Genomic DNA, 51,576 nt, shown 5'->3' on the forward strand with positions numbered 1-51,576 from the left:
GGTGGCCTTGGCCCGTACCACGACCGGATCGTCAACGGCATGCTTGAACGCGGCTATCAGCGAGAATTTGCGGAGGCGATCTTCGCGCAGATCCAGGGTTTTGGCGAGTACGGCTTTCCGGAAAGTCACGCCGCCAGCTTCGCTTTGCTCGTCTACGCGAGTGCGTGGCTCAAATGTCACGAGCCGGCGGCATTTCTCTGTGCAATGCTCAACAGCCAGCCGATGGGTTTCTATTCGCCGTCCCAGCTCCTGCAGGATGCGCGGCGTCACGGCGTTGCCGTGTTGCCCGTCGACGTAACGCTCAGCGACTGGGATTCGAAGCTGGAGGGCGACGGCACGGGTGCGCCAGTCCGGCTTGGTATGTCGCTTGTCCGTGGGTTGAAGCAGGACTCCGCAGGGCGCATCGAACTCGCGCGTGCAGTGCGGCCGTTCACCGACATCGCCGATCTTGCGACGCGTTCCCGCCTCGACCGTGCGGACCTCGATGCGATTGCGCGGGCCGACGCCCTGCGCGCGCTCGCCGGCGATCGACGCGCCGCCCTGTGGCACGCACCCGCTGCCGCGCCAGACCGTGATCTGCTGCGTGGCGCGACGGACGACGACGCCACGCCGGTGCTACCGGTGATGACCGAGGGCGAGAATCTTGTCGCCGATTACCGGGCGCTTGGCCTCACGCTCGGCCGACATCCGCTTGCGCTGCTGCGACCGCGCCTCAAGCAGCAACGATTTATGCCGGCCGATGTGCTCGCTGGCTACCGCGATGGCCAACTGGCGCGTGCATGTGGCATCGTCACCGTACGGCAGCGCCCGGGGACCGCTAACGGCGTCATGTTCATGTCGCTTGAGGACGAGACGGGCACGGTCAACGTGATCGTGTGGCCGACCTTGCTTGAGCGGCAACGCCGGGAGGCGCTCGGCGCCGGACTTCTCGCGGTGTATGGTGTATGGCAGTCAGAGGGCGGTGTCCGGCACCTGGTTGCGCAGCAACTGGTCGACATGTCGGCTCTCCTGGGTGAGTTGCACACCGTCGCCCGGAATTTCTGCTGAAGCGCGCCGCCAATAAACGAGACAGGAGATGCACATGAAGATCCTCACCGGGACTGCCTCATGGACGGACCCGACGCTTATCAAGTGCAAGCGATTCTATCCGGCTGGATGTACAACCCCGGAGGCCCGGCTGCGCTACTACGCCAGCCAGTTCCCTCTGGTCGAAGTCGATTCCAGCTATTACTCGCTGCCGAGCCCCTCGAATTCGGTGCTTTGGGCCGAACGGACGCCAGCAGATTTTGTGTTCAATGTGAAGGCGTTCAGCCTGTTCACTGGCCATGCGGCACAGCGCAAGCGATTCTCCGCAGATCTTCAGGCGGCGTTGCCGCAGAACGGCAAGGCCAACGTCTACTACAAGGACCTTTCCGAAGAATTGCGAGATGAAATCTGGCGTCGGTATCTTCACGCGATCAAGCCGCTCGCGGAGGCTGGTAAGCTAGGCGCCGTGCATTTTCAGTTCGCGCCCTGGCTAACGAGTTCCCCAGAGAACCGTACGCACATCCAGCATTGCGCGGAGAGAATGGCCGGGTATACGGTCGCGGTCGAATTCCGGAATGCATCGTGGTTCGACGAGAGACACACGGAGTCGACGCTTGCGTTCGAACGTGAAAATGGCTTCGTCAATGTCGTCGTGGACGAGCCGAACACGACGGCGAACAGCATCCCCTCGATATGGGAGGTTACAAACGATCGCCTCGCGGTCGTTCGTTTGCACGGTCGCAACCACGAAACGTGGAACGTCAAAGGCGCGACGGCCGCCAGCGACCGGTTCAATTACGATTACAGTGACGATGAGTTGGCCGGGCTGGCTGCCAAAATCCGGAACCTTGCCGCGCTTGTTGCGCAGGTGCACGTGGTGCTAAATAACAATTTTGAGGACCAGGGGCAACGCAATGCTCGCACGCTGATGGAGATGCTGAGTTAGCCCCGCAGATCGCAGTCAACCTCGCATACCGATATGCAGGCGCACCCGCTCACCGCCATGACGATCGTGCCATCCTTCGCCTTGCTTGGCCTAACGGCCGCGTCCGGAGGAGCCGTACACGTAGTTATTGTCGATCCACTGCTTGGCCCAATCGATACCGCGTTCGTGTGCCTGCCATCGAAAAACTCGGTTGCCGAGATCAACAAACACGAAGCGCTCGCCGCTCTCGCGTTCAACGATCGCGCATGACTGGAAAAGACGCTGTTTCGCCAGGATGATGGGGGCCGCATCTATCGTCCACCCCCTGTAGGTCGCAATCCGCGCTGTTCGCTTCATACTGCCTCGCCAATCATGCTTGCCTGTTCCGGTCACTGGCTCATACCTCCGGCTGCCAGGCCGGACCGCCAGCGCCGACTTCAGACGTCGACAATTTCCGACAGACCGTCGAACATCAGATCAGGAAAACGAGCTCGCCAGGCGAGAAGTTCCTCCTCGAGCTCCGTGCGTGTCTGGCGCAGTTCTGCCTTCACGTTTTCCTGAGCAGCCCGCATTGCTCGATACGCGTCCGCAAGCGCCGGCCCGAGGCCAGGGCATTGCGTGGACGCGCCGCCGGACGTGCAGATGCGCACGCCCTCGAAGGTGCCTCCGTTCTTGGGCGCGACCTGCACGTACAGGTCGTTGTTGCCGCCGAAGAAGATCACGAGTCGTCGTTGCTCATCGTCCGGCAGATCGCGGTCGTCGGTGAGGTAGGAGGCGATGACGGTGTCCATCAGGATTTCTCCACGATCAGCTTAAGTGCCTGCATGGCTTCCGGTGTAGCGCGTGTCCAGTGGCCGGTTTCGTCGGCCTGCCAGACGCTGCCGGATTCAAGATCGACGGAAAGCCACTTTGTCGGGCACCGCGACTCGAGTGACAGTATGACGTTCTCCGGGCCGTCGGCAACGATGCGGCCATCGATCAGTTTGCGCGTGCGGTCCTCGACGCCGGAGAAGCGCCAGTGCAGGTGCCCAGACTTGACGAGTTTCTCGGCTTTGCGAGCATCCTTCATGAACCGTTCGGCCGCCTTTGCCGCGAGCTCGCGCTGCTCAGGCGTCGGGCGGCGCGTACCGCTCAGGCGCTTGGCGAGGAACTCGGCCACATCCGAGCGACGGATATACGGTGCCTTGGCGTTGAGCGTCATGAACATCGCCCATGCGGCGTCGAGCTTCTTGTTGGTTTCGATGGTCGTCATGTCGGTGTGAGAAAGGGGAAGCCGCGATCTACTGACGCCCGGCACTGGATGATCCTGCGACCGGCCGGTCGAAGACCTGCAGGAAACCGTTCCGGATCTGCACAGCCTTTGTTTTGAGTACATGCTCGAAAGCGCGCGTGCGCGCGCTGCGCGACTGTTCGACGAAGGCCACCGCAGCAGACATCTCCTGTGCTGCGTTTCCAGGGCCTACGCGGGTACAGCATGCCCGCTCGCTGAACTTCTTCAACAGTCCATGATTCGGGCCGTCGGGCGGCTCATTTTCGGGGGAGGCGAGGGGCTTCAGCGTTCCATCCGGCAGCGGCACAAGCGGGAACAGCACGCACCCTTCGGGCTTGGCGGTCCACCTATGCTCACCAGCGTCGACGGCGACCTCTTCGAGAAAACACGTGCGGTGATCGGTCAAGAAAACGCAGCCGCCTATGTCCTCGGCCTGCCGATCGAACTGTAGCATCGTGTGATAGAACGGCTGGCGCGTGCTCACCGATCGCCGGGAACTCTGCGGCATATCGCCGAGAAGCTCACTCGTCGCCGCGTTCCTGAAGAAGTGAAAACGCGAAACGCCGTCATGGGTGACAAACGCCGGCGTCACGACCGGGTTTTCGTTGTGGAGCCCCGCCAGCACGAATCGTGTGGCGAAGTGGTTCGCGAACCGGGCAAAGTGACGGTCGGCGAACTGATGGATCGCCACGACATCTCTCGGCTCGAGGAACACGGCGTCATCGCAACACGTTCCCCAGCAGGACGGCGGGCAGGTGAAACCACTGGCGGACGGCGCGTCGCCCGCGGCGATCGGGATAGTCTTGCGCACGCCAGCTTCCGGCATCTTTCCGGCGGGATTGCGCTCGACGCTCGCTTTCACGGCGCCCAGCACGGGGCGGAAAAAACCAGCCAACTTTCTCCATAAGGTGTTCGGGGGCGTCACGCGATTCATCTTTTTCTCAACGAAAGGATATGGTGCGGGCGGCGCGTCAGGGCGAGCCGCTTCTCTGCTGGCGCTCCGAGTATTCAGCGATTCGCATCGGAAGCGGACCCTCTCGCTCGCGGGGGTGCGCCTTCCTTCAGGCAGTCCCCAGAATTATCGCAGCGTTAGCCACGGCATGGGCCATCCGTCTGTGCTGCAGGTTGCGGGGATGCGGCGCTGGCCAGTACTTCGCACGCCTCTTTGCGCGCCGCGTCCAGTTCGTAAAGGGCGTCGCGCATGCCGGGAATGGCCTCGGCGGCCAGATAGACTTCGCCCGTTAGAAGTGCCGCACGTTGGTCGCATGCAGTTTCGAGGCGTTTAAGAGCACGCAACGCCGCCCGGTCATCGTCCAACACCGCGGCAGAGGGGGAGGCGCGATTTGCATCGAAAGCATCAAGCCGCCTGCGAACCTCGGCCTTAACCTTCACTATAGCCTCGCTCACCGACAGGCCAACATGCAAGTCAGTACCTTCGTGCATGCCAAGCATCGACGAATGCCAGAATTCGCAGGTTGTCAGACGCCCTACGTCGCGACCATCCAGAACGTGCCCCAGCATCGCACTACGAAGACCGAAGCCCATTTCGAACGCTTCCCACAGGGTGGGCGAATCAGTGTTGTCGAGAGCCTCACCGGCTTCCACGGGCTGGGATGGTTGCGGGGAGGCGTTCTCTCTTTCCCAGCGTAAGAGCCGGCCAAGAGCTGCGCCGGGAGTGTCAATGTCAAACTCGATACTCCGTGATTCGCACGCGAGCCTGACGGCATCCGCCACCGGCTCCCCCGATTGCGTTGGCGCCGCTGAATAGCCGATCTGCGCGTAGGCCTTGGCGATCACCTCATGGGCTTTGCAGCGAGCCTGAGAATCGGCCAGCGTCGAAGGCGTCTGCGTGAAGTGTTTGACTACCATTTGCAGCGTGTCGAGCAGCTCGCGCGTCAAAGAGCCGTTCGATTGCGCTGGCGCGGCAGTGTCCTTATCCATATCTCGCTTCAACGTTTGATTGATTGTCGCAGAAGAATTCGCCATGCAACTGACTGGCGTCTTTCTCATAGGCTTGTCGAGCGTGCGGGCGATTCTTAAACCTTCCACGCGTGCGGTTGTGTCCGTTGACGTGAGTCAGCGATGACTTCGGAGTTCATGCTGAGCACGGTGAACAATACCGGCCTGGCCGGCGCTGCACCGATCTTGGCGAGAATGAGCTGGTCCAGCTTTTCGTACTCGCTCATGTGGTCTCCTGCGCTCTCTCGCGACGCCGGGGGGGCGGTCAGGAGAAGTAGCCGAGACTGTCGTCCGTCGCGATCGCGGCAGCGGCAACCGCGCCGCCAGTCATGTCGGTCGCAGCCGAATCGGCCGTGCAGACCATCGACGTGTCCTGGGCGGGTGCCGGGTCGGAGACCCAACTGGAGGAGTCAGGCAGCGGCGGAGTGGACGATGCGTCGATCGCGGCTTGCCGTGCAACCGCATCCGAGACCCGATGTTCTTCGATCGACGAGATCATCAGCGTGCGGAAGCTCGTCGGAATATCGGTCATGAAATAGAACCAGAGATCCGAATCGCTGTTGCTCGACGACGAGCTCGAGGTCAGGCTGGCTGAGGAGGTTGTTGTTCCTGTTGCTCTCGTAGGAGCAACAGGACGGGGGGTACCCCCCGTGGGCGCCGACCTGGACCGACCGATCGAAGCGATGTGGCGGAGTTGCTCAGAGGCCTCGACCGGAAGCTTGACGTTGGCCTTTTGCGCTTTCTGCATCAGGTCGAGAAGGTCGAGCGCTTTCTGGGCCTGGGCGTTCAGCGATCCTTTGTCCGCGGCCAGTGCTGCCAACTTGCCCGCATTTTCCTCGTCCATCGCCTTCAGCTTGCCGAACTGCTTCTGGTCGAGATAACTGGCGAGCCGCGTCTGCAGCGTCGTGTAACCCTGCTCGTAGCTCTCGCTGTGGAAGACACCCAGCACCTTCCAGTTGTGCTCGAAGATCGCCAGTACATCGCGCGTGAGGAAGCCCGGGATCACATCTTGCAGGGATCGTAGCGTCTTGCCAGAGATATTCGGCAGCAGCGCCTCGACCGTGCTGTCCAGATACGCCTTGCGATGCTGGTTCAGTTTCGCGATTTCGTTGTCGACATCATGGATTCGCTGATGGATCGCTTCCAGCGCACGGGATAGGGCGGACTGGGCGCTGTCGAAGTCGGGTTTGGTGTTTTGTGGCATGTGATCTCCGTTACGCAGCGAGCGCTCCGTCTTCCTGACGGCTCGCGAAATAGTTGGCGAAATACTGGACGAGGTCAGGTTTGCTCAGGCCAGGTGCCCATTCGAGGGGCTTGCCTGGCTGGATGAGCAGGTCGGTCCACGGATCGAATCCGAGGTCCGTGATGTCGTGCATGCGCAGGAAGTAGCGGCGATTCACCGCGTCGCCGTGCCACAGGTGCCGGATTTGCCCCGGAACGACACCGAGGCTCCCTTGCACCAGCCGATGGAAGCGGTCGCCCCATTGCTTCAGGTGCGAAATCTGACGGCGGTCATGCTTCAGCGCGTTCGTGATGCAGAAGTTGTAATCGCCGTAGATCGCGTGCGCCATGAAGTGATCGGCGCTGCCCGAGATTGCATGCTCGTAGAGGCCCACTTCGTCGAAGATTTCACGGCGCATCGCCCAGCCGTAGCCCGTGTGTCCGTGTGCATCGTAGCGGCCGGCGTTCAGGAGAGAAGGCTTGCGGTGCAGCGTCGACGCGAACGAGTAGGCGATGTCCGGCTTGTTGCCGACTACATTGCCTTGCCCGAGGCGCACGCAGGACTCCCAGACCTGGGCGACCTTGCAAGTGTCAAGCACGCGTTCGAGGTCGGCTACCCACTCAGGGTTCTCGAAGATGATGTCGCAGTCGAACCAGCATACGAAGCGGCAGGACGGCGGCAGCCATGACGCGGCCAGGTTGAGCAGGCGCTCCTTCTGCCAGAGCAGTGTGCTCGCGCGGATCTGGATCACGTCGAGCGATGGCGGTAGTTCGAACGGTGCATCGCCGAACGCGCATTCGACGGTGATGCAGGGCACGCCTGCCCGGCGCATGCCCTCGACGAAGAGGTCGTAGTTGCGGCGGCGCGTGGCGTAGCCGCACGGGTTGAAGTAGGTGGTGATGACGGCGGTCTTGCTCATGGTGGCCGAGACGAAATAGAGGATGCTGATTCAGTCGACGATCGACAGGAAAGCCGAGCCGACCTCCTGGCTGTTGGCGTCGTTCAAGCGCGCCGCCACACGAGCCGTGTGCGCGTCGATGCCGGCGAAGAGCGCGGGCAGGTCGGCATCGGTGGCACCGCGAGCGTTGTCGCAGCCGGTAAGCTCACGCAGGTACGTGTCGAGCGCATGAAGCACGGCCTCGCGCGCGCCCTCACGGAAGGCTTCGGCCGAGATGGTTTTCGTTTGCATGGAGATACATCTCGCTAGGTCAGGTGATGGAGACTCCATCCTATCGAGGCGATACGAGAGTCAAGGGGAGGTCGCTTTGGCCGCTGTTGAAAGCACCATTTGACGCATCGTTCGCTCGATCTTTTCTTCCACAACTCATCCTCGGATTTCGACAAAGCGCTGGATCTCGGTTCTCCGTCTTGACCGGCGACCAGCCGGCACGGTGCTCACGCGCGTCTTATGTTCATCTAGACGATCGGGCGAATCGCTCGTCGATTTCTTTGTATTCGGCTAACGCGGTTGATTTCGCCAAAAAACTGCCTGACAACCCAACCGCGTCATCATTGATACCTAGGATGGACTGGGCTAGTGCTTCGTCACGTTTTCCGAGGCAAGGTCCATCAACCGTGGCCCATTCGGCCCACTTGCGCAGACTTGATGGGTTCCGTCCGGATAGCTCAGAACGTCGCCCAGCGCAATCGGAACGTCGGCATAGACACATCCTGTTTGGCCCAGCGCGGTGAGCTTCGCGCCTGCAGTCGAACCCGACTGTTCGGTGACAGAGTAGGTCGCCGAAAAAGCAACGGCGGGAACAACCAACAGCATCGCGAGAGCAAGTTTCTTCATCTTTGAATCTCCCTGTTAAGATTTTCAGTGGTCGTTCCACAGGCCGAGTAGCTTCTCGGCGGTGTCGAGAAACGCCGCCACTGCGGACAGGCCAGCCCGGACGCCGCCATACTTCTCAGCCACCGCCTTGGTTGCAAGGGCCGCGACCTCGAGTCCAACGTGTCAGGAAGCGCACCGGAAATGGCGGCGGCGCTGCATCTTTCCACTCACGGATGAATGCATCGCAGCGCGCCGCCAGCCGGATTACTGCTCCGTCGGATTCGCAGCGTCCTTCGGGTCGATGACTGCGGTCACTTCCCACGTTTCGCCTTTCGACGTCTGCTCCGTGATGATCGTCGGAACACCTGCGTGCAGCGCGACGGTGCCCGCGAAGTGATTGCCGTGTGCGAGCGGCTGTTGCAAGTTGCCAGCCGGCGTTTTGAAGTTGGTCACCGCGTCGAGCTGCTCATCGGTGACCTGAAGCTCCAGTATCACCGAGCCATTCGCTCCGACGGTCGGTGTTGCCTCGATCCTGACCCCGGTGCGCAGCGTGCTGACCTCGGCGCCGTCATGATCGCACCCATCGAAACCACTGGCGGTCGATGAGCCGCTTTTCGGGCTGCAGTAGCCACTCACGTAGGGCGTTACCTCCTCGCTCTTGTAGAAGCCTGACTGCCTGTCGGCCAGCGTCATCTCAATGTCGCTCGGCGTTCCTTCGCTGCCTCGCTTCAGGTGCAGGATAAGGCCCACCGTCTTGAGCGGACGATTGGGGGAAGAATCGAGCTGCGGCTTCGCGTGGGTAGAGTCGATGGCGGGCAGCGTCGCATCGGTGCTGTGCGACGAGATCTTCGCCGACGGCGTAGCGGCATACGCTGCCGTAGCGGTCAGCGAAATGGCGGCGACGGCAGCGCCCAGGTGACCGACAAATTTGCTTTGCTTCACGATGTTCCTCGTATCGGGTGGTTGCGGCTGAAAAGGTGCCCTGAGATGCGAGAGGCCCGGAATCCCGTTTGGTCGGCGCCGGGCGAGGATCGCTCACCAAGGAGGTGAGGGCACTGTAGCCTCCCGATGGCATCGCGCGGCGAACGAAAAAGCGTTGAATAAATGGTTAATTCCGGAGGCAAACTGAAACCGCCTTGTTCCGGAATTACTTTCAGCGCGAAAAAGGACCTTTCTTTCGGCAACGCAAAGGAAAACAAATGGCGCGCCACGCTTCGCATGATTCTTCGAATTTCTCGAAATGCCAGTACGAACCGACGATGAATGGGAAAATCAAAGGAAATCAAGGCTCAATTCTGCCGAACGCGTTGCCAACGGACACAGGGCAGGTGCGTGGACCCGCCGTCACGTTCGAGGATCTCAGCGATGATGATGGCTTTGCACAGCCCCGATTCGGTCTTCTGGCGAAGCGGCGGATGTGTATGTGGCAGGAACTGCGATGATTGACTGGCAGAGCGAGCGACGGGATCACCGTCCGGGGTCGCGTCGCGCGGCACAACCGGCGTAGCACCAGGCGTGCCGCGCCGGACCGCATACGGGACGCGATCCGTCTCTTCCTGTTCGCTGTAGAGCTTGCATCCCAGGCGTTCTGCCGAAACGCGCCGCCAGCCCTCGACGCAGGTCAGACGCTATGTTGTGCGTCGAGCAATGGCGTTTTCCAGCGCGGTGATGGCCCAGTCAGGACACCCGCGCGAGCTGGCCTTGTCCGGGTCATTGAGCCATGATCGAACGGTTCTCACCGAGCACGGTCGCTGTGTCTGCTCGCAGATCAAAGCCGCACTCTCGGCCTGAGTCAGATCATGCTTGAGCAGCAGCTGACGGTAACGCTCTCTGTTGCTCATTGGCCCGAGTCGGTCGTCACGACCACCATCATCTTTCCCTCGGCAGGAACTTCCAGCAGCGAGCGAATGTGGTGGCTGATCTTTCCGTCGAATTGATCTACGACTCCTGTCGGATAACCGCCCAGCAACATGCTGAGCGCCACGATGATCATGCTGACGAAGCAGCCGATTCCCAGCATCCAGCAAATCGCGTGGTTAATTTCTGCGGGTGTGGCCTGACGCATCGCCGCGATCAGATCCGTTACTGAAGATGGCGCCCCCACTTCGAGCACGATCAGCGCGAGGAACCACAGGATCGGCACATAGCGCAACGACAGAGCAACAAGGCGCCACGTCGCACCGATGTAGTTGAAGGCCTGAGCAACATAGAGCCGCCGGTCGGCACGGACCATCTTGACGATGCTGTTGTATTGGTCGGCGGGCAGGGCACCGACCTCGATATCGTTCACGTACACCCTGGCGATTGCTGTGCCCATACTGGCTCCGCATAAGTTTGGAAGGGAATAGGCACATGTGCCTATTTGATGGCGATGATAGGCACATGTGCCTATTCCGTCAACATCCGTCGCAATGTCAAAGCGGTGTCGTCCGCGCGGCGGCGCGAGCCGTGCGACGGAACGTCGAGCGAAGGCCAGGAAAGGATCGATAAAGCCCGCGGATTGAAGACAGAAGGTAGATGGACTGCATCGCGAGAACGCCCCATGAATGGATGGCGACAAAGTAGGCGATCAGGCAGGCGTTGGAACCGATCCAGATCGGCCAGGCGTAGCGGGAGAACGATCGGTTCTCTGCCAGGAGGTACGAGCCGATCACGCCCATCACTGCACCAGCCCACTCGAGGACGTGGAGCATCAGATGACTCCTTGCGTTGAGCGCCATTGTTCGACATGTTCGAGGACCGCGGTTGCTCGCGCGAGGTCAAACACGTCGCGCTCGTCACGTAGCCGGCCCTCCATATCGATCCAGAAAAGGGCGCCGCCCGCGGCTTCCTGAATGCGAGGCAGATGGGCCGACACATTGTCCGGCCCGAGACCGCCGGCGTAGCCGCAGGGCACGGAACGAAGTGCGTGGGGCCATTGATCGCGCTCAATACCTCGCCCGCCAGAAGCGTCGAACAGCACCGCATGGTTCGGTTCATCGGCCAGGCGCATCCACAGGTCGATGTTCGCGGCGTTCAACTGCGTAATGATCGTCTTCGCCGGATAGCGACGAACGGTGGCGATAATGTCCTGCAACGAGAAGCGCGTCGACAGGAAGTTGATCTGGATGCGGTCAAAGGCTTCGGCGACATCGGACACACGCCCGACGCCCGCGAGGAGGTCAGCGACCGCACGACCGCACACGTGGAGCGCGAACGACGGGCGAGCGCGAGTGGCCTCCAGTCTGCGCGCGATCGACTCGATCCTATGCAGGTCAGGATAGCGGCCGGTGCCAGCCTGAGATTCGCTGTACAGCGTCCCCCATTCGACGAACGGGTGTAGATCTCCCAGCACGAAAAGCTGGTCGATGTCGGTCGCGTTGTCGACGCCAGTAAGGGTGCAATGCGTCAGGGGCGAAGCGATTGTAAGTGACTGGGTTTGCATAACGTCTCCGGATGCGGCGATCACTCATGTGGATGGAACCAGTCCAGTCTATCCACGGTTATAACGAGTCAAGTCGCCTTCGCACGTGCATATACGTCTTCAATCAGAAAGAGCTTTTGCTCTGGTTCGTCGGCTCGTGTTCTCGCAGCTTGCCGGCGTGCCAGTCCTCGGCGGTCAGCAGGAGCGGCGCCCATTTGAGGTACTCGGCACGCGTGCGTGGATCGGCGAAGAACCGCTTGAAATCACCGGGCCGGTAAGCCGAGATGTTCAGCATCTCCGCCGCCGGAACAGCGATGGACTGGCTGATAGCCGAATGGCCATAACGCGCCGCCTGTCGCTCCCACCGGAAGACCGCCGTGCGTGCACGCGGCTTCCATTCCTCGATCGTGGCGACGCGGCCCGGCCCGGGATTGCCGTACGGCCGGTAGGCAAGGTATCGGTATGAGGTGGCACCCGTGCGGTAGTCCCGGTCGCGCCGGGCATTCTCTTTTTCCGCTTCCTTGGTCATCCAGTAATACTCCTGGCCGACCACCACGCTCCCCGGCCCAAGAGTGGCGTTGAGCTCGGCGCGGAACGCCTCGAAGTCAGGCTTCTCGCCGTCGTGCAGTGCAAGGCTCGCGTCGTACACGAGTTTCACCCAACGGGAGAAGCTATCCGGGCGCCACGTCTGCACCGGCGGATGCGGGTGCAGGATCTCGGAGCGGTCGAAAAGACCCTGTATGATCACGGCAACGCGGTTGTATTCCTTGATCTTGTCCTGAATTTCTTCCATCACCTCGTCGAAGTAGACGTTGCTGCGATCGAACGGCTCCCAGTCGCTCGGGCGGAACGAACCGAAATCGGGAATGCCGATCGAGTCGCTCCACCGCATGTGCGGATTGTCCCAGTTGTCCTTGCCCGGGTTGGCGCGCTTCCAGGCTTCGGCCTTCGCTTTCGATTCACGGAAGATCGCCATGTGCTCCTCGTACTCGGCAACCGTGATCAGCTTTTCCACGCTGTTCCCGTGCATCTTGACCATCATCGGCTCACCTTCGCGATAGATGGCCCCATCCGGAAAGATCATTTCCCCGAAGTCGATCTCGCATGCGATGCGCCAGACCTGTTCGCCGTTGCGCACGTACAGGAACGTCCACTTGTCAGCTTCCGCTTCCTGGATGGAGATGAATGTGGAGATCGGATCGCCGTGCGTCTCGCGCTCCTTCCTGGAGCGGCGCACGCGCATCGCGACGAGTGTGCGCGGGAAAGGGAGGATGCGATCGCGGTTCTCGGGTCGGCAGAGCCAGGCATCGAACTGGCCGATGCCGCGAAAGTCCATCCCGCCAGCCTCGTAACTGAGTAGCGCCTCCTCGTCCATGTAGAGCCGGCGTTGCATTACGTGTAGCGGCTCGTCGGCGTCGGCGGCGTGGCCCTCGCTGCATCGCACTGCCTGCTCAGAAATGCCGGCGTACAGACCGAAAGTCAGCAGACGGTCATCGATCGTCGCAATAGTTTCACGCATCGGCGTAATCGAGGCTTTCAGCGGGAGCATCGATGCCTTCGCCCAGATGGTCAACTGCTCGTTGGCGTTCTCCAGGTCTTTGTACAGATCGGGGATGGTCTTGTCTTTTGCGGCAACAAGCGCCCCCTTGTACGCCTTCAGATTGTCCTGCCCCGACAGCGCCATGAGAGAAGAACCGGTCGAACCGGCGGGCGCTGAACCGGCGGCGATCGCGCGCGAGCTCGTGACTCCAAGGCGTTGCGTCAGTGAGTGGATTTCGGTGACCAGCGCCTTCGTGCGCGCCTGCCAGTGTCCGAGCCTTCCAGAAATCACGGCATCTGGGTCGGCTTCGCGGCGAAGGTCCGTCCAGTAGTCGTCCAGGTGCACGCGCGTAGAACCGCCGCCCGGGCTCTCGATTTGAACATAGTTGCTGCCGATCTCCACCGCGCAGCCGAACCACTCGTACTCGTCGCCTTTCTTGCGGCCGTTCTTCTTGTCGTCCCACGTGGCGACGTCCTTGACCCAGTACCACGCGCCGAGCACCAGCTCGCCATTGGCACGCTCTACAGTAACGTGGTCCGCTGGATCCTGCTGTGCTACAGGAAGATTCGGATGTTTGTCTGCGGTGTTCATCGAGTGATCCTTGTGCGCTGGTTGGCCGGCAGAGTTGTCAAGGACAGACTACACGGCGCCAGAGGAAGTCAAACGCGATAACGATTGGAAGAGCAGGGTCTATAAATTTGTAACAGGATTGCCGGTGCGGCGATGTCGTTGCCATCTCTAATTATGGGCATGGTGCCCATTGGAGATGACGATGAAAAAGTTCTGCCTGTTAAGCGCCGGTCTTCGGACCTCCGTTTCTGATGACCTCCTCGCGCAGTTGGGGGACCTTCCACGTGTACGCCTTGGCCGTATCCGGTCAGGGATCGTCAGCGTGGAATTCGACGGCACCGAGGCGGAGCTGCAATCGCTTCTTGCAGATACGGCGTGGTCCTCATTCCACGTTAGCGAGAGCCGCACCTACCGTCTGCAGAGGAGCAGCGGCGACGCGTTTGCTACGCCAAGCATCGATTCAAACGACCCGCCTCTCAACGAGGTTCTTATGCACTTCGCGGTTGAGCAGAGTCTTCCAACGGCGGCGCAACTGCGCAGCTACATTGAGATGTTCCCGCAGTTCAGGCAGGACCTAATCGAATTCGCGGTGTCGCTTGTCGAAGACACGTTCCACTGTGACGATTCGGATGTCAGCTTCTGCGACTCAAGGTATGGCACGTGATGCTTTCAACTCGTTGCGAACAATGCCGATTGCGCCGTCCTTGCCGGATGCTCGACACGTTGGGCCTCAGCCTGCCATACCGCGAGGCCTTCGTCGCTTAGGCCGGGCAATGACGAAACGGTGTCCGGCTTTGCGGCAGCGATTCGCGACGCGCGCAGATCTTCGTAGAACAGGTCAGCGCCGATAAAATGCCGTGCGGTCTCGACCGCAGCAACAGCGGTCGACCCGCTCCCGCAGAATGGATCGCATACGACGTCACCCGGATTCGTGTAGAGCAGAATCGCACGCTTGGGCAGCGCGACAGGGTACTGAGCGGGGTGATCGCCGTGCCTCCGCTCCGGATGGTTGTGACGCACCTGGCCGATATCGTCCCAGACATCGGTCGGATGGGCGCCAAGCGGGCTACCGGACAGTTCGCCGCGGTTCGGGCCCTTGAATGACCGTTTGCCCGGATACTTCTGCGGCTTGCGGGCGGGTGTCGGGTTAAAGACGGCCGGCTCTCCCTTGCTGAACACCAGAACCATCTCGTGCCGGCCAGCCAGTCGCCGTTTCGGAGTCAATCCGTGCTGTGACTCCCAGACGGCGCGATCCTGGAATGTAAGGCCGGCGGCGCGCAGGTTCTCAAAGAGCATGATGTCCATCGGCATGAGCCGGTCCTGCCAGTCGATGGTTTTGCCGACGTTCAGACATACCACGCCGCCCGGCTTGAGCGTGCGTCCTATCTCGCTGATCACCTGCATCAGCCAGCCGTGAAAGTACACATAACGCATGCGGTCAGCAGCCGGCCCGTCGCCGTATCGCTTGCCGACGTTGTACGGTGTGCTCGTGACGTAGAGCGACACCGAATCGTCAGGGATCCCGTCGAGGAAGTCGAGTACGTCGGCCTTCACCGTCGTATCGATCATCGACTGGAAGGTTTCCCATTGGCGCTGTCGGCGCTCGGTCGCCCGCTCGCGGATGCGGGCTTCGGTCTTGCGCGTGCCAGTGGCAAGCGCAAGCGAATAGATGCGTCCGCGCGACCAGCCGGTCAACGACGCGACCTGTTCGTAGGTGTGAGTGGCAAGCAGCGATAGGACGCGCTGCGATTCTTCGGTCAGCGCCGACATGGGAGACGCGGAGGAGGCGATGGCTGCTTTCATGAACCCCTGAGAAAAGGAACTAATCGTTTTGAGGGGCGGAAGGCCTTAGCTTTATCACGTCCAACCCGGTGTCGAACCTGTCTTATCCGTAACGCGGAACATAGGGGTATTCGTGAATGACGTTCTGGCCGTAGCTCAACATGCCATTCGATGTCGTAATCCAAGCCATGCGCCATCGCCGCAATCTGACCGCCTGCTTGAGCTTCGGAAGGGAGTCGCAGGCTAGGATGGTGCCCTGGTCAGGATGTTTGGCTTGGTACTGGTGGTCCCACATCGTTTCCGTTGTCGCCTCGGCGACCGGATGCCGTTCCTTTCTAGGATGCGCCGCTCTGACGGCACAGGCCTGCCCCTGCGGCGACAGGGCGTAAAACAACTCATCTTCCAGGTTAGATCTGTTCTTCATTTCGTACACCGCTCGATGGTGTTCCACGCGATATTCTGAAACACGTCTGCGCAACGTCACTTCCACTCTCAATTCTGAAAAGCCTGAGAACGCCGTTCCTGAGTGAGCGAAAACGGCCATCGCGCGCACATGCAGGAATCTGACGATCAACTCAACTGCGATGCCAGGCGCTCGCCGTTTCGGCCTTCATTAAGCACGAGATCCCTGCGGATTTCCCTGCAGCGCTGAACCAGTGCGGCCAGGTTCTCGAACGCATGTTGAGCGACCACTGCTGCAAGATTCGAAACATCTTTGCCAGGCGTCAGCTTGGGAGAGAGTTCAACCTCCGCGCAGCGCAGACGTGTCGCGTAATCCGGAACCGGGATGTGCAGTCTGAAATCGAAGCGACGCAGCACGGCCGGATCGATTTGTTCGACGAGGTTCGTGGCGCAGATGAGTACACAACGCGATGGCACCCGATCGATCAGGATGAGCAGCTGGTTCGTGATCCGCTTGATTTCGCCAAGGTCACTCGTTGCACGGTCGGAACTGATGCCGTCGAACTCGTCGAGGAACAGCACGCACGGCGCGCACTCGGCATAGCGGAACGCCTTCGCGAGATTCGATCCGGTTTCTCCGAGATGGCTCGCGATCAGCCCACTATAGTTGACACGTAGAAGGGGAACACCAAGCTCGTTGGCGAAGGCCTCGGCGAGCATCGTCTTGCCATTCCCCGGCGGACCTTCCAGCAGGATCTTATGGCGAGGGGAGAGCCTGAACGCCGCCAGTTCCTCGGCGCGGCCGTGCTCCGCGATGATCGCCGGGAGTTGCCGTTCCACGTCTGGCGGAAGAATCACGTCAGCAAATCCTGCAGTTGGCTCCTCGAACGAAATGATGTCGGTCGGCAATTTCATTTCGACCGGCTTCAGCGTCTGATAGCGCCGCAGCTTGCCTGAGACCCCGGGATAGCTGTCGGCAAGTGCAGATGCCATTTGCTCGATCAGTTCCGCTGCCCCGTTGGTGTTACCCCAGCGCAGACGATCCACGAATGGAGGCAACAGAGACAAAGCCGCCGACGCGGCTTGCTTCCTGGCACCCCGAGTAGTCTCGCGCGGAGGGGCGGTCAACTCCAGCGCGTCACTTGCGTTAGCTGCAGTGTTCATGTCTCAGATCCCTTTGTCTTCCTGCGTGTTGTTCGTTCGAGGCGAAGCGATACGCTGTTTTTCCCAGAACTGGCACGCGGGTGAGCGCATGCGAATGTCGGTGCCGGGGCCGCCAGTCCAATGAGCCTGCATGAGTCCGCATTTCCAGTACGCGCGCGCGGTAGATGAGCCTGTCGACCGTTTGTGCTGGCAGCTACGGCACGTCTCATCGGCGGGGCCGCGTCCGGGCAGTCCGGCGTAACCCTTGGGCTCGGTCGGCTTGCGACGGGCCTCGCTCACGCGCTCGACGATCGTGTCGCCCAGCAGGTCGACGTATTGGACGGTTTCCATCGTCAGACCCGCCCGTTGTATGCCTCGTGCGACACGAACTCGGTGGGCTTCAGCGAGTGCGCGTCGACGAAGATCCGGTGTCGCAGACCGACCGGGACGGAAAAGTAACCGCGCCGGCTGGTCAACTTCTGGCCGCCAAGCGACAGAGGATGGGTGCCGGCGTCGAGCTGGGTCAGTACGTCGAGCGCGCGTTCCATGACGGCGGGCAGCGACTCTGCGACGCTCAGGTCGATGGGGGCGCCGGCAGCCGCCGCCTTGAGTGTGCGCAGACGCTCCGCCTGGGCTGGGTCCTTCACGGGCGACTCCTTGCGAGGCCGCGGCTTCGTCGCACATGCAGCTTTGCGCGCTTCGCGTTGCTCGTGCGCTGCCTGTGCGGCGAGAACGGCCTTCTGCTCGTTCGAACAGCGGTGGCAGAACTTGCCATGGCCCTTGTGGCCGCAATCGAATACGCGCTTCATAGCCCAGTCTCCGGGCGTTCTTCCGATATGGCGGCGAATGCGATCCCGTCGGCTGGCGCCGATCGCATCTGTGCCATCAGGCGCAGCACCAGTGTGCCAATCTCTGCCATCAGGGCGGGCGGGATCGTCTGGGTGAGCATGTGAATTTCCTCGTTTCTGCTACGGTTGTCCGGTGTATCGGTATGTCCCGCCGGGTCCTTCAATCCCGAACGTGCCGTGGTGGATTGCACGTCGAGCAGCGGAGTCCGGCGCAACCGATTGCCTCCCACGCCGCACTCTCAAGCGTCGGATAGGCTGCCGTGTCCCAGCAGGCCGGGTAGTGCAGAGCCTCGGCAATACGGTTGCGCACGCGAGCGAGCGCCTGATCCTGCCCGGCTACCGGCGATGCCACGTTGGCGCGGCTGGCCCACTCGGCCATCGCTTCTGTGCGCCAGGGCGCCTGCTCGCTGAGGTCGTAGCTCGTGCGAACCTCCGGGCCTCGCGCGGAGCATTCACCGCAAGCCGCATAGCCCCACTTCGTCCCCTGTGCCTCGTCCAGATGCGTGGCGACGTTCGTTCCTGCGCAGAATGGACAGGCTGGGCCGCTGGCGGCGGACCGCGCCGCCGTGGCGGCCGGACGAGGCTGATTGCTCAGGATGCGGGCAGCTTCGGCGGCGAAGTCGGTCGCCCAGCCATTCGCGTAGGTCATCGCCACGTCCTGCATTTCGCCCGCGAGCCGCGCCGCCGAGAGCGGCCGCTCGGCGAATAACGGAACGCTCTTCGGAGCGACGCACGACGGCGGGTCAATGAAGGCCTGGTCATCCGCGTCGAGGCGCTCGAGCTCGGCGGGAGAGACATAGCCGACCGGCTGCGGGCCGTCCTGGTCAACGCCGGCGGCGCGGTTTGTCACCGCGCGGGCGTCGAGGCTGCGGTGAACAGCGACGAATTGGTTGAGTACGCGAAGATGCGCTTCTTTGAGCGCCTCACACGCCACGTCGCGAGCGAGCGCGTCGGCCGTCAGCGAGGCAGCGTGGTAGGCGCCGAGCAATTGCTCGAAGCTTCCCATCAGGTCAGCAATCGAACGCCCCGACTCCGGCAGGGCCGGGATCGGAGCGAGCGAGCAGGGGGCATGTGCGTGCTTCATGCTGATTCACGCCCGCGGGACAATCGCGTCAACGTGCGTGACGTGCACGTCGTGAAACGCGGCATAGTCGTCGAGTGCCTTGTCCGCACAACGTACGTCATCGGCTTCGACCACAACGCTTTGCTGAGTGCTCATTTCCGAGCACCGGAAAAACACCTCGTAGCTGCTCATCGTCGTTCCCCTTGCTGATAGGCTGCAGGACCGGCCGCGGTGGTTAGAAAGCGTTTTCGCGAACGTAAGTGCAGTTGTGGTCAGCGTCGCACAGCCCAAAAAATTCGATCACCTTCCAGTTTTGTTCGAGCGTGCGCGTACCCGCCGCATCGCCGTACAGGTCATTTCCGAAATCGTCTTGCATCGTCTTACCCCTTCGTGAATATGCGCGCCTCCAACGGGCGAGGTGGCGTACATGGCGGCCGTAGCGGCGCGGTTGGTCTAGCTGCTCGACGGGATGACGTTGCTTGCGCGCGTCACGGACTCGGCCTGGGCGACCGTATCGACACCGCGAACACCGCAGCCGGGGTCATCAGCGAAATCGAACCCGTCGCGCAAAACGATCATGATCGGGTTCCCGTCCCCACGTTCATCGTCGACGTGCATGACATGCGGTCTAGCGCGTACCCTGTCCAGCGTCTTGCTCACTTTCCTTCCCCTCGCGATTGAGTGGTGGCTAGTACGCTCCACCGATTAGAACCGAACCCATCGCACGCAGGCATGCAGATTCCTGCTCATATGCGGACTGCAATGGCGCTAGTTCATGTGCTTGCATCGCCACACCGGCGACGCGGTTCATGCGCTCGAACAGTTGCCTCACCGTCGAACGCTGCCGCGCAATGATCTCTGCCCATTTCATCGCTGCTCCTTACCGTCATGGTGAGAGATTCCAGGATACCGGCTGGATGACGATTGCAAGTCTGCGGCTGGTACAGTCACACGGGCATGTTCGCCATCGGCATGCGGCGCAGAAGCGTCGTCGTAAGAGACAGGTAGTTGTTCTCGAGTCGCCGCGCGTAGTCCCGCGCCCATTCAGCCGCGAGCGGAGAGGCGAGCGCCTCCTCGACCTGATCAAGCGTGGCCGCGCCGCCAGCGACGATGCTCAGGTTGTGATTGATCGGCAGGACGCCTGGCGGTACGCGCACGGCCCTCGGCGTCTTCGCGATCCGCGGCACAATGAGCGACTCGCGTGATAGATCGAGCGCGTGAAACGACTCCGGCGGCATCCAGGGTTTGCCTTGCCGCCCGCGCTTGGCCATCAGGTGCATCCGGCTCGCCAGATGCGCCATGATTTCCGGGCACGGTTCCTCGCCCGGATGCGTACGGATCGCCCAGCGCGTCGGCGTGCCGAGCTTTCCATGCTGGATATCGTCCGTGTCAACTGCTGGTGCCAGGCACTCGGGCGGCAGGCCGCGAGCCGTCGCGGCGTCGACCACGAAGACGCCTTCGGTACCGAGCCACGGCGCGATACGCACCTTCGCGAAGTCCCCCAGTAACCTCATTCCTTCGTAGCGGCTCTCGTCTACGCCTGGGTGGATCGGCCTGCCGGTCAGGTTCTGCTCGGCGCCAGCGTCCGACACGAGCACTACGGACACTGGATGAACGCGCGGCGGGGAGCCGGCTCGCCGTTGCTTGGGACGGTAGAACGTCGTCTCGGCGCTCAGGCGCTCCACGTGCGCGAGAGACAGGCGTTGGCCCAACCGCTCGCGAAGGCGACTCGCGCCGTCATTGCATAGCCAGCGATCCGCTGTCACTAGACCGATGCGGCCTGCCGGGCGCACCGTACGGCTGCATCGCTCGAGGAAACTGTGCAGCATGTCGCCACGCGCGTAATCGGGCACATGGCGGCTGTACTCGCTTCTCAGCAGGTCCGGCACGTTGGCGGCGCGCAAGTACGGTGGATTGCCTGCCACGATGTCCCATTGGGGCGTCGTCGGCCCTTCGGTCAGAAAGTCGCGGTTGTGAACCATATCGCTCGCGAGCGTCGCAGCGCGGGAAGGCGACCAACCATGCGAGGCAAGGACCGTGGCCACACGCGATCGCGCATCGACACACGCCACCGGGTGGATTTCCCATCCCTCGATCTGTCCGCGCGGATCGAAGCCGGCCGGCCTGACCTCGAGCAGCGCATCGAGCGCCCGCGCGAGGAACATGCCGTCACCGCAACTGGGATCAACCAGGCAGCAGCTCGCGTCTGGCCAGCCGAGGCGCTTGAGCAGATCGTCAACGACCGGGCTGGCGGTGTAGATAGCGGTCCTCGCGTGCAATTCGTCGATCGCGGCCCGTCGCGCGGTGGTTTCCGCGTCGTCGCACAGGTGCACGCTCCGTGGACCTGCGCTGGCGATTGGATTGAACGTGTCCCTAGTCATGCTTCCCCCGTTCCTGCAGTTTGCCCTCGATTTTCTTGACGCCGGAAACCTTCGCCGGCGCCACCGCGGCTGATTCGCCGCAGTGCCAGTTGTCGGCATTGCCGTGCGTGTCGATGTTCGATACGCCTGTTGTCGCCACGTCGGCAGGACGCCAGACGGTCCCGCATGCGTGGCACAGGTGCGACCGGTGCGGCGGGTTCGTCCATTCCTGGACATTCGACTCGACGGACTCATCCGCCTCACGCGTGCTGTGGGGATCCGCGTTGTGCTCGGGCGCATCGACGTGCTGCGCACCGCACTTCGGGCAGAACAGGAGCATCGGGATCGGTCGGGCGTCCGCGTCGGCTGCTGGCCTGCCGAGCATGACGTAGGCGCGAACAACACCGCCCGCCTTTGAGACCTCGGCTGCTGTCAGTGCGCGCTGTGCGGCGACGTCGATCAGAGCGTGGAATTCGCGCGAAAGGGTTCCTGCAGCGGAGGCAGCAAGCGGCGATGAATCGATGCCCGCCAGCCCGTCTCGCGCCGCATCGCGTAGCTTTCGGCTCGTCTCATCGGCCGGCATGCCATTCAGGTATTGGGTCAGCTCGCGATCCAGATATCGAAGCGCGTTCATCGCAGCACGTTGAGCCTGGCCGGCGGCCCACCACTGGGCGAGCCAATGTGCGGCTGGCGGTTCGTTCAGGTCCAGATACCCGAAGGACATCGCTCCGTCGATCGCTTCGCACGTACGCTTGCGTTCGTCGAATGCCTGCTCCAACGGATCAGGACTGCCGTTCTGGCAATTCGTCGCAGATGTCGCACCAGCTTGTGCCGGAAACTGGAAACTCGCGTCCGCGCCTTTCATGGCGTGATAGCCGGCGTTCACCCGCTTCAATGCGGCGGACGCGATCGCGCCCGTATCGAGGATGCGCGTGCGGCCGTTCACCACGTCGAAATGCTTGCCATCCGCATACCAGCGAAGCGCTTCTTCAGACATCCAATCGGAGCGCTCCAGATCCGCCGCAATGTGGCTGGGAATGGGATGCGCGCCGCCCGTCGCACCGGCTTCCTCCACGATACGCCCGGCAAGCGTTGCCGCGTCCCATGCCTTCTCTGCGATGCCGCACATGGAGTTGACAAAGCGAACTCCACGCGACTCAGAAATCAATCCTTCGGTGCGTGCCCATTCCTCGAACGTCGGCGCTGGAGCGGTTTGCTCCTTAGCATCGAGGAAGTGACGATATGCGCCCTCCATAAATCCCTGCTCGATCATCGCGGCGATGCGCTTGGTTCGCTCGGATTCGTCCTCCACAGCGGCGATGCGCGCGGCCATTTCAGACAAGCGAACTTCGGCGCCCCACAGGACGGCCATCGTTTCCAGCGCGGCCAGCCCGTTGCTGAGGGCGCGTTTCTGGTTCGGCGTCATCTGCTGGATATCTTTCGGATCCATGGTGGTTTAGTCCTTGTGAGGGGCGGTCAACATCCGACAAATTCGAGCGCGTGGCCCTTGAGCAGAATGAAGGTATCGGCATCGCCCTCGACCAGTTCTGCGAGACCGCGGGCTTCGAGCCATTCAAACGCCTCTTGAATCGCCGGATCGGCGTTTTCGAGATCGCGAACCTCGCGACCATCCGCATCGGACAGGCCGAACGTCGGTGCGAGCGATTCGCTGCGCACCGAGTGCGAGACGAGCAATTCGGTCATGCTCTCGTCTGCGATCTCGAATGCGCGAGCGGTCAGGTTGGGTCGGTTCATATGCGTCTTTGTGATTACGCTGTTTGGTTAGTGATTCGCGCACTCGCCCCAGTAACTGTCCGCGTAGTCGTCGGCCAGGTCGCACATCTCGGACAGTTCGCGATCATCGTCGTGGAAACGCTCGACTGTGAGGAAGCGCCACTTATTGAAGAGGTGATTGGGGGCTTCCTCCGGGCGCGGCGCCAGCAGCTTGGCGAACTGGTCGATCTTGCTTTGCACGTAACGGCGGTCGGTTCCAACGGCGCGCATCTGCGCCTCGGCGTGGTCGGATGCGAGCCACGCTGTCATGTTCTGGATCAACCGCGCGCATTCCGCACGAGAGAAGGGGCGGCACTTTGTCATGCCGTTGTCGCCGACCTCCAGCCACGAAAGATCCAGCCCGCCAAAGGACTGAAACATCTGGAACGTATTGCCGCCCATCAGGGTGGTCATCAGCGTGCCCTGCGGTACCCGGGTGACTGTCATCCGCTTGAGATCGATGAAGCTTGGCCAGTCCCACCGATACGCGCGATGCTCATCCAGTTCACGCGCGTCGCTGATCTGAATGATCTCGCGCAGTGCCTCGTCGCCCGTGCCTTGCTCGCCACCCACACACTTCTCCCTCAACATCCAACGAAAAAAGGCGTCTGCCTGAAGAACCAGCCTGAGCCGGGACAGTCGGAAGCCCTGCAGAAACGGAATCAGTCGACCTGCAGTTGCCCACCGTTGCCGAGGCCGCCCTTCACGTGCTGGGCCTTGTACTGCTTCACCGCGTCGACGAGGTTGTTGAGCGAGTCGGTGAAGGCCGCGACGATGACCTTGCCCTCCGGCGTATCGGAGTAGCCGCCGACCGTGCCGGCCGTATGCGACGACATAAGGCTGCCGATCGCGCCGATGTCCATATTGCGGGCCGAGCCAGTGGCGGCCGCGAGCTGGACCGTCGAACGGTTGTCGACCAGCGTGAGCGTCGTCGAAGCCGACTTCGTGTTGATCTGACCGGCAACCGTGGCTGCGAGGCCGCCGACACCCGGGATCATCGCGAGCACGCCGCCGATGCTGCCTGCGTTCTGGTTCGTGAACGTGATGCTCGGGGTCACCGTGTAGTCGGCCACAACCATCTTGCCCTTCTTGATCTTGTTCGACGCGCGGAGCTCGCCGGCGGCGCCCAGGGCACGCTCTTCGAGCGCCTGGTTGAGGGCACGGCCTCGATCGACGATTACGAAACAGTTGCTTTGCTGGACGAGCATCTTGAGCACGGGGACCGTACTGCCGAGTTGGTACTGGCCGGTGAGGAGGGCGTACCACGGCGACTGGGTGTCTTCTTCGATCGCGATCGTGCCGAGCGGGGCAGCGCAATGGTGCATCTCGTCTGCCGTCGGCGCGTGCGTGCCAGCGACAGCAGTGCTGTCCGGGCTCTGGCCCCCGCCAGCGAGTTGCATCTGCGAACAGGCGCCGAGCGATAGAGCAAACGCGGCCGCTGCCAAGGTGATGAAGGTCTTGCGCATAGCTTGTGGTCCTTGTACTTGTAGTGGCGATACATGCCGAACGGATCGGCGTTAAAGAGACTCGATTCGGGCAAGGCCGCTCGTTCCGGCTCTGTCTTGCCTGCGAAATCAGTGTCTCGCAGGAAGTTCGGAATGCAAGTTCGATTAGGAGCGTGCCGCCGCCAGCTTTTGTGCGTGCGCGAGAATCTCGTTGGCGCGGAGCGTCATCAGATCGAGCAGAACCTCGACATCCTTGACGGCATCCTCTGGGTCCCGGCCGCTCAGGTGCGACGCGGCGCTCTTGAGCCAGTCGGATGTGTCAAAGGCCCGCATGATCTCGGCTTTGCGTCGGTCGAATGCCGGGGTGGGTGAATCGAAGGACATGCAAACTCCTGGGTGGGTTGTCGGTTCTCCATACGCGCCGCCGGCCACGGCGCCAACCGGCTTAGGCAAGGCATTCGCCTGGGCTAAATCGGCCGAAAAAAAGCCCCTGTGCCGCTCCCCGGGGAGGGGCGGACGACAGGGGGGAAAGAGGGTACAAAGGTTCCTTTAGAGAAGACCAAGGACACGGCGGACCTCGATCTGTTTCTTGAGTTCGCCCTCGGCAATGCCAGCCTCGACGCCGGTGTGATAGAAGCGCAGTACGTGGTTGATGTCCTCGACCGTGAAGCTGGCCGGCACACTCCCGTAGCGCGTTTCGCCCTCCTCGCACCAGATTTCGATGAACTGGCTGCCAGCCCGTTGAACGGCCAGAGCGCCTTTGACGCCATCGTCCAGCCCGATCAAACGGTCGCCAGCGGCTTCGTCGAAGAACATGCCCATGATCGTCACTCCGCCGTTGCCAAGGTCGCTTCATCCTGAGCAGCTGCAGCGTCCGGTGCTTCGGGCGCGCCCTTCTCGCTCACATCGAGCGTGCCGAGCAGCGCTTCGAGCTTCTCGCGAAGCGCCGGCGCCAGCGCGGAGAAGCCGGGATCGGCCTTCACGTTGCGCAGCGTTTCGGCCATGACGGGAGCTTGCTTCTTGATCACCTTCGCGAGCTGCGCGCCCGGAAGGCTCTTTTCCGTGATGCGTTTCTGGCCCGATGCCGCAGCCTGTGCGTTTGCGGTTCGGAGCACCTCGACTGCCTGGGCGCCGTGCTTCTTCATGGCGGCAAGGGCATTCTCAGCGGACAGCTTGCCGGCCTGGACGAGCTTGCGGATCTCGTTCGGCGCACCCATCAACGTCAGCAACTGACCGACGTAGACCGTCGAGATCTTCAGGCGCTTCGCGATCTCCGGGCGTTCCATGCCGTAGCCTTCGAGCCGCTTGCAGACGATGCCTTTCTCGAACGGCGTGAGAGGCTTGCCCTCGTTCGACGTCACGAGCGCGATCGTCAGATCCTCGAGCGACGTTGCCGCGGACTTGAAGACCATCGGCACCGTGGTGATGCTGGCGCCGAGCTTGTTTGCCCGCGGAATCGCCTTGAGTCTGCTGTAGCCGTCGGTCACGTAGACGACGTTTTTCCCGTCAACGTTGGCCACGTAACCAGCGAGCGGCTTGTCCTGGTAGAAGCCGTTCTCGACCATCGACTGCGCGAGGAAGTCGATGTGCTGGTCGTAGGCATCGTCGTGGACGCGAACGTTGAAATTCGGCAGTTCCTGGATGAGTTCGACCGGCACCTGCCAGAGGTCGCGCGACTTGGCCTTGACTGCGGTCATCAGGCTCTTCGAGCCGCCGAAAGAGACTTCCGTGCTGAATGCGAGCTGCGCGTCGAGGATGGCGCCGAAGAGGTCGTTCGTTTCCTGCTGAGTGTCTTTCATGGTTTTCTCCGTTTTGCCCGGATGGGCGGTTGTAAAGGGAGAGGGCGATGCCCGGTGAAGGCGTGGCCTTGACAGGACATGCGAGCGCCTCGTTACGACATGGTCCGATGCGAAAGTCGGAATGCAAGTCGAGTCGAGAGGCGAAAAAGGACCTACGGCCTAGACGGCTAGGACGTGGAATTGATGAGTGCGGGAATGGTGCTGACTGGAGAAAACGCGAATCCTGGGCGGGCGCTCAGGACGGAAGGCGAAAAGTCAGTTCGGTGCAGGTGATGCCGATTGAACGGCTGAAACGCAAATTACCACGGCTCGGGCGCGCATTGCAAGAGGCGCACGGCGGCCGTGTTGCCGTTCCGGTTTCGTGTGCGCTAGAATGACGCAAGCCGTTCAGTCGGCAACGTTTTCACTGGCCACGCGCCGCCATGCCTCCTGTCTGGAGCGCTTCGAAAGTCCCTTGATGCCGCAAACGCTGCGATGAGTGCTGCTCATCCGAGCGTTATAGCTCGCTCCTTTTCAATCACCGCGTAGCGGGACAAAGGAGTAAATCATGAACAGCGATATCAATCGGAAACTGCCTGAGACCGTAACGGATCAGCCAACGGGAGTTCAGCCGGATCAGCAGGTTTTTTCCGGCCTGGGCCCAGTGGATCATGAATTCAAGAACTTCCACCGGTTACTCTGCGAGCGCTTCGGCTATTTGCACGACGAAGTCGATTGGAAGCGAGATCAGATTTCGTTGATCGAGTGGATCGCAAAACGCCGGGAAGTCGCCGAGCGCCAGCGAGATGGTCTTCTCAAAGCGATTACGCTCATCGCGGCCCAGTCGGTAGGTGACGATTGGACAGTCGAGGAAGCCTACGCGTTCGTCAAGCAGCATGCCCGCGAAGCACGCAATGCAGTGCGTGCGGAGATGGGCGTAGGCAACGCGACCTGAAATCTGTTCGCTGAGATGCCCTGAAAGGACCTGTCAGCGTGCAACAAAGCAACTTTTAACCCTCGCGGGGACGCTTCCCCGCTGGGGACGCTTCTCGCAAGATTTATGGAGAAGCGAATGGGAAGGCAAAAATCCAAAGTCACGAGTTGCAAGGCAACGGCCTTTAAAGATGCCACATGGGGGCAACTCAAGCGTGAGGCGATTCATCAAAAGACGTATCGTCCGAAGCAGCTTGGGCTTTTCGAAAAGGTGAAAGCGATGTTCGGCATTAAACCCAACATCATGAACACTTTCTCCGGTGCGATTTTCGCATTCTCGGATAACTCTTTCCTGAGTGTCCGAGCGTCCGGTGAAACGACTGCGTTTCTCTGCAACGGCTTGGTCGACGACTGGGGAAAATGCAAATCTGAGGCGTGATTTTGTCGCCTCCAGGAAATTTTCAACACGTGTAACTCACTAGCCGCCCATCCGCTCCACGCGGATGCGGCGGTCTTCTATTTCCCGGCAAGGAATTCTCCCAACGTTCACAGATAGCCTTGACTGCTTCGATGAGCTTTCTCATCCGAGCGTTGACGCTCGCTCCTTTTCAACCGCCCACAGGGCATCAAGGAGTGAAGCATGAATAGCAACACGGAAGGAAAGGCCTCGGCGCATACCGCAAACCAGGCGCAGCTCGAGCAGTGTCTTCGGCACGCCATCGAGCGCGTCCGCATCGCAAATGCGGAGGGCAATCCGATCTTGTCGGCATGGCTCCCCGAAGCTACCGCTCTGTTGGGAACGCCTCCGGTCGGCTTCAAAGTCGCAGAAGGAGCGGACGTTGTGCAAGCGCTGTCGACGAAAGAACCGAAGGTCTACCGCGTCGAGGTACGTGGCGGCGGAGACCTGGATAACACGCCTGGCATAGCGGTATTTCAGGTGAGTGAGGAATCAGCCAGGAATATCGTCAAGCTATCAGGGGTGGTTAAGGCGAACGACCTATACAAGGTCGAGCGCTTCGACTATCGCGCTGACTTTCTCCAGTACGATCCGGAGGTCAATCCTGACGATGCGGAGGAAGCGGGCGAAGAAAACTCGGTCCGCACCGACTGCGACGTCCTTGTCGTTACAGATGCCGAGTTCTTCTTCCGGGCTTACGTCAAGCATACGGACGTTTCTGTCGAGTGCGAGGCCCAGTCGATCGCGGCCCTGGCGGCGCATTTCGGCATATCGTCCGAAGAGTCCGAGGCGGAAGGTCGGTGACCTGCTTTTGCTGGGCATGTAGCCATCGCACTGAAACTCGTTCGATGAGATGCTCTGAAAGGAAGTGTCAGCGTGGGAAAAAGTACCTTTAAACCCTCGCCAATCTATCAACTTGCAACCCATGCCCACTGCCGTCCCTTCGGGGAGCCAGTGGGATTTTTTTCGTCCGTATGCTTTGGAGTTTTTTCGGCTGATTGCCAGACGTGCTGTTGATCAATATCGCGAATTACCAGTGACGTTCCGGCTAAAACAACCGGTGGCCAGGAGCGTGATTGCGCTAAGGACGGGCTGAACAATGTGCATCGGCTGCATGGTTGACGTGCGAACCGACGCGAGAATCGGGAGATGGGTGCCGTGACTGCTGAGTTGGGTGTTTAGGCAGGCCTTCGAAGGCGTTTTTTGCGAAGATCTGCACCTTCAGGACGCACCTCGGGTTTCGATGCACAGCAACCGCCTCTTGGCGATCACGATGTTGGCCAGGCCGAACAGGCTGAACAGTTGCGCCTCGTTCCTGGCCAGCCCCTTATAGCGCGTCTTCCGGTGACGGAACAGGTTCTTGACGACATGAAACGGATGCTCGACCTTGGCCCGCACGCTGGCCTTCAATTGCTCGGCCTGCTCCAGCAACCGCGCCCACCTGAACTCAGGGTTGAGCTGCTTGCGCTTGCCAGGCTTCATCGCCACGTGCCATTGCGGCCCCAGCGCTTCTTCGCGTTTGTCCACGCCCTGGTAGCCGGCATCGCCAAAGGCAACCGTCTCCTGCCCATGCAGCAAGGCGCCGGCTTGTGTCACGTCAGCGACGTTGGCCGCCGTGCCGATGACCGTATGCACGAGGCCCGACTCGGCATCCACACCAACGTCGGGTAGCAGCAGCGCATTGCTGCGCCACCGCCCCCTAAGAACCGGACGTGCGAGTCACCCCGCATCCGGCTCAAGCCATTCGTCAGCCCCGATAGTAGGACCGAGCAATCAATCATCGATCGCGGCTTCGCGACGAGCAAAGTAAGACGACCACGCAGGATCAAAGGGATTTGCCTGCCCACGTATCTTCACGTGGCGAACAATTGAAATCATCGTGGCTCGGAACAACCGAATTACTCCGCGGTCGTTAGTCCGCGCCGTAAATGCCCAAGTACGATTTCCCTCTACCCGGAAGTATCTGTTCTTCACCCATCCTGCGCCTTTATTGGGATGCCGACGCATGGCCCATGTCCATAAGAGGCGCCAAATGTGAGCATCTATCGACGTAAAGCAAGACTTGGAAACCACATGGCGGTGGTACATGGCCCAACCTCGAATCACAGGGTTGAGTTGTAAAATAAGATTCGTCTGTGTGGCGCTTCTGTTCTGCTTCACGATTTCCCTAACCTTTTCCAACAGGGCCTTCGCGCTCTTGTTGGCCGGTTTGATGAGCAGCTTACCGCCGTACTTGCGTACATTCTGCCCGAGGAAATCGAACCCGTCGGCGATGTGAGTGACTCTGGTTTTCTCGTCCGAGAGTTCCAGACCCCGAACGATCAGGAACTGCTTGATCGCAGGGAGTACGTTTTGTTCCAGAATCTCTTTCGATACTCCGGTTACGACGAAGTCGTCAGCATACCGATTGACGTTGACTTTGACTTTTCGGCGCGCGCGTGGCGTCGGCCCTACGCTGGCATCTACTGCCGCTTCAAGTCCGTCCAACGTCATGTTTGCGATGACGGGCGAGATTACGCCTCGTACAATGTTGCATACTTTTCACTCCGTCGTCTGAATCATTCAAATTTTCGCTCGCGAAAGCCCTCGGCTGTGGATCGATCCTGAACACAACGACGATTTCATCTTTGTGGATTTCGACACGCTTGACCAGATCCAACACGATCCTGCGCTTCGTTTCAAGGTCAATCGTATCCAGTTTTTCGGTGACGGCGCCTGCAAATTCCTCGAGTCGGTTGATGACCAGAAACAACTCGCTTTGCACGACCCCTTGCTGCCTGGACTCAAGGATCTGCTGGTCAATCTGCTCAAGCCGGTTCTTCAATTGATGCATCTTCGGTTCGAAGTCGGTTTTATCGATGATGCCGTCTGCATAGCTGTCGATCAGCCGGGACTTGCCCTTTTCCAGCTGCAGCCGCTGCTTTTCAAGGTTGCTCGTGTCGAAGCCACTCTTTTCATTGCGCTCCATCATATCCAGTCGACGCTCATATTCGTTCTTCAGTCGTTCCGGGTGCCTGAGTAACTCCACGACCTGTTGCCATACCAGATCGTCGAGCCGGTCCGTTCGTACCTGCTGATTGTCACAGATACGCTGACCGCCGAAACGATAGGCATCGGTTCCAACGCAGCGGTAGTAGGCGTAGTCCCGCTGATGCCCCTTAGCCGCAGCCTTGCTCACTTTCTTTGCGTAATAGGCGTAACGGCAATGGCCGCAGACGGTTAGCCCTTGCAGCAGGCGTAGCGGCGCACTTTCGCGTCTCCAGCGTGCCAGCTTGCGGTTCTCGGCAAGCTGTTCCTGAGCCGACTGGAACAGCGCCTCGCTGACGATGGCCGGCACTGGAATCTCGATCCAGTCCTGCGGGTCCGTGCGTGTTGTCGAGTATGGCTTTCTGGGCACGTCGGCACTATGGCGCTGAGCGCGCACGCGTAGCTGCAGGTGATCGCGCGACTGCGTCTTGCCGAATGCGGCCCGCCCCATGTAAGCCGGATTGCGCAATATTCCCCATACCACGCTGCGGTCCCAGTATGGCTTGCCCGATGCCGTCACAGTACCCGACTCGGTCAGTCGGCGTACCACTTCCCCTATGCTCAGGCGGTCCATCCCCACCCACTGGAAGATCGCCCGGACCGTCGCTGCCTGGGGCAGTTCGATAACGTACCGGGCCGGCGTACCGTCGAGCTGCCGGCGAATGTAGCGGTAGCCGTAGGGGGCCCCGGACAGTACATTGACGCTGCCGCGTTTTGCGCCGTGAAGCTTGCCACGACGGTGACGCTCGGCGATCTTCGCCCGCTCGTATTCTGCGATCATGCCCTGCATCTGCAATAGCAGCGACTCTTCCGGCGTCGTACCGATTGCGTGATTGAGGAACACCACCTGGATGCCACAGGCCGTGAACTCTTCCATCAGCAGCGCCTGGTGCGCATATTTGCGCGCCAGCCGGTCCGGTGACAGGATGTACAGATGATCGATCGCACCGAGCGCGGCACAGTCCCTGAGTCGCTCCAGCTGTGGCCTGATCAGTGTCGCGCCGCTCACGCCAGCGTCAACGAAACACATGTCGTCGACGATCTGCGCCCCGTCAGCCGAAATACGCTCCCTCAGTGCAGCGATCTGGCTTTCAATGGTGCCGCGTTTGTTCTGCTGTTCGGAGGATACCCGCGCATAGAGCGCAACCATCGCAGCTTTGCTCATCGTCCACCTCGCTTGACGGTCGCCTTCCTGGCCGCTGCGCGCCGCGTAGCGGACGGCTGTGCCGTTGCGCGTGCTTCGATCGGACTGATCTGTTCGTACGCCTTTTGCAACTGTTCCTGGGCGTAGCGGTTCGGCTCAAAGGCCAGACGTACGCGCCATTTTTTACGTCCTCGGGTCATCGCTGCACCTTCCTGTCAGCGGGAGCGACCGTCTCAAGGACGAGGTCCACATCTACCTTGGAACAGCTTCTGGACCACGGCGCCAGGCACTCCCTTGAAATGCGCAGACCCAATTTTATCCGGCAGTTTGCTCTGTTGTTGGTGGCGTTATGATGCCCCCTTGCGGAGTTCCCGCCTCAGTCGCGAACAAGGTGCCTTTGTCGATAAACCCGGCCTTAAGCCATCGCCGCAGGACCACCTTATCCATTGGTATATGTTTGAGGATCCAGTCGTGGCTAAAATTATCGAAACAGCCACGGATGTCTCCCTCTAAAACCCATTCTGGTGACTTGCGCTTAGCCAGCGTGGTAAAACAACATTCAATGGCGTCGGCAGTCGAACGTTTGGGCCGAAACCCATACGAGTTTGGATCCGCCAAGCTCTCCGCAATGGGCTCCAACGCGAGCTTCCATAGCGCCTGCATGGCTCTGCATAGCATGCGGGGAATTCCTAACGGACGCTTCTTGCCGTTGCTCTTTGGGATGTAAATACGTCGAAGCGGCAACGCACGATAGCCGTGGTGTTGCATCGCCTCCATCCCTTTCCATTTGGCCGCCGGAGTTGGCCAAATCTTGCCGTCAACGCCCGGCGTTCTCTTGCCGCGATTCTCTGTCACTCGTTTCACGGCTAGCATCTTGCCGCTATGCGAACGGGTCAGCAGACGTTGCAAGGCACCTACTTTGCCCCATCTGCCTTCCTTGGTTGCCTGAGCGATACGTGCCTGGAGTCGTTTCACCTCGTCCTTGATGCGAGGCCAATCAGCCTGACTCCACATCCTGGTGGGGCGCGAGGGTGCACCAGCGCCGAGCGACGCTGCTTGCGCAGTACCGTCGATTGCCGTCATCTGCTTTCCCTCGTATAACGATTAATCAAGTTCTCTCGCCATGAATGACCATACGGAAGTCTGCCCGCTTTCGCGTCCGGCCATCGTGCAGCCGGTATCCATCCCATTACAGGAGGGCGTTCGCTTTTTCCGCAATCCTTTACCCGTAGCACCAACAGCGTTCCTTGCGGTTCGCCTGCCGTCGCCGGCAGCACTACGGGCTTACCCTGTTCCGCAAGAATTTCAGAGCGGGGCGGGCCCCTCCTATCCGCCGGCGGCGCAATGTCCATGATGGCCCAGCACACAGAGGCCATACCTTGCCGCTTGCCATTTTGGCTCAAGCCTGTCAGCACATTTGGCTTGTCAATGATGACGACGTTTATAGAGGTTCACTTATGTTGGTCGTTACCGCTCATTCCTAGTCCCTCACCGCCCTTGTGCTGGCAGATTTCGCTTTCCCTCGCGGGTCTGCGTACCGATGATTATCGGTGGTTACATTGTTCCCAGAGCTTCACACCGGGCCGTTGCCGGCCCCGCATGTCTGGGTAGGAAACGGCTGATGGAACAGCCGGTTCGATCACAACGGATCACGTTGCGTCGAACAGAAATTCAAGCGACTTTCAGGTCGCACGTGCGCCTTCATGCCAAAGTGCCACTGGTTACCCTTCTTTGTTTGATGCATCTCGGGATCGCGCGTGTTCTGGGCATTCTTCGTCGAACTGGGCGCGGCGATGATCGTCGCATCAACGATGGTGCCTGCACGCACCAGCAAACCTTGTTCGGCCAAGTGTGCGTTGATCTCGTCAAACAGAGCCCGCGTAAGGTCGTTGTCCTGCAACAGACGGCGGAATTTCAGCAGCGTCGTGGCATCAGGCACCGGCTCGCGCGACAAGTCGATGCCCACGAAGTCGCGCAACGCCTGGCTGTCGTACAACGCGTCCTCCAGCGCCTCGTCGGCCAAGCCGTACCACTGCTGCAGACAGTACATGCGCAGCATCCTCGGCACCCCGATGGGCTGTCGGCCCACGCGTCCGCTCTTCGGGTACAGCGGCTCGATTACCGCAATCAGGCGAGGCCACGGCACGATGCGCTCCATCTCGCCAAGAAACTTCTCGCGCCGTGTTTGCTTCTTCTTCATCGCGTACTCGCTGCTCGCAAAGCTGCGTTGGTTCATGTCCGTAGTGTTATGTTCGCGTTGCCTTCAGCATGCATGCATCTTGTAGAAGCAGTCAATTGATCAGCGAATCCCTAAGGCGTCATCTTATCGATCAGACGAATGTCTTAGGGCAATCTGTGTTGTTCGATGGCCGAGACTCACGAAGCGGAGCCCGGCGGTCACCCAGCAAGTTGTCTCTCAACTTCGTCGCGCATCGCGGAAAAGTGAATGGGATCGCTTTTTTCTAGCGTGAGCCCCATCATCACAGCGACATGGGCTGAAAACGCTGCGAGGTCACCTGAAGCGAAATGCCGACTGAGCGTATGACGCTTGGTGAGCAGCTGATTTACGCCTCGGTATATGTAGATGGCGGGGGCGGGAAGCTGGGGGACAGCAGACGCGAGAATGGTGTCGATCTGTTCCACCGGCAAGGAAGATGCGGTCGTATCGCTATCGGCGTCGGCGAGAAGCGTCATACGGTTGACCGACTGCCCAAATTGATCAGGGGCTTGCCGGGAAAAGTGCGCTCCAAGCCGGCCCGCGACCACGGTCGTTGCCAGATCCTCGATGGTGTGCGCAACATGGAGCGACAAGATTTGCCCGCCCGGTACCGCCATTGTGGCCAGCGCACACGGTAGCCCAAGAGCTTTAACCCGAGGCACGAGTGCCTGCAGGCGCTCAGCGAGCGCTGTCACGGCGGCGAGAAATGTTTCCTGAGTCAAGATGGGTCTCAGTCAAGTTGCTTGCGCTTTGAAATTTTCCAGAGGAACACCCGATCCTCGGGCTAAGGCGGTTGGGTTTAGCTCAAGCGAAAGACCGCCCCATAACAGGCAGAGAATCGCGCGCGTTCTGACGTGCCATAGGAAGTTGGGTTCCGGTGTCAGCGTAGCCGTCCAGTCACCTCAAGGATTTGCACGGTCTGCCGTTATCACTATGATACGTAGGACGGTGGTTTTTTGCGGCACTACTGCGTATCATCATGATACCACTGGATCGTGATATTTTGAGGTAGGCCGTGACCCCCGAACAGTTCAAGGAAATCCAGGCGGATCTGGGATGGACCCACGCTCAGTCCGCCGCAGCGCTCGGTCTGTCAGAAGTGAGCATAAAGCGCATCGCTACGGGCACGCAGGTTATTACGGAGCAGACCGCACGAATGCTGGTAGGGCTCTTGTTGGTGCACAAAGAAGGATTAGCAAAGAAGTACACGAAGCTCCTTTTAAAGTATCATGGTGATACTATAATCGGAACTCGTTGACACACGGAAAAGTATCGTGACTGAATCGAGCACGCCGACAACTGCTCAGCCTGAGGGCGAGTGGGAAGAATTCTGTGCAGGCGAATGTTGGTGGGCCGGGGTGGTGCTGTGGCTATGGGAAGCCACATGGGCCGCTCCCCGGCTTGCGATCGCCGATGATGAGGACTTAGGCGAGTGGCGCTATGTGCGCGGTGACAAGCTTAACGACAATGACGAGGCATACCCTACGCATTGCTGCAAACCCGTTGCGCCGTTGCCTCCACCGGGTGTCTCAGCAAAGGAATAAAAAGTGAAAGCCATTGCAGATGCGCTACGCGCTGGGCCAAACGAGTTTTTCTTCCAGTCACCGGACGGCAGGGTGGTCGATCCTGTGCAGATAAAGGGGGGATTCGACGTGCGAACGTCGGTGGCCGAGACGTGCACGTTCGAGCAGGTTCTTCAGCAGTCTGCGGACTGGTGCGCAAATAATCCGGCATGGATACGGATTTGCGATCTGCCCGACGGTTACAGCGATTCGCTGTACGTGCGGTGGAACGAGTTGAGTGCCGCGCAGCAGCGGCGCTGGGGTAGCGAGTTTGGTTACCAGGAGTTTGCAACCAAGCGTTGCAAGGTGCCGTGCGGCGTTGTGTCGGGCAAAGGCGAGTTCTACGAGCGCATTACCGATGTACCACTGTTCCACAATTCGATGGCGGTTTTCCGTGTCGGTGTGAACAAGGCCAACGCTATGCGCGCAGCGCGCACAAAGTGAGCTGGATGTACGAGATAGCGAGATGACACAGAAACTGTATTGGCGCTGGGAAACCGGAGCGGGTTGCTCGAGAGGAATTGAATCTTCGAGAAGCCAAATATCCAGCGCGTACCTTCTCGCTGGAGTCGTAGAAGTAAGGAAAATGTGATGCCTTCGGACAAGAAGCCGTGGAAACCTACGTTGCCGCCTCCCGTGACGTGCCCCGAGAAGACTGAATGCAAGTTCTATCAGGCGCTCAAGTCGGGAGAAAAATGTCCCGTCCAAGGTTGCGGCCGGCGTCGCACGCTGTGAGAGAGAAGTATCGTGAGAGAAGACCTCAAGGCCGCTGTTCTAATGATCCTGAGCACCCTTCCCGAAGGGGCCGAATTTCGGTTCTTCTGGAAAGACGGATCTCAGCATATGAGTTTCAAAGTCGGCGACGAGCCGGCCCAAGTCGCCCGGTTGAGTCGCGCGCCGAACGGCGTTGGGGTTGTCGTACCGGCAGCGCTGCATTAGCTTGGGGCCGGACCGTAACAAGCTAAACCTGACGCAGCTAGGCAGCTCGAGTACGGCAAGCTTCTTCCCGCGAGGAACAAGTTTCACTTCGGCCTGCCTCTCGCCGAATAACCACGGAACGCACATGCACGAGTTGACCACCGCTTTCGCCTTATGCACTGTGCAGGCATTGATGGACACGTCACTGGCTCTCACCTATGCCGACCCTCACGGGGTATCACGTGATGCCGCACGTCGTGCGCGAGATGCGATGGAAATTGAAATGGGATCGAGCGGCCGCTCATATTCCGCGGCGGAACGTTTGATGCTCTTCATAGGCGACGTTCGGTGGTTGTCGGATTCACTATATGACGAGCACGGGGTTTGCCGCTTTCCGGTGGAGAGGATGCTCCCATCTCATCAACTGCCCGCTACTCACGCCTTGTCTCGGCTGACGCGGGATATGGATCAGGCCGAATCCGAATTGAGAGGTCCGCGCGACGGTAGGAGGTTAGGGGAGGCTTCATCCCTTCGTTACCTCGCGAATCGTCTGGAATCGGTCGATAGTGTCGATACGCGCGCGCTGGCGCAAAAGGTACGAGCGGTCCTCAATGGTCCCGATCTTGCCGCAGCGGAGAGGGAAGGTTTTTACAATTGTCTTTGGGCTGGCGTAACCCGATCGCTTGATCGGGAGGACTTCGCGCCTGAGCATCGGGATCTCCTTTCTGCGCTCGAGGTCGAGCTGGCTGGCCACGTGTACGGGTCGCGACTTGCGGAGGGGAAACTGGTGCGCCGGGAGTTCGCGCCAGGCGCGGAGGTGAAAACACGCGGAATCTTCCGTCGCTTTTTTGCCAGCTAATTTTTCGGAAGAGACCGGAATATGGATTCGACGTTGAACTGGCAAAAGCGACTCATTCGCGGGCGCGAAGCGAGCGGCGTGATTAAACTCGGGTCTAGCGAGTCGGCGCCGGCGCCGACGTCACGCAACTGGAAGTCGCCGTTCGGAGGTGTCATTGAACGGGCGGTTGCCGCAAGTGCTGAAGAGCCCGGTGACATCGTAGAAGTCGATGATCATGGTGCTGCCCGTGTTGTCGGTCGTCGTCCCCGCGTAGCGGGGGCGCCGAGCGACATCTCAGAACAAGCCATCAGGGCGCGTCTTAGAGCGATTTACGGCGATGAGGCATCGAGGCTCGGCGACGTGAAAGCCGGGGCGAATGTTGTTGTGTTCCGTAGGCTCAATTCATCGTCATAAGGAAGCGTTGACATGAAATTCCGTCAGGTATCAGGTGTGGCGCACTGCATCGGCTGCGGTTGCCACGATTATCAAGCTTGCGAGTGCGGATGTTGGTGGCTACGAGTCGATTACGCGGCTGCCGTAGGTGTTTGCAGCGAGTGTGAGGAGCATCTGGCTCGTTGGGAAGCCGGCGATCGCAGCCGCGAGGCAAAGTCAAGTCCGGCACCGGTGTAGCGCCTTGGAAAGCAGGAAGAGGATGATGAAAAGGACTTTCAAAAGCGGTTTGGTGATCGGCGGCGGACTTGGAGCGAGTACCGTCATGTTCGCACTGGCGTTGTGCGAAGGCTTCACGTCCGTCATGGAACTCGGCGCCGTCTCAATCGTTGTGGGCTTGGTGGCAATGATGTCCGTTTCGCGCCTTCCCTCGCCGCGCGGCTGACCATCGGAAAAGCGGCTCCGGCCGCATAGCAAGGAAACTCTTCAAATGACCGCGCTTTCAATTTTCTCAGAAGACCTTGCATTGAGCGCCGTAGAGCAACGTTTTGTCTCGGCAATGCTGAGCGCGAGCCCAGCGGCGGCGTCCGGCGAGTTGATCAACGTCTCAATGGCTACGCTCGCGGCAGCGGTTAAATCGGAGTTGGAGCCGGAAGAACTCGAAGAACCGGATGTGCAGCAGATCCTTTTGAACGGTGCGGAAGTCGTCCTCGCTGGCCTTCTTCGACAAGCTCGCCTTTTAGCTGGAGCCGACGAGTCTACGACTACTTCGTTTCGGGTGCTGGACGAGATTCGGTTTCGCAAGGGAGCCGAATTGGTCGAGGTGCGATTGGGACAGGCGTTCCTGCAAATGCTCACGTACATTGCGGACAATCGCCGTGTGCAGCTTTTTTAGGTCGGAAAAGACGCTATGAATCATTCGTCGGAAGGTCAGCAGCCGCGCATCGAAGGCGTCCCGGCAAGGGACGGCTACTACTGGTACTACAAGCGTGGTGCTGTGCTGCCGAGCTTGGTGATGATCGGTACGCGTGGCACCGAGCGAATAATCAAGGAGGGCCCTGCGAGCCAGCGGTGTTGGTTTCCCGGCGAGTTTTTCGTGGGGCCGATCGAGCCGCCGGTTGGCACCCCGGATGCCCTTGCGCGGAGCGAGGCCAGGCACGGCGAAGAGATTTGGATTGAGCCGGTAAGCGGTCCGGCAGTGACCGCCGATTAGGACTGTAAAAAAACGGAAGTCTGCGTATGACGGTGCGGACCTTGAAAACGGTGCTGCTTGCGGCTTTGCTAGTTGCAGGCCTGTCGGCCACCGCCGAGCGCGTGTGGCTGGTTAATGCCCCGGTCTATCCTCGCTTTCTGGCGACTGACCTTGGCAATGTCGATGTCGCGCGCCTGCAGGAACTACACAATGCGGCGTGCAAGCACGACGCGATCGAGGTGTATCCGAAGCGTGGGGTTTGGATACTGCGCTGCGGCTTCGCGTATTACGGCGCGCACACGTATGTTAGCCATGCCGATCCCCTCGAGGCATATCGGTGACGAGAATGCCAAGAATGTTCCGGGGCTCGGGCTTGCTTACGTCGAGATGGATGCGAAGTGGGTGAGAGATTCATCGAGGGCCGTGTGTCCATATGGGCAGACGTGCCTGCACGGAGGTAGCGGGCAGCGATCAAACTGAAGGAAAAGCAGAGCCCGCTGTCCAACAATCAAGTACAACATAGCCATATGAAAAAGCTGGTTCTCTACCACTGCCGTCTACGCCGCGCTCCACTCCTGGTCCGGGTCATCGTTGCCGCCGCGGCACTGCTTGTCGCCGCCCTGGTGAAGGAAGCCCTTCGCCCGGTCTGGGCTCATTTTTATCTGGCTCCGTCCATGATGGATTTCGTCGTGACGATGCTGGAATTCCCGGTAGTCGCTTTCTTCGCGAGCCCGGCAGTTCGTGGGCTGCCGGCCTCTCCTGAGGCCCCCGCGAAGCGGGTGCCGCTTGAGACCGACTTTGCGGCGCACAATCCTTTCAGCATGCGCCTTACAGACGACCTAAGGGCCGATTCGGCTATCGGCGAGCCGTGGGTTGATACGCGTGTCGGTGACGACTTGAACCGCTAATCGGTAAAGTGAACCATGTCTAAATTGACCTCAGCACTCGCACTGCGTGCGGCGATTAACTTGCTTCGCGACTCGGCCGAATCGCGCAAGATGCCCTCTGGCGAGCCATTAGATGACGCCAACGTTCAGTTGCACTTCGATGCTGCGGATACTCTCGAAGAGTCCTTGTCGGACCTTCGAGACCACGAATAGGAAAGCCATGAACGAAGATTTTGCGTACTCGAAGCGCATGCACTTCGAGAAGACGGTCAAGCCGGCGCAGCGGAAGGAGCGGCGTGAACTCGCTATTGCCTTGGTTGGCATCGCGATATTTTTCGCGGGCGCGCTCGATGGGGACATTTCCGCCAGGGTGCTCGACCATGCTGCCGGGGTAATGCTCGCAGTCGTGATGACGTGGGCGATGCTACAGATGAGTTGTGTCCCGCAGACTCGGCAGGATTCGTAATGCTGCGCCCGGTATCAAAGCGGATTGCTTCCCGAATGTGGTTGGTGCTGGCCGGGCTGTCTGTGGCTGAGACGGTCGGGCTGTTCGTCCTTGCTCCGTACTGGAACGGCGGCGCCATCGCCGCAGAGATTCACGGACTCGCGTGCTTCGTCGCGGGCTTCGCCGTTTCATTTCTGCTGCTCGGCATATCCGAGCCCGGTACCAGGTGGTCCACCAGGGCGAATCGGTATATGTTCGCCGTAATGGGCGGACTTGCGTTCGATGTGGTCGTGACGTGGGCACTGTGGGCGGCGGGGTATCCGATTGTGAACGGGACGATCCAGCGCGGTTTAATGGGGCAAAACTACTGGCTCGGCCCGGTGATTCTTGCTTACGCAGTGGTCGTCTGGCTGATGTACCGCGCCGCGCTGGCGAAAGAGCCACGCCAAGCCCGGCCGAACTGAGGACGGAACAGAGCCATGCTATCCGTAGAACGATTGCATTTCGTACTGATCGCCGCGGCGATCACGGCGGCCGTGATGGCGCTCGCATTCGGCCTTGGCCTGCTGATCGGTAAGCTGGGCAAGCGATAGGAAAAACACTTTATGAAGACACTCGCTTTCGTTCTTCGATTTCACGCGCTGCAATTTGTTCTCGGTCTAGGCCTGGTTGCGGGCGCAATCGGGATGCACTTTTCCTACGTCCCGACGCCGGCCGGCGCGCCCTACGAATCCATCGGGGATATGGTGCATCCGTGGTTTGAGGTCATCGTTGGAGTTATCGGCTTGGGGTGCGTTGTTTCGGCGTGGCTCAAGGGTCGAACGCTCCGCGCGAGTTGAACGACTGGAAAAGCATGATCTCAATCCGAGATTTCAGGGATATTGTCTTGGCCGCACGACCCGAACCGGAGCTTCGATTCACATTCGAGACGGTGGGTGGACCTGGTGTCCATGAGGCGCGCTGGACGTTCCCAGGGTCAAAGTACAAAGGCGGTTCGGTCATGCTTATTCATGGCACCTATGAGTTGGCGTTCGGCATGGTATCCGGCGACATTGATGCGTGGACTCCCGAAGCCAAAGCGTACGACCGCGACGGCCTTATAGGTTACCCAGCCAAAAGTTGCGTACAGCGTGGCGATAAAAGTTGAAGGGACCGCTCCTTTTAGGGGTCTCTGGAATGTACTCAAATGCAACGGCGACGCATAGGAAAGAAATGAACTTGACGATGATTATATCCATGCTCGGGCTTGCTATCGCCTTGGCCTCGCTCTGGATCTCCCTCACGGCCGGGTCGCGCAGAGAGCGCGTCCAGATCGAGATTAGCCGCAGCACCTATCTCGATTCCGAGGGCAAGGAGCGAGTGTCCTATTCCTTCGGCCATGGGCACCCTAAGACAGTCCTCGACCGCTTTCGCATAGCGCAGGCGCGCAGGCGTTTCGACCGTCTGTCTCGGGACAACAACCCTGTCGCTTGACGTGCCGAAGCGGGTCGGAAGAGGGCCGGGGAAGGTTTGAGGGGATTGAGGCTGGGAAACGAGCGTCGGGGTCAAGACAAAGGTGCCGGGACAAATAGTTTGACTTGCATGTGAAACTTTGCTCCTTGAGGCCGTATACGGTTGTATCCGTGTCGTGCCGCCGAGCTCCAGACGCCGCCGGGATAACCGGGACGGTCCCAACGATCGCCGAGGCGCCTCGCCACGGAAAAGAGTTTGGCGCGAGCGCGCGAAATGGCCCATAGGCGTTAAAGAGAACATGATGAAAAAAACACTCATTGCAAGCGTTTTGGTGTTGACAACGACGGCTGCGTACGCCGCGTCCATCACGCTAGACGCCGGAAAGTCGCTGAGGCAGCAAACGAAAACCATCGCGGCGAACGCAGGATACACGGTGTTGTGGAAGCTCGACGTAGATGCGCCCGCTGGTGAATCCGTTCATCCATATGCGCGCTGGCAAGACGCGATCTACGGTGCTACAAAGCAGCTTTCGAAGACGACGACCGCTGACACGAAAATCGCCGATCTGGCTGCCCCGGTAGTTTGCGATGGCAGCAAAACCATCGTTGTCACAACGCTCGGCGATGCCCGGAACATTGTGCGTGCAGAGCCAGGCTGTCAGGCGCTGAAGTGACCGGTGATCAAATATCGGAAAGGGTGCAAAAAGTGAAGGAGCTACTTGATTTCGTTGGCAGTGATTTTGGTTCAGGTGCATCGGCAGGCATCTGCGCCGGATTGATCGGTGTAGGCGCCATGCTCGGCAGCTTCGCAATGAGCGCATTCGGGCTGGTCGGGATGGTTTGTGCGCTGGCAAACTACTCGGTTCGCAGAGCGTCGACTCGCGGATAGCGCGCGAGCGACGCGAAACAGGAGCAGTCATGGGGCATCAGATGAATCGCAAAACGATCTTGCTCGCTATCGCGATGGTGGTCCTCCCGCGAATCGGGGGAGCGCACGGTTTGCCAGCTTCCGAAGTGGAGGCTTCTTGTCAAAACGTAAAGGTCAGAGACGATCATCAAAAGTGCCTCAAAACCCTTGGCTCCATTGAGCTTCGCTCATACACGGTCGCCGTTGAAATTGCAGGCAAGCCCTTCACCATCAACCTGGAGGATGGCGGCTCGCCAAACGGAGCAAGTGCTGAGGGCGTGACGGTACAAATCATGGCTCAGCCCTCATTGCATGATGGCGCGCTCAAAGGTCTGCTGTTCGTTTCGGACGAAAAGGCAGATCCCTCCGAGAAGGGCTGGTTCGGTCCGCCTGCTCCGGTTGTTATCCAGAGCGATTTGCCGGTCGTCGTGACGACTCCGACGGGCAAGCGAGTCACGATGATCGTGCGTAACATTCAGAGCTCGGAAAGTTGACGATGACACTGAAATTCGTTCTTCAGGATCGGGTCCACTTCATCGGAACGGCGATCCTTCGCGGAGTGGTCTTCACCGGGGTCGCGAAATTAGTATCGGCCGCACGGCGCCGCTAACCACAGAAAACGACGATGCGCACTTTGCGACCAAAGGCGGTCCCGCCGGATAGCTGGAAAGGATGGCTGAGGGAAGGCATTTCTCTGGCATCGAAGAGAGTATTGATGAACGCCGCCTTGACTGTGGCGTTGTTCGCTCTTCTGTCGCTATTGCCGCAGCAGATAGGGTCAGCACTGATGTTTGTCCTGTCGCCGGTATTATTGGGCGCATTTGCGGTGCTTGCGCAAAGCGCTGATCGAGCGCGCCCGGCTGGCCGAGCCTTGCTGGATGCGCGTGGCGGCCTGTTGAGGATTCTAATTTTCTCGACCGTTACGCTTGCCGCGATAACCGCTGTTGCCGGGCTAGCGGAAATCGCGGCTGCAACTTTCCACGTGAAGGCCAACCCCATGCCCCAAGCTCAAACACTGGGCTCGTTCGCAATGGGCGATGACGCCGCTGTCACGTCGGCGATTTGGATCACACTACCTTCTATGTGGTTCGCAATCCCGCTTTTCGCGATCTCGTGTCCGCCAGTCCTCATAGGGACTGACTTGGCGTTCGACGCGCACGACTCAAATATGTTTATCTGGCGCCTTACTTTGGCCTTCGCGGTCGTTTCCATCGTTAGCACTCTTGCATTGGCGGGATTCTCGGCTGTTGCGCTGTACCCCATAGCGGGAGCTACGATGTACGTCAGTTTTCGCGATGTTTTTCTTGGTGTTCCTCCGGTGAAATCGGAGGAATTTGTACCCTCAGTAGCAGTATCGCTGCCGTCATTTCCTCACGAGTGATCGGAAGTTTCGGAGATACTAACGCGGAGTGCCCAACGCACTGCTGCGACCCAGTGGCACCCATGCCTCCAGCAGCCTGAAAACAGGAAGGAAGAGAGTAATGAAAAGAGCTGAAACGCGGTCTGGCAATGTCGGTCCTATGCTCGTCGTCCCGGTGTTCCAATTTTTCTGTTTTGCCCTAATGCTCCTGATTTTCGGGGCGGATATGGGCATGCTCATCGTTGGGAGGGAACCCGTCTCTGCTGTGTGGACGATGGCCTCGATCGCGTGCGTTGTGTTGAATGGCTTTTTGTTGTTCCGAAAAGCCACGTGGCTGCAATCTAACTGATCGCGAAAAGCGGGCTGGACGGAACGAGGAAAAGCTATGAATCGAGGAATTCTTTTAACGAGTGTTCAAGTTGCCAGAAAGCTTCTTCCGATTTCTGACGAGTGGACGCGCGCACTCGTGGCGGCCGCGCTGGAGGAAGTCACGAGGTGGTATTTCGGCGAGTACGACGACGTGAAGTCCGTCGTGATCGATCGTATGTCGGTGGTGAAGGAAATGCTCGAAATGAGCATACCGACGGGAAGTCGTGATCGGATCGTCGCTGAGATAGAGGTGCTGAATTTCGAGTGCGAATGGATTGGTTCTCGCTTCGAGACGAAGGTTGCTGGCTTCAAACTGACGCTGCACTGACGGATAGGAAAACCTGTATCCCGGCGGAAAGGAAAAACGATGACGACCTGTTTGGTTTGACCAACGGACCAGCCAGGGCAATTATCGCAGCGATTTCGCTCATCGTTTTCGCCAATAGCGGCGCCGGTCGCTAAAATGACTGGCCTACCCCTCGTCGGCTTCGTAACAGGTCTCGTGGCGTACTGGATCCCGAAACGCCCTTTCGCGCGAAACGGTACTCACGAATCGGGAAATCTGCAGTGTCCATCGAAAAATTGTCCGCAACGCAGCTTGCCCGTAGATGCAATACATCTGCGGCTGAAATTCAGAAGAAACTCGTACATCTTGGGTACATTGAGGTCCGAAGTGGACTGCACTACTTCACCTATCTAGGTCGAAGCGCTGGCGGCGAATATCGCAAGAACCACGCTGGCGCAAGTGATGCGGACGGACACATGGTCTGGCCTATTGATCTTCCGCTGGCAGATGCCACTCGGCCCAACAGCAAATAACACGGAGCACCATCGTGAACGTTCTAAACAACGAAAAGGCCGTGGCGATCCTGCGTGAGGCCGCTGATAAGCTCAGTGCGATCGGCGTAGCGTGGGATATGCAGACCGGCCTTTCAACGCACGGCGCTTCAATCGCATTGATCGCATCCTCGACGGAGGAGGGTGTCGCGGCAGGATACGTAGCCAGCTTCCTGGGCAATGAGTTGACCAACGTTGCCCCAAAGCGCTTCGCACAAGAAGTGGTAGACCATCTTGCACACCGCGCCGTCGAAAGAGCACAGCGGCCAGCGATTTGACTGGGTGCTACGCGGGGGCACAAACGAAGCATCGAAAGTCGGCGCTTGCATTTCAGTGGGGAAAGGATCGTCAATGGACAGGCCTCCGGGAGTTTGGCGCCGTCCGACGTATGAAGCTTTTCAGGCGGTCATTTACGCCGATTGACAATCTGTTTTTGACGCAGGTGCTTCCCGATTATGGCTATGCCGATGCACGATCTACTACCGCGGCGTTGTGAGCGCGAAAAAAAACCGGTGCGGAGCACCGGCTGAATGTTCTAGCCATTTCCGAGGGCCGTGCTAGAACCTGAGAGAAGGGTATCTTAGCGCACCTGCGATCGGCTTGATCCTTCGAGTAACGGGCGAAAAGCAGCTTTATTCGAAGTGCCGCTGCCCTTGGGCGACTCGGCATTCTCAGGAGCAGATTTTTTGCCCGTCATGCATCAGGATGGCGGGCATGGGCAACGCCCACGGACCACATCGCACGCTGCAGGCAAGCGGACCGCCATGGCCAGTAAGGGCAGAAAGCGGTAAGCTGAATGCGCGCATCTAGATCATCGGCCGGTCACTGCGCGCCAATCCCACGCGAAGCGTAAGTTGCCAGGATGGCGGATCGGGCGCAGGAAGCCGATCGCACGCAGGCGTACCAGCCAGTCGGCCGGGGCCTCGTGCGTGCCACGCGGTGGGGCGCCACGCTCGCGCAGTTGCGCTTCCGCATAGTCGCGCCCCTGATCTCCTGAGCGCAGCTTCGACAATGCGCGTTCACTCGCGATTTGTCCGTCCGGAGTCAGTAACAGCGTTCGAGGCGACGACATGCCGCGCCAGACACAGCCGCTCGCGCGATAGATCACGCCCGTGTGCGATCGCTTCACGAGTTGCCCGCCAGCATCGCGCCGCTCGACTGGATCACAGTAGGCGACTACACCTTGGACTTCGGGAAGATTCCGGCGCATCAGTCGATGCGCGCGGGCAATGAACCACGATTCCGCGTTCGAGACGCCGACTTCGGGCGTATCCAGTAGCACCAGGCGCCCGAGCTCGACGCCGTGTGCTGGCGCCAGGCCCGGGAGAACGGAGGGGATCACGCTCTGTGTCATCGGTACGGAGTAGACCGCAACGCCGCCCAGATACTCGCGGCCGAAACGCGGCTTGACCATCAGGCCGACGCGGAATCGCGCCGCCGGGAAGCTGTGGCTGTAGTGATGCTGCTCGACGAATGCCCGGGCGTCTTTTTCGGGAAGGTCAACGACTTCGGCGCACGAGGGATTGAACACCTCACCGGGAGGGCGATATCGCACCTTGCGATTGTTCCACCGCTGGCATTGAGTTGTGGCCACCTCGAGGGCCAGTGTGAGCTGCGCGGACATCGCGGACCTTGGAGACATGAGATTGGTCCAGGATAAGGCGTCGGATTCTCAACGCAACCTTCTGAAGATGCATTACGATTGCAGCCCGCGCGGCGAGGCGCTACTGTCACTCTCTGAGTTCGGCCCTCGTGCACATCACCCCTCAAGCTGGCTATGAAGCGATTTACAGTTCGAAATTCCCCCGTTCACGGGAAAGGTGTGTTTGCTCTACGCCCTTTGCGTGCAGGAGAGATCCTCGTCGAGTACAAGGGAAAGCGAATCCGTTGGCGACAAGCGGTACAGGCACACCTAGCGAAGGGCAGATCGGGGCACACGTTTTTCTTCGGTCTGTCCGACGGGAGGGTGATTGATGGCGCCAGAGGTGGCAATAGCGCGCGCTGGCTAAACCACGCCTGCGAGGCCAATTGCCAGGCTTTTGAGGTCGATGGCCGAGTGTTTATCGAAGTGGCGCGAGATGTTGGCCCGGGCGAAGAGCTGTTCATCGACTACGGCCTGCAGGTAGATGAACCGGCAGATGAGGCGACACGTGAGGAGTACGCCTGCCGGTGCGGTGCGAACAGGTGCCGCGGTACGATGCTCGACGTCAACTGACTGACTATGGCGGCCGCCGACGTGCTGAGCGGCGGCCCAGTGCGGCCTATTCCAGTCCCAGGATGCCCGGTGACTTGATGCGTTGCTCGTAGAAGGCGCGGGCCGCGCCGGAATAGTAGCCGATCCGGCCGCACTGCCGGCAGCGGAAGCGATGCAGATCGATGTCCTCATCGAGGCTCTCGGTATGCGTATGGTACATACCGGTCGCCTCGCCAGAGTAGGGGTCCTTGACCTCAATCCATGCCTGCCATTCCCGGTAGTGCTTGCATTCCATTTCAGTCTCTGCTGCCCTTCACCTGTTATTGACGCGCCAGTAGGGATGCGAGCAACCGCGAGCACTTTTCGTTTGCGCGACGCGCGCCACCCGAATCGCGCGTGAGGAATGCGCTCATACCGGCCCGTGTCGAGCCCAGGATAGCCCGGTGTTGCGAACCGTCGTCGTGCAATGCGGTCATCAGCCCCGAGACTGATTTGCCGGTCGACGGCGGGAAAGTCACGACGTCGACGTTCGTGCGGTGCTGTTCAACTGTGCCGTCGCGCACGTCGATATAGAAGGTCGATTCGTTGCTTTGCATGATGGTTTCGCTCCTATTCACGATCACGTTGGTCACAACGCGATCAGTTTTTGACGTCTTGTTAGTACCCTAGCAGATCCCGGGCGGCGCGCTTCGTCGCCGGAATCACGTCGCGTTCGATGAACGTCCGCCCACCAGTATCGACGGCAACGGTTGCCACTGTCAGCGTCCCGTCACCGTTGTACAGCGTCGGCTCCGGACGATCATGATCGTTGATCCATGCGATCAGACGGGCGACGCGAGCGGCGGTTTTGTAGGCGGCGTAATGCGCAATGTTATTTGCTGCCTGGGCATCACGCGCGCAACGCCCACAGCAGGCTACCCCGAGCGTGATCGCATATGTGAAGTCTCCACCCAATGTTTTGCGGGCTTCGGGCTCCGGCATGTCATCTATCCAGAAATCGAAATCGCTTGCCATTCTGTGTATCCCTATCGTGGTGGGCTGTCAGCCGGCAAGACCGTGTTCGCGACATTCCTCACGAACATCGGCAATCATTTCTCGGTCAATCATGCGGTAGGTATCTTCGATCGAAATTGCATCAGCCTCGTAATCCCGTTCTTCCTGGTACTTGGCGTCCGACCATTCGGTATAGGCATCGAAATTCGACTCGAAGAGTTTTCGAAACCGCGGTATTGCGACCAGGAATTTCTGTCCGCGGCAGGCCGCGTCGCCATACTGCCGTTCGTGCTCCGGGGGCCAAACTGGATTCCCGTACACGGCCGAATGTACGAACACCTTCTCCCCAAGGTTTCCGACAAACCGGGCTCGGATACGCTGGGGAAGGTGGAACGCAGCGAAGTTCACGAGTGCTTCGTGAGACTCGCGATACCAGTTATCAGCGAGTTTCAGGCGTTCGGTATTGGTCATAGTCTTTGTTCGCGGCTTTCGGTGTCGCTCGTTGATCGAATATCGCGTGTTGCCAGCACGGCTTCGCGCCTGGCTCGCCAAATTCCGCTTGCCTCGCGTCGGTCAACTTCAATCGCGCCGAGCAGCAACGCCGCTGCACGGCGGCTCGCCGTCAGGTCATAGTGGGGCGCAACCTTGTGAAGCTGAAACCACATCCGGCGCATGCCGATTCGCTCGGCGAAGACGTGGAGTTCCTCCAGATCCAAACTGTCCGTGAACATGTGGCAGCTACGGACCTCACGGCCTCGCATCTTCCAGCCCCAACTCTCTAGCGCATCCACGTAGATCGCCATGACGCTATTCTCCGTTTTCCTGTTGCATCTACATCCAGACCTGCGGTGAAGCGCTGCCGCTAACCCTGCGACCCTGTTGTCTGGCAACCTCGTCACTGCTTCTGCAGGCCGTCGTCGTCATTGACCGGCGCGAGGCAGCCAAACTCGATTTCCGTGTCGCCGCAGAAGCGTTCGCCGCGAAAACCGATCATCAGGCGTAGCGCCGCGCGGCGCAGGCGCTCGTTGTTTCGCTCGGCCTGCGTGAAGCCCGCGGCATCCATCGCGCCCATGAGCAGATGCAGTTCATCGTTCGTCACGCTGCTTCTCCCCGTGCTTTGATCGTGTCCGATTCAGAGCCGTCGGGGGCATCCATGCGAAGGGGCGAGCCGATCAGCCCCTGCCGGCGCAGGTAGTCCAGTGCGCGCTCGACAAGGGCGTTCTCCGGCGCAGATCTACGCAGCGAATGGACGAGCTGCTTGACCAGCATCGACAAACTGTCTACTCGCGGATCTGCCGGCGCCACGGATGCGGTGGCGACGGTCGGATCGACAGCCTCAACCACCTTGCGCAACTGCGGCGACAGACCGTTGTACCAGTCGCGGAAAGAAACTTCGTCGCCGACCGGTGCGCGCGCCTGGGCAGTAGCCGCCACTCCAGCGCCTCCGGCCAGCGGCTCCATCAACAGACGCCGGAGTGCGCGGCGGGTGTCCGCTAGGCTTTGGTGCGGCTTGCCCTTGCCTGCCGCATACGCCTGGTCAGCCCAGGTGTGTGCGGCGTCGAGGCAACGGTTCACCCAGTCGTCTGTGATCGCGGCAGGAGGTGCGTCTGTGAGCGACGCGAACAATTGCGCCGCGAGGCGCTCGCGCAATTGTTCGTCGCGCGAGCCATTCGCCAGCGTCACACGGATCTCGTCGTAGTTCTCTGGGTGCGGGTCGCCCGCCACACGATGGATCAGCGTGCCATCAAGGCGCCAGCCTTCAGGCGGCGGATCAAGCGGTTCGGTAACAGCGATGCTCCTGCGGCCGCAGGAAGGGTAGGGCTTCACGTATTCGTTCATTCCTCGTCGTCCTTGTGGTCGACCTTCGAGGTCGGTTGAAATGCATCCGAAGCGTGCAGGTGCGGCAGGCATTCCGACTTGTCGGTCGCCGCGCATTGGCACGACCGCAAGCGATGGCCAGTAGCATGACTCGGCGCATCGGATAGACTGCCCCAAAAAAGACTAAATGCAACCGCATATCGGGATCGGAACGGATGCCACCTCGTGTGAAGGAGCATTCGTTCTAAGGCACCGGAAAGAAGAAAACCCGCGACGAACCGAAGTTCGTGCGGGTTAAATTTCGGATGGAAGGTTTCGGGGCCTAGTGATCAGCCTTGGGTGCAGGCCATGTTGCTGACCTGCCAACTGCCGGAGCCGCTCGCGCGAACGAGGTTGAAACGGCAGACCCGATCGAAGCCGCCGCGCTGCGGAGCTGCAACAAGAACATCGGCCCGGTCTTCGGAGTGCCTTGTGGCAGCCGGGGCATCTGTGTCGGAGACGGTCAGATACTTCGGTGCGATTCCGGTCGCCGTGCTCATGAAATCGACAGCAGCCTGCTCTGCAGATTGCTGCGACGCATGGGCGGCCGAAGCGAGCGCCATCGTCGACGCGACGATAACCAGGCCCGAAAGAAACGACTTGCGATTGATGAATGCATTCATGATGAACTCCTTTTGCCAGTAAAGGCTGTGAAAAAGGAGTCGGGGCGAATCGCCCGGTTGATGCTGAGTCTCAACGAAGCGTATCGCTTGGTGGACACCTTCATGAACATTGAAGACGGGGCGTGGTGCCGATCTAACGGCTGATTGCGAGATTAGCAGATACCGAAGTAAAGTTAAAGCCGCTGCAGATCGGGCCGCCGGCGCAGCGGCGCCCGGCGGGAACAGGACATTCGTGAGGTCATTCCTCGTCGTGCTCGTGGGCAGCGCGCGCGACCGCCAGTGCTGACCGGGCCTTGTTCCATGTCATACACCAAGCGCACTGCATGCCGGACTTTACCCCGTTATGGCTGTCCCAGATACCCGGCACGTCATGGCCGTGGCCGGGTGCGTTCTCGGCGCCGGACCACGGCCCGAGGTACTCGCCGTCCTCGACTTCGCGCAGCACCGCCTCGAGCAGATCGCGCCATGACGCGTCGGCGGGCACCGGAGAACCGTCTTGATCAGGACAGGTGGCGGAGAGCAGCCAGCGGCCATACGCGGTCATGTAGGTGCGACCGAACGGGCCCGTACGCACCGCACCGAGTTCGGCAAGGGCCTGGATGTCCGCTTTGCTTTCTGTATGACCATCAGCGGCATCGTCAGCGCAGACCTCGGCGAACCGCTGCAGGCACTCGAGCAGTTCAGGCGTCGG

At 60.1% G+C, this 51,576-nt stretch carries 77 protein-coding genes and 2 pseudogenes (2 of these 79 only partly in view); 28 read left to right on the forward strand and 51 right to left on the reverse strand.

Annotated features, from left to right (window positions below):
- On the forward strand, positions 1-1,047 hold the 3' end of the coding sequence (locus HWX91_RS25330) for an error-prone DNA polymerase (protein WP_028195661.1). Its footprint begins 2,097 nt before the window's first position; only the last 1,047 of its 3,144 coding nucleotides appear in the window; its start codon lies beyond the left edge, outside the window; its stop codon occupies positions 1,045-1,047.
- A 34-nt stretch (positions 1,048-1,081) separates the two neighbouring features.
- Positions 1,082-1,972 (forward strand): DUF72 domain-containing protein, encoded by an 891-nt coding sequence (locus HWX91_RS25335; RefSeq protein WP_028195660.1) that lies wholly within the window; start codon positions 1,082-1,084, stop codon positions 1,970-1,972.
- 90 nt (positions 1,973-2,062) lie between these two features.
- Here HWX91_RS25335 and HWX91_RS25340 read toward each other — a convergent pair whose 3' ends face one another.
- From HWX91_RS25340 to HWX91_RS25390, 11 genes are all read right to left on the reverse strand, one after another.
- Positions 2,063-2,308, reverse strand: coding sequence for a hypothetical protein (locus HWX91_RS25340; RefSeq protein ID WP_081833012.1), 246 nt, complete (start codon positions 2,306-2,308; stop codon positions 2,063-2,065).
- 80 nt (positions 2,309-2,388) lie between these two features.
- Positions 2,389-2,742, reverse strand: coding sequence for a hypothetical protein (locus HWX91_RS25345; protein WP_042274467.1), 354 nt, complete (start codon positions 2,740-2,742; stop codon positions 2,389-2,391).
- Positions 2,742-3,203: a hypothetical protein gene (locus HWX91_RS25350; RefSeq protein ID WP_028195657.1), complete on the reverse strand. Its 462-nt coding sequence runs from the start codon at positions 3,201-3,203 to the stop codon at positions 2,742-2,744. The genes HWX91_RS25345 and HWX91_RS25350 overlap by 1 nt, the downstream gene beginning before the upstream one ends.
- A gap of 28 nt (positions 3,204-3,231) precedes the next feature.
- Positions 3,232-4,155: a hypothetical protein gene (locus tag HWX91_RS25355; RefSeq protein WP_028195656.1), complete on the reverse strand. Its 924-nt coding sequence runs from the start codon at positions 4,153-4,155 to the stop codon at positions 3,232-3,234.
- A 155-nt stretch (positions 4,156-4,310) separates the two neighbouring features.
- The gene (locus HWX91_RS25360; RefSeq protein WP_127837848.1) at positions 4,311-5,231 is read right to left on the reverse strand and encodes a hypothetical protein; all 921 of its coding nucleotides are present in this window, start codon (positions 5,229-5,231) and stop codon (positions 4,311-4,313) included.
- 26 nt (positions 5,232-5,257) lie between these two features.
- Positions 5,258-5,407 (reverse strand): hypothetical protein, encoded by a 150-nt coding sequence (locus tag HWX91_RS25365; protein WP_156034514.1) that lies wholly within the window; start codon positions 5,405-5,407, stop codon positions 5,258-5,260.
- A 38-nt stretch (positions 5,408-5,445) separates the two neighbouring features.
- Positions 5,446-6,384: a hypothetical protein gene (locus HWX91_RS25370; protein ID WP_028195654.1), complete on the reverse strand. Its 939-nt coding sequence runs from the start codon at positions 6,382-6,384 to the stop codon at positions 5,446-5,448.
- A gap of 10 nt (positions 6,385-6,394) precedes the next feature.
- Positions 6,395-7,321 (reverse strand): hypothetical protein, encoded by a 927-nt coding sequence (locus HWX91_RS25375; protein WP_028195653.1) that lies wholly within the window; start codon positions 7,319-7,321, stop codon positions 6,395-6,397.
- A gap of 30 nt (positions 7,322-7,351) precedes the next feature.
- A complete protein-coding gene (locus tag HWX91_RS25380; protein ID WP_028195652.1) occupies positions 7,352-7,591 on the reverse strand; it encodes a hypothetical protein in 240 nt (79 codons plus the stop codon).
- 345 nt (positions 7,592-7,936) lie between these two features.
- Positions 7,937-8,197, reverse strand: a complete 261-nt coding sequence (locus HWX91_RS25385; protein ID WP_028195651.1) for a hypothetical protein — start codon at positions 8,195-8,197, stop codon at positions 7,937-7,939.
- 243 nt (positions 8,198-8,440) lie between these two features.
- Positions 8,441-9,118 carry a hypothetical protein gene (locus HWX91_RS25390; RefSeq protein WP_028195650.1) on the reverse strand — a complete coding sequence of 226 codons (678 nt, stop codon included), beginning with the start codon at positions 9,116-9,118 and terminating at the stop codon, positions 8,441-8,443.
- Positions 9,119-9,375: 257 nt separating this feature from the next.
- Here HWX91_RS25390 and HWX91_RS25395 point away from each other — a divergent pair, with 257 nt between their 5' ends.
- Positions 9,376-9,618: a hypothetical protein gene (locus HWX91_RS25395; protein ID WP_028195649.1), complete on the forward strand. Its 243-nt coding sequence runs from the start codon at positions 9,376-9,378 to the stop codon at positions 9,616-9,618.
- Positions 9,619-10,013: 395 nt separating this feature from the next.
- On the opposite strand, the gene HWX91_RS25400 is transcribed toward HWX91_RS25395, so the two are convergent.
- From HWX91_RS25400 to HWX91_RS25415, 4 genes are all read right to left on the reverse strand, one after another.
- On the reverse strand, positions 10,014-10,466 hold the full coding sequence (locus tag HWX91_RS25400) for a hypothetical protein (protein WP_127837849.1): 453 nt from the start codon (positions 10,464-10,466) through the stop codon (positions 10,014-10,016).
- A gap of 124 nt (positions 10,467-10,590) precedes the next feature.
- The gene (locus HWX91_RS25405) at positions 10,591-10,869 is read right to left on the reverse strand and encodes a nicotinamide mononucleotide transporter (RefSeq protein ID WP_028195647.1); all 279 of its coding nucleotides are present in this window, start codon (positions 10,867-10,869) and stop codon (positions 10,591-10,593) included.
- On the reverse strand, positions 10,869-11,624 hold the full coding sequence (locus tag HWX91_RS25410) for a beta/alpha barrel domain-containing protein (protein WP_127837850.1): 756 nt from the start codon (positions 11,622-11,624) through the stop codon (positions 10,869-10,871). Before HWX91_RS25410 ends, HWX91_RS25405 begins: the two co-directional genes overlap by 1 nt.
- Before the next feature lie 79 nt (positions 11,625-11,703).
- On the reverse strand, positions 11,704-13,710 hold the full coding sequence (locus HWX91_RS25415; RefSeq protein ID WP_028195646.1) for a hypothetical protein: 2,007 nt from the start codon (positions 13,708-13,710) through the stop codon (positions 11,704-11,706).
- A gap of 181 nt (positions 13,711-13,891) precedes the next feature.
- Between HWX91_RS25415 and HWX91_RS25420 the strand changes: the two genes are divergently transcribed.
- A complete protein-coding gene (locus HWX91_RS25420) occupies positions 13,892-14,353 on the forward strand; it encodes a hypothetical protein (RefSeq protein ID WP_063627872.1) in 462 nt (153 codons plus the stop codon).
- Between the two features lie 5 nt (positions 14,354-14,358).
- Here the strand turns inward: HWX91_RS25420 and HWX91_RS25425 are convergent, their stop codons facing one another.
- The 19 genes from HWX91_RS25425 to HWX91_RS25510 all read right to left on the reverse strand — a co-directional run bounded on the left by HWX91_RS25425 (position 14,359) and on the right by HWX91_RS25510 (position 26,304).
- A complete protein-coding gene (locus tag HWX91_RS25425) occupies positions 14,359-15,492 on the reverse strand; it encodes a DNA-methyltransferase (protein WP_081833010.1) in 1,134 nt (377 codons plus the stop codon).
- A gap of 82 nt (positions 15,493-15,574) precedes the next feature.
- Positions 15,575-16,045, reverse strand: a complete 471-nt coding sequence (locus HWX91_RS25430) for a hypothetical protein (RefSeq protein ID WP_127837851.1) — start codon at positions 16,043-16,045, stop codon at positions 15,575-15,577.
- Positions 16,042-17,037, reverse strand: coding sequence for an AAA family ATPase (locus tag HWX91_RS25435; protein ID WP_081833009.1), 996 nt, complete (start codon positions 17,035-17,037; stop codon positions 16,042-16,044). Before HWX91_RS25435 ends, HWX91_RS25430 begins: the two co-directional genes overlap by 4 nt.
- 3 nt (positions 17,038-17,040) lie before the next feature.
- Entirely contained in the window at positions 17,041-17,367 is a 327-nt protein-coding gene (locus HWX91_RS25440; RefSeq protein WP_102857290.1) for a hypothetical protein, read from the reverse strand.
- A 2-nt stretch (positions 17,368-17,369) separates the two neighbouring features.
- Entirely contained in the window at positions 17,370-17,825 is a 456-nt protein-coding gene (locus HWX91_RS25445; protein ID WP_028195644.1) for a DUF7682 family zinc-binding protein, read from the reverse strand.
- Positions 17,822-17,965, reverse strand: a complete 144-nt coding sequence (locus HWX91_RS25450; RefSeq protein ID WP_156034513.1) for a hypothetical protein — start codon at positions 17,963-17,965, stop codon at positions 17,822-17,824. The genes HWX91_RS25445 and HWX91_RS25450 overlap by 4 nt, the downstream gene beginning before the upstream one ends.
- 59 nt (positions 17,966-18,024) lie before the next feature.
- Positions 18,025-18,948, reverse strand: coding sequence for a hypothetical protein (locus HWX91_RS25455; protein WP_127837852.1), 924 nt, complete (start codon positions 18,946-18,948; stop codon positions 18,025-18,027).
- 6 nt (positions 18,949-18,954) lie between these two features.
- On the reverse strand, positions 18,955-19,083 hold the full coding sequence (locus HWX91_RS41140) for a hypothetical protein (RefSeq protein WP_255246775.1): 129 nt from the start codon (positions 19,081-19,083) through the stop codon (positions 18,955-18,957).
- 79 nt (positions 19,084-19,162) lie between these two features.
- Complete coding sequence (locus HWX91_RS25460; protein ID WP_156034512.1) at positions 19,163-19,303, reverse strand: hypothetical protein; 141 nt, start codon at positions 19,301-19,303, stop codon at positions 19,163-19,165.
- Between the two features lie 77 nt (positions 19,304-19,380).
- Positions 19,381-19,587 (reverse strand): hypothetical protein, encoded by a 207-nt coding sequence (locus HWX91_RS25465; RefSeq protein ID WP_127837853.1) that lies wholly within the window; start codon positions 19,585-19,587, stop codon positions 19,381-19,383.
- Positions 19,588-19,615: 28 nt separating this feature from the next.
- Entirely contained in the window at positions 19,616-19,798 is a 183-nt protein-coding gene (locus tag HWX91_RS25470; protein WP_028195642.1) for a hypothetical protein, read from the reverse strand.
- A gap of 76 nt (positions 19,799-19,874) precedes the next feature.
- A complete protein-coding gene (locus tag HWX91_RS25475) occupies positions 19,875-21,308 on the reverse strand; it encodes an Eco57I restriction-modification methylase domain-containing protein (protein ID WP_042274464.1) in 1,434 nt (477 codons plus the stop codon).
- Positions 21,301-22,737, reverse strand: a complete 1,437-nt coding sequence (locus HWX91_RS25480; RefSeq protein ID WP_028195640.1) for a hypothetical protein — start codon at positions 22,735-22,737, stop codon at positions 21,301-21,303. The genes HWX91_RS25475 and HWX91_RS25480 overlap by 8 nt, the downstream gene beginning before the upstream one ends.
- A gap of 26 nt (positions 22,738-22,763) precedes the next feature.
- A complete protein-coding gene (locus HWX91_RS25485) occupies positions 22,764-23,042 on the reverse strand; it encodes a hypothetical protein (protein ID WP_028195639.1) in 279 nt (92 codons plus the stop codon).
- Between the two features lie 27 nt (positions 23,043-23,069).
- Entirely contained in the window at positions 23,070-23,633 is a 564-nt protein-coding gene (locus HWX91_RS25490; protein WP_028195638.1) for a hypothetical protein, read from the reverse strand.
- Positions 23,634-23,722: 89 nt separating this feature from the next.
- Complete coding sequence (locus HWX91_RS25495) at positions 23,723-24,526, reverse strand: CsgG/HfaB family protein (protein ID WP_028195637.1); 804 nt, start codon at positions 24,524-24,526, stop codon at positions 23,723-23,725.
- Between the two features lie 144 nt (positions 24,527-24,670).
- Positions 24,671-24,889, reverse strand: a complete 219-nt coding sequence (locus HWX91_RS25500; RefSeq protein WP_042274462.1) for a hypothetical protein — start codon at positions 24,887-24,889, stop codon at positions 24,671-24,673.
- Positions 24,890-25,054: 165 nt separating this feature from the next.
- Positions 25,055-25,327 (reverse strand): hypothetical protein, encoded by a 273-nt coding sequence (locus tag HWX91_RS25505; RefSeq protein ID WP_028195636.1) that lies wholly within the window; start codon positions 25,325-25,327, stop codon positions 25,055-25,057.
- Between the two features lie 5 nt (positions 25,328-25,332).
- Positions 25,333-26,304, reverse strand: coding sequence for a hypothetical protein (locus HWX91_RS25510; protein WP_052660690.1), 972 nt, complete (start codon positions 26,302-26,304; stop codon positions 25,333-25,335).
- Between the two features lie 547 nt (positions 26,305-26,851).
- Here HWX91_RS25510 and HWX91_RS25515 point away from each other — a divergent pair.
- The 3 genes from HWX91_RS25515 (at position 26,852) to HWX91_RS25525 (ending at position 28,477) form a co-directional block, all read left to right on the forward strand.
- The gene (locus tag HWX91_RS25515; protein WP_028195635.1) at positions 26,852-27,238 is read left to right on the forward strand and encodes a hypothetical protein; all 387 of its coding nucleotides are present in this window, start codon (positions 26,852-26,854) and stop codon (positions 27,236-27,238) included.
- A gap of 117 nt (positions 27,239-27,355) precedes the next feature.
- On the forward strand, positions 27,356-27,655 hold the full coding sequence (locus HWX91_RS25520) for a hypothetical protein (RefSeq protein WP_028195634.1): 300 nt from the start codon (positions 27,356-27,358) through the stop codon (positions 27,653-27,655).
- A 201-nt stretch (positions 27,656-27,856) separates the two neighbouring features.
- A complete protein-coding gene (locus HWX91_RS25525; RefSeq protein ID WP_028195633.1) occupies positions 27,857-28,477 on the forward strand; it encodes a hypothetical protein in 621 nt (206 codons plus the stop codon).
- A gap of 417 nt (positions 28,478-28,894) precedes the next feature.
- Here HWX91_RS25525 and HWX91_RS25530 read toward each other — a convergent pair.
- From HWX91_RS25530 to HWX91_RS25560, 7 genes and pseudogenes are all read right to left on the reverse strand, one after another.
- Positions 28,895-29,335: pseudogene (locus HWX91_RS25530) on the reverse strand (IS5/IS1182 family transposase); the annotation flags it as partial.
- 111 nt (positions 29,336-29,446) lie between these two features.
- Complete coding sequence (locus tag HWX91_RS25535; RefSeq protein ID WP_052660689.1) at positions 29,447-30,166, reverse strand: group II intron maturase-specific domain-containing protein; 720 nt, start codon at positions 30,164-30,166, stop codon at positions 29,447-29,449.
- Positions 30,147-31,865, reverse strand: a complete 1,719-nt coding sequence (locus tag HWX91_RS25540; protein WP_042274456.1) for a recombinase family protein — start codon at positions 31,863-31,865, stop codon at positions 30,147-30,149. Before HWX91_RS25540 ends, HWX91_RS25535 begins: the two co-directional genes overlap by 20 nt.
- Complete coding sequence (locus tag HWX91_RS25545) at positions 31,862-32,044, reverse strand: hypothetical protein (protein ID WP_102857292.1); 183 nt, start codon at positions 32,042-32,044, stop codon at positions 31,862-31,864. The genes HWX91_RS25540 and HWX91_RS25545 overlap by 4 nt, the downstream gene beginning before the upstream one ends.
- 115 nt (positions 32,045-32,159) lie before the next feature.
- Positions 32,160-32,927 (reverse strand): reverse transcriptase N-terminal domain-containing protein, encoded by a 768-nt coding sequence (locus HWX91_RS25550; RefSeq protein WP_081833008.1) that lies wholly within the window; start codon positions 32,925-32,927, stop codon positions 32,160-32,162.
- A gap of 577 nt (positions 32,928-33,504) precedes the next feature.
- A pseudogene (locus HWX91_RS25555) lies at positions 33,505-34,080 on the reverse strand (IS5 family transposase); the annotation flags it as partial.
- A gap of 161 nt (positions 34,081-34,241) precedes the next feature.
- Positions 34,242-34,784 (reverse strand): hypothetical protein, encoded by a 543-nt coding sequence (locus HWX91_RS25560; RefSeq protein ID WP_028195632.1) that lies wholly within the window; start codon positions 34,782-34,784, stop codon positions 34,242-34,244.
- A gap of 293 nt (positions 34,785-35,077) precedes the next feature.
- On the opposite strand from HWX91_RS25560, the gene HWX91_RS25565 reads away from it, so the two are divergent.
- The 20 genes from HWX91_RS25565 (at position 35,078) to HWX91_RS25660 (ending at position 45,496) form a co-directional block, all read left to right on the forward strand.
- Positions 35,078-35,320, forward strand: coding sequence for a helix-turn-helix domain-containing protein (locus tag HWX91_RS25565; RefSeq protein ID WP_028195631.1), 243 nt, complete (start codon positions 35,078-35,080; stop codon positions 35,318-35,320).
- A 16-nt stretch (positions 35,321-35,336) separates the two neighbouring features.
- Positions 35,337-35,606 carry a hypothetical protein gene (locus HWX91_RS25570; protein ID WP_127837855.1) on the forward strand — a complete coding sequence of 90 codons (270 nt, stop codon included), beginning with the start codon at positions 35,337-35,339 and terminating at the stop codon, positions 35,604-35,606.
- Positions 35,607-35,609: 3 nt separating this feature from the next.
- The gene (locus tag HWX91_RS25575) at positions 35,610-36,068 is read left to right on the forward strand and encodes a hypothetical protein (RefSeq protein ID WP_052660688.1); all 459 of its coding nucleotides are present in this window, start codon (positions 35,610-35,612) and stop codon (positions 36,066-36,068) included.
- 619 nt (positions 36,069-36,687) lie between these two features.
- Complete coding sequence (locus HWX91_RS25580; protein ID WP_028195629.1) at positions 36,688-37,401, forward strand: hypothetical protein; 714 nt, start codon at positions 36,688-36,690, stop codon at positions 37,399-37,401.
- 631 nt (positions 37,402-38,032) lie between these two features.
- A complete protein-coding gene (locus HWX91_RS25585) occupies positions 38,033-38,215 on the forward strand; it encodes a hypothetical protein (protein WP_028195628.1) in 183 nt (60 codons plus the stop codon).
- Between the two features lie 45 nt (positions 38,216-38,260).
- A complete protein-coding gene (locus HWX91_RS25590; protein WP_028195627.1) occupies positions 38,261-38,665 on the forward strand; it encodes a hypothetical protein in 405 nt (134 codons plus the stop codon).
- Positions 38,666-38,680: 15 nt separating this feature from the next.
- On the forward strand, positions 38,681-38,983 hold the full coding sequence (locus tag HWX91_RS25595; protein ID WP_028195626.1) for a hypothetical protein: 303 nt from the start codon (positions 38,681-38,683) through the stop codon (positions 38,981-38,983).
- Between the two features lie 41 nt (positions 38,984-39,024).
- On the forward strand, positions 39,025-39,303 hold the full coding sequence (locus HWX91_RS25600; protein ID WP_127837856.1) for a hypothetical protein: 279 nt from the start codon (positions 39,025-39,027) through the stop codon (positions 39,301-39,303).
- Between the two features lie 186 nt (positions 39,304-39,489).
- Positions 39,490-39,870, forward strand: coding sequence for a hypothetical protein (locus HWX91_RS25605; RefSeq protein ID WP_028195625.1), 381 nt, complete (start codon positions 39,490-39,492; stop codon positions 39,868-39,870).
- 199 nt (positions 39,871-40,069) lie between these two features.
- Positions 40,070-40,315, forward strand: coding sequence for a hypothetical protein (locus HWX91_RS25610; protein ID WP_028195624.1), 246 nt, complete (start codon positions 40,070-40,072; stop codon positions 40,313-40,315).
- A complete protein-coding gene (locus HWX91_RS25615) occupies positions 40,315-40,758 on the forward strand; it encodes a hypothetical protein (protein WP_028195623.1) in 444 nt (147 codons plus the stop codon). Before HWX91_RS25610 ends, HWX91_RS25615 begins: the two co-directional genes overlap by 1 nt.
- Before the next feature lie 141 nt (positions 40,759-40,899).
- Positions 40,900-41,133 (forward strand): hypothetical protein, encoded by a 234-nt coding sequence (locus tag HWX91_RS25620; protein WP_028195622.1) that lies wholly within the window; start codon positions 40,900-40,902, stop codon positions 41,131-41,133.
- 14 nt (positions 41,134-41,147) lie between these two features.
- Positions 41,148-41,441, forward strand: coding sequence for a hypothetical protein (locus HWX91_RS25625; RefSeq protein ID WP_028195621.1), 294 nt, complete (start codon positions 41,148-41,150; stop codon positions 41,439-41,441).
- A gap of 65 nt (positions 41,442-41,506) precedes the next feature.
- Complete coding sequence (locus tag HWX91_RS25630) at positions 41,507-41,767, forward strand: hypothetical protein (protein WP_028195620.1); 261 nt, start codon at positions 41,507-41,509, stop codon at positions 41,765-41,767.
- Positions 41,768-42,044: 277 nt separating this feature from the next.
- Positions 42,045-42,419, forward strand: coding sequence for a hypothetical protein (locus HWX91_RS25635; protein ID WP_028195619.1), 375 nt, complete (start codon positions 42,045-42,047; stop codon positions 42,417-42,419).
- On the forward strand, positions 42,416-42,634 hold the full coding sequence (locus tag HWX91_RS25640; protein ID WP_127837857.1) for a hypothetical protein: 219 nt from the start codon (positions 42,416-42,418) through the stop codon (positions 42,632-42,634). Before HWX91_RS25635 ends, HWX91_RS25640 begins: the two co-directional genes overlap by 4 nt.
- Positions 42,635-42,663: 29 nt before the next feature.
- Entirely contained in the window at positions 42,664-43,146 is a 483-nt protein-coding gene (locus HWX91_RS25645; RefSeq protein WP_028195618.1) for a hypothetical protein, read from the forward strand.
- A 221-nt stretch (positions 43,147-43,367) separates the two neighbouring features.
- The gene (locus tag HWX91_RS25650; protein WP_028195617.1) at positions 43,368-44,033 is read left to right on the forward strand and encodes a hypothetical protein; all 666 of its coding nucleotides are present in this window, start codon (positions 43,368-43,370) and stop codon (positions 44,031-44,033) included.
- Between the two features lie 364 nt (positions 44,034-44,397).
- Positions 44,398-44,709 carry a hypothetical protein gene (locus HWX91_RS25655; RefSeq protein ID WP_028195615.1) on the forward strand — a complete coding sequence of 104 codons (312 nt, stop codon included), beginning with the start codon at positions 44,398-44,400 and terminating at the stop codon, positions 44,707-44,709.
- A gap of 505 nt (positions 44,710-45,214) precedes the next feature.
- Positions 45,215-45,496, forward strand: coding sequence for a hypothetical protein (locus tag HWX91_RS25660; RefSeq protein ID WP_028195614.1), 282 nt, complete (start codon positions 45,215-45,217; stop codon positions 45,494-45,496).
- Between the two features lie 533 nt (positions 45,497-46,029).
- Here HWX91_RS25660 and HWX91_RS25665 read toward each other — a convergent pair.
- Complete coding sequence (locus HWX91_RS25665) at positions 46,030-46,842, reverse strand: Mom family adenine methylcarbamoylation protein (RefSeq protein WP_102857296.1); 813 nt, start codon at positions 46,840-46,842, stop codon at positions 46,030-46,032.
- A 153-nt stretch (positions 46,843-46,995) separates the two neighbouring features.
- Here HWX91_RS25665 and HWX91_RS25670 point away from each other — a divergent pair, with 153 nt between their 5' ends.
- Positions 46,996-47,433 (forward strand): SET domain-containing protein, encoded by a 438-nt coding sequence (locus tag HWX91_RS25670; RefSeq protein WP_028195613.1) that lies wholly within the window; start codon positions 46,996-46,998, stop codon positions 47,431-47,433.
- A 46-nt stretch (positions 47,434-47,479) separates the two neighbouring features.
- On the opposite strand, the gene HWX91_RS25675 is transcribed toward HWX91_RS25670, so the two are convergent.
- The 9 genes from HWX91_RS25675 to HWX91_RS25715 form a co-directional block, all read right to left on the reverse strand.
- On the reverse strand, positions 47,480-47,707 hold the full coding sequence (locus HWX91_RS25675; RefSeq protein ID WP_028195612.1) for a hypothetical protein: 228 nt from the start codon (positions 47,705-47,707) through the stop codon (positions 47,480-47,482).
- 25 nt (positions 47,708-47,732) lie between these two features.
- Positions 47,733-48,008 (reverse strand): hypothetical protein, encoded by a 276-nt coding sequence (locus HWX91_RS25680; protein ID WP_127837858.1) that lies wholly within the window; start codon positions 48,006-48,008, stop codon positions 47,733-47,735.
- A gap of 61 nt (positions 48,009-48,069) precedes the next feature.
- Positions 48,070-48,426 carry a hypothetical protein gene (locus tag HWX91_RS40515; RefSeq protein WP_208459045.1) on the reverse strand — a complete coding sequence of 119 codons (357 nt, stop codon included), beginning with the start codon at positions 48,424-48,426 and terminating at the stop codon, positions 48,070-48,072.
- A 27-nt stretch (positions 48,427-48,453) separates the two neighbouring features.
- Entirely contained in the window at positions 48,454-48,876 is a 423-nt protein-coding gene (locus HWX91_RS25690) for a hypothetical protein (protein WP_028195610.1), read from the reverse strand.
- The gene (locus HWX91_RS25695) at positions 48,873-49,208 is read right to left on the reverse strand and encodes a DUF4031 domain-containing protein (RefSeq protein ID WP_042274451.1); all 336 of its coding nucleotides are present in this window, start codon (positions 49,206-49,208) and stop codon (positions 48,873-48,875) included. Before HWX91_RS25695 ends, HWX91_RS25690 begins: the two co-directional genes overlap by 4 nt.
- Before the next feature lie 92 nt (positions 49,209-49,300).
- Positions 49,301-49,504 (reverse strand): hypothetical protein, encoded by a 204-nt coding sequence (locus HWX91_RS25700; RefSeq protein WP_028195609.1) that lies wholly within the window; start codon positions 49,502-49,504, stop codon positions 49,301-49,303.
- On the reverse strand, positions 49,501-50,244 hold the full coding sequence (locus HWX91_RS25705) for a hypothetical protein (protein ID WP_028195608.1): 744 nt from the start codon (positions 50,242-50,244) through the stop codon (positions 49,501-49,503). Before HWX91_RS25705 ends, HWX91_RS25700 begins: the two co-directional genes overlap by 4 nt.
- 308 nt (positions 50,245-50,552) lie before the next feature.
- A complete protein-coding gene (locus HWX91_RS25710; RefSeq protein ID WP_028195607.1) occupies positions 50,553-50,885 on the reverse strand; it encodes a hypothetical protein in 333 nt (110 codons plus the stop codon).
- Between the two features lie 238 nt (positions 50,886-51,123).
- A protein-coding gene (locus tag HWX91_RS25715; protein ID WP_028195606.1) for a hypothetical protein crosses the window boundary here: on the reverse strand, positions 51,124-51,576 show its final stretch. It continues 831 nt past the right edge of the window; only the last 453 of its 1,284 coding nucleotides appear in the window; its start codon lies off the right edge, out of view — the gene reads right to left on this strand; the stop codon is at positions 51,124-51,126.

Source organism: Paraburkholderia fungorum (assembly GCF_902833645.1).
Classification (GTDB): Bacteria; Pseudomonadota; Gammaproteobacteria; order Burkholderiales; family Burkholderiaceae; genus Paraburkholderia; species Paraburkholderia fungorum.

Excerpts from the sequence above, each read along its gene's own strand:
- HWX91_RS25350 (WP_028195657.1), bottom strand. The coding sequence starts at position 3,203 with ATGACGACCATCGAAACCAACAAGAAGCTCGACGCCGCATGGGCGATG.
- HWX91_RS25630 (WP_028195620.1), top strand. The coding sequence starts at position 41,507 with ATGAACTTGACGATGATTATATCCATGCTCGGGCTTGCTATCGCCTTG.
- HWX91_RS25710 (WP_028195607.1), bottom strand. The coding sequence starts at position 50,885 with ATGAATGCATTCATCAATCGCAAGTCGTTTCTTTCGGGCCTGGTTATC.
- HWX91_RS25605 (WP_028195625.1), top strand. The coding sequence starts at position 39,490 with ATGAAAAAGCTGGTTCTCTACCACTGCCGTCTACGCCGCGCTCCACTC.
- HWX91_RS25505 (WP_028195636.1), bottom strand. The coding sequence starts at position 25,327 with ATGGGCATGTTCTTCGACGAAGCCGCTGGCGACCGTTTGATCGGGCTG.
- HWX91_RS25395 (WP_028195649.1), top strand. The coding sequence starts at position 9,376 with ATGGCGCGCCACGCTTCGCATGATTCTTCGAATTTCTCGAAATGCCAG.
- HWX91_RS25690 (WP_028195610.1), bottom strand. The coding sequence starts at position 48,876 with ATGACCAATACCGAACGCCTGAAACTCGCTGATAACTGGTATCGCGAG.
- HWX91_RS25620 (WP_028195622.1), top strand. The coding sequence starts at position 40,900 with ATGAAGACACTCGCTTTCGTTCTTCGATTTCACGCGCTGCAATTTGTT.
- HWX91_RS25540 (WP_042274456.1), bottom strand. The coding sequence starts at position 31,865 with ATGAGCAAAGCTGCGATGGTTGCGCTCTATGCGCGGGTATCCTCCGAA.
- HWX91_RS25340 (WP_081833012.1), bottom strand. The coding sequence starts at position 2,308 with ATGAAGCGAACAGCGCGGATTGCGACCTACAGGGGGTGGACGATAGAT.
- HWX91_RS25645 (WP_028195618.1), top strand. The coding sequence starts at position 42,664 with ATGGGGCATCAGATGAATCGCAAAACGATCTTGCTCGCTATCGCGATG.
- HWX91_RS25510 (WP_052660690.1), bottom strand. The coding sequence starts at position 26,304 with ATGAAAGACACTCAGCAGGAAACGAACGACCTCTTCGGCGCCATCCTC.
- HWX91_RS25435 (WP_081833009.1), bottom strand. The coding sequence starts at position 17,037 with ATGAACACTGCAGCTAACGCAAGTGACGCGCTGGAGTTGACCGCCCCT.
- HWX91_RS25455 (WP_127837852.1), bottom strand. The coding sequence starts at position 18,948 with ATGAAGCACGCACATGCCCCCTGCTCGCTCGCTCCGATCCCGGCCCTG.
- HWX91_RS25495 (WP_028195637.1), bottom strand. The coding sequence starts at position 24,526 with ATGCGCAAGACCTTCATCACCTTGGCAGCGGCCGCGTTTGCTCTATCG.
- HWX91_RS25595 (WP_028195626.1), top strand. The coding sequence starts at position 38,681 with ATGAATCATTCGTCGGAAGGTCAGCAGCCGCGCATCGAAGGCGTCCCG.
- HWX91_RS25655 (WP_028195615.1), top strand. The coding sequence starts at position 44,398 with ATGAATCGAGGAATTCTTTTAACGAGTGTTCAAGTTGCCAGAAAGCTT.
- HWX91_RS25360 (WP_127837848.1), bottom strand. The coding sequence starts at position 5,231 with ATGAGAAAGACGCCAGTCAGTTGCATGGCGAATTCTTCTGCGACAATC.
- HWX91_RS25470 (WP_028195642.1), bottom strand. The coding sequence starts at position 19,798 with ATGAAATGGGCAGAGATCATTGCGCGGCAGCGTTCGACGGTGAGGCAA.
- HWX91_RS25635 (WP_028195619.1), top strand. The coding sequence starts at position 42,045 with ATGATGAAAAAAACACTCATTGCAAGCGTTTTGGTGTTGACAACGACG.
- HWX91_RS25665 (WP_102857296.1), bottom strand. The coding sequence starts at position 46,842 with ATGTCCGCGCAGCTCACACTGGCCCTCGAGGTGGCCACAACTCAATGC.
- HWX91_RS25365 (WP_156034514.1), bottom strand. The coding sequence starts at position 5,407 with ATGAGCGAGTACGAAAAGCTGGACCAGCTCATTCTCGCCAAGATCGGT.
- HWX91_RS25590 (WP_028195627.1), top strand. The coding sequence starts at position 38,261 with ATGACCGCGCTTTCAATTTTCTCAGAAGACCTTGCATTGAGCGCCGTA.
- HWX91_RS25405 (WP_028195647.1), bottom strand. The coding sequence starts at position 10,869 with ATGCTCCACGTCCTCGAGTGGGCTGGTGCAGTGATGGGCGTGATCGGC.
- HWX91_RS25440 (WP_102857290.1), bottom strand. The coding sequence starts at position 17,367 with ATGGAAACCGTCCAATACGTCGACCTGCTGGGCGACACGATCGTCGAG.
- HWX91_RS25475 (WP_042274464.1), bottom strand. The coding sequence starts at position 21,308 with ATGACTAGGGACACGTTCAATCCAATCGCCAGCGCAGGTCCACGGAGC.
- HWX91_RS25345 (WP_042274467.1), bottom strand. The coding sequence starts at position 2,742 with ATGGACACCGTCATCGCCTCCTACCTCACCGACGACCGCGATCTGCCG.
- HWX91_RS40515 (WP_208459045.1), bottom strand. The coding sequence starts at position 48,426 with ATGGCAAGCGATTTCGATTTCTGGATAGATGACATGCCGGAGCCCGAA.
- HWX91_RS25445 (WP_028195644.1), bottom strand. The coding sequence starts at position 17,825 with ATGAAGCGCGTATTCGATTGCGGCCACAAGGGCCATGGCAAGTTCTGC.
- HWX91_RS25675 (WP_028195612.1), bottom strand. The coding sequence starts at position 47,707 with ATGGAATGCAAGCACTACCGGGAATGGCAGGCATGGATTGAGGTCAAG.
- HWX91_RS25615 (WP_028195623.1), top strand. The coding sequence starts at position 40,315 with ATGCTGCGCCCGGTATCAAAGCGGATTGCTTCCCGAATGTGGTTGGTG.
- HWX91_RS25375 (WP_028195653.1), bottom strand. The coding sequence starts at position 7,321 with ATGAGCAAGACCGCCGTCATCACCACCTACTTCAACCCGTGCGGCTAC.
- HWX91_RS25480 (WP_028195640.1), bottom strand. The coding sequence starts at position 22,737 with ATGGATCCGAAAGATATCCAGCAGATGACGCCGAACCAGAAACGCGCC.
- HWX91_RS25520 (WP_028195634.1), top strand. The coding sequence starts at position 27,356 with ATGGGAAGGCAAAAATCCAAAGTCACGAGTTGCAAGGCAACGGCCTTT.
- HWX91_RS25545 (WP_102857292.1), bottom strand. The coding sequence starts at position 32,044 with ATGACCCGAGGACGTAAAAAATGGCGCGTACGTCTGGCCTTTGAGCCG.
- HWX91_RS25705 (WP_028195608.1), bottom strand. The coding sequence starts at position 50,244 with ATGAACGAATACGTGAAGCCCTACCCTTCCTGCGGCCGCAGGAGCATC.
- HWX91_RS25425 (WP_081833010.1), bottom strand. The coding sequence starts at position 15,492 with ATGAAAGCAGCCATCGCCTCCTCCGCGTCTCCCATGTCGGCGCTGACC.
- HWX91_RS25370 (WP_028195654.1), bottom strand. The coding sequence starts at position 6,384 with ATGCCACAAAACACCAAACCCGACTTCGACAGCGCCCAGTCCGCCCTA.
- HWX91_RS41140 (WP_255246775.1), bottom strand. The coding sequence starts at position 19,083 with ATGAGCACTCAGCAAAGCGTTGTGGTCGAAGCCGATGACGTACGTTGT.
- HWX91_RS25680 (WP_127837858.1), bottom strand. The coding sequence starts at position 48,008 with ATGCAAAGCAACGAATCGACCTTCTATATCGACGTGCGCGACGGCACA.
- HWX91_RS25610 (WP_028195624.1), top strand. The coding sequence starts at position 40,070 with ATGAACGAAGATTTTGCGTACTCGAAGCGCATGCACTTCGAGAAGACG.
- HWX91_RS25625 (WP_028195621.1), top strand. The coding sequence starts at position 41,148 with ATGATCTCAATCCGAGATTTCAGGGATATTGTCTTGGCCGCACGACCC.
- HWX91_RS25415 (WP_028195646.1), bottom strand. The coding sequence starts at position 13,710 with ATGAACACCGCAGACAAACATCCGAATCTTCCTGTAGCACAGCAGGAT.
- HWX91_RS25420 (WP_063627872.1), top strand. The coding sequence starts at position 13,892 with ATGAAAAAGTTCTGCCTGTTAAGCGCCGGTCTTCGGACCTCCGTTTCT.
- HWX91_RS25670 (WP_028195613.1), top strand. The coding sequence starts at position 46,996 with ATGAAGCGATTTACAGTTCGAAATTCCCCCGTTCACGGGAAAGGTGTG.
- HWX91_RS25500 (WP_042274462.1), bottom strand. The coding sequence starts at position 24,889 with ATGTCCTTCGATTCACCCACCCCGGCATTCGACCGACGCAAAGCCGAG.
- HWX91_RS25450 (WP_156034513.1), bottom strand. The coding sequence starts at position 17,965 with ATGCTCACCCAGACGATCCCGCCCGCCCTGATGGCAGAGATTGGCACA.
- HWX91_RS25550 (WP_081833008.1), bottom strand. The coding sequence starts at position 32,927 with ATGACGGCAATCGACGGTACTGCGCAAGCAGCGTCGCTCGGCGCTGGT.
- HWX91_RS25650 (WP_028195617.1), top strand. The coding sequence starts at position 43,368 with ATGAACGCCGCCTTGACTGTGGCGTTGTTCGCTCTTCTGTCGCTATTG.
- HWX91_RS25585 (WP_028195628.1), top strand. The coding sequence starts at position 38,033 with ATGATGAAAAGGACTTTCAAAAGCGGTTTGGTGATCGGCGGCGGACTT.
- HWX91_RS25525 (WP_028195633.1), top strand. The coding sequence starts at position 27,857 with ATGAATAGCAACACGGAAGGAAAGGCCTCGGCGCATACCGCAAACCAG.
- HWX91_RS25535 (WP_052660689.1), bottom strand. The coding sequence starts at position 30,166 with ATGACGTTGGACGGACTTGAAGCGGCAGTAGATGCCAGCGTAGGGCCG.
- HWX91_RS25355 (WP_028195656.1), bottom strand. The coding sequence starts at position 4,155 with ATGAATCGCGTGACGCCCCCGAACACCTTATGGAGAAAGTTGGCTGGT.
- HWX91_RS25380 (WP_028195652.1), bottom strand. The coding sequence starts at position 7,591 with ATGCAAACGAAAACCATCTCGGCCGAAGCCTTCCGTGAGGGCGCGCGC.
- HWX91_RS25695 (WP_042274451.1), bottom strand. The coding sequence starts at position 49,208 with ATGGCGATCTACGTGGATGCGCTAGAGAGTTGGGGCTGGAAGATGCGA.
- HWX91_RS25580 (WP_028195629.1), top strand. The coding sequence starts at position 36,688 with ATGCACGAGTTGACCACCGCTTTCGCCTTATGCACTGTGCAGGCATTG.
- HWX91_RS25485 (WP_028195639.1), bottom strand. The coding sequence starts at position 23,042 with ATGAACCGACCCAACCTGACCGCTCGCGCATTCGAGATCGCAGACGAG.
- HWX91_RS25515 (WP_028195635.1), top strand. The coding sequence starts at position 26,852 with ATGAACAGCGATATCAATCGGAAACTGCCTGAGACCGTAACGGATCAG.
- HWX91_RS25460 (WP_156034512.1), bottom strand. The coding sequence starts at position 19,303 with ATGCAAGACGATTTCGGAAATGACCTGTACGGCGATGCGGCGGGTACG.
- HWX91_RS25385 (WP_028195651.1), bottom strand. The coding sequence starts at position 8,197 with ATGAAGAAACTTGCTCTCGCGATGCTGTTGGTTGTTCCCGCCGTTGCT.
- HWX91_RS25335 (WP_028195660.1), top strand. The coding sequence starts at position 1,082 with ATGAAGATCCTCACCGGGACTGCCTCATGGACGGACCCGACGCTTATC.